A 57,671-nucleotide genomic window follows, 5' to 3' on the forward strand; every position below is an offset into this window, starting at 1 on the left:
AGATCAAGAAGATCGTGACCGGCGCCCCCGAGATCGACCCGGAGACCGGCTGCTTCCCTCTCTCGCACGCGCCCGGACTCGGCGTCGAGCTGGACACCGACGCCGCCGCGCAATTCCCCCAGCAGCGGGCGCACTTCGACCTCTGGGCCGAGGGATGGGAGCAGCGCAGGCCCTCCGGTGACGCCAGGTGAACACCGGCGGCCGGGCCGTCGTCCTCGACGCGCCCGGCCCCTTCCGCCTCACGGCGTACCTCCCCCGGCCGCCGAGTGCGTGGTCGTCGGGGCCCGCCCCGGTGTTCGCCGCTGGGGTCCTGCCCCTCTTCCGCCGGTCGCGCACCGGCTGACGCTCGACGAGTTCGTCGGCAGCGGCTGCCCCCGCGTCGGCAAGGTCCTGCCCCACCACTAGGAGAACCGAGTTCGGCAGACGAACAGCCCGACCTCATGAAGAGCCAAGGAGTACCCGTGTCCCACTCCCCCGCCACCCCTCGCCGCCGGCCGGGCGAGCAGATCCTCGGCCCGCTCGGCCTGGCGGCCGCGCCGCTCTCCCCCGACGACGCGTCCACGCACACCTTCCCCGACGGAGGGAGGTGGCGCACCGAGATCCCCTCCGTCGAGGGGCCCGAGGCGCTCGACACAGTCCTCCGTGAGGCCGAACGGCTCGCCGTGCCCGTCCACCGCGTCAGCCAGGGCAGCGGCGTCTGGATGCTCACCGACGACGAGATCGCCGAGATGGTGAAGGCGGCCGCGGAGCACTCCGTCGAGCTGTGCCTCTTCACCGGCCCGCGCGGCACCTGGGACATCGGCGCCTCCACCCGTACCGACTCCCGGGGCGGCGGTCCGCGTGCCCGCGGGCACGCCGCCGTCGCCGGCTGCGTGGAGGACGCCGTCCGGGCCACCGAACTCGGCGTGAAGTGCCTCCTGGTGGCCGACGAGGGCGTCCTGTGGACCCTGCACCGGGCGCGGACGGCGGGACTGCTCCCGGCGGACACCACGCTCAAGGTGTCGGCGCTCATCGGACCGGTCAACCCGGCCGCGTACGCCGTCCACGAACGGCTCGGTGCCGACTCGGTCAACGTGCCCAGCGACCTGACGCTCGACCAGCTCACGGAGATCCGCCGGGTGAGCGCGGCCCCGATGGACATGTACGTCGAGGCGCCGGACGACCTCGGCGGCTACGTCCGGATGTACGAGGTGGCCGAGCTGATCCGCCGCGGCGCGCCGCTGTACCTGAAGTTCGGTCTCGCGAAGGCCCCGGCGCTCTACCCGTCGGGTGCGCATCTGCGGGAGGCGGTCCTGAGCACCGCGCGGGAGCGGGTCCGGCGCGGCCGGCTCGTCCTGGACCTGCTGGCCCGGCACGGGGCGGACGAGGCCATGTCGCCGCCCGGTTCGCGCCTCCCCGGTGCGCTGCGCCGATTCCCCTCCGACGGCTGACCACGACCGACCGACGATCGCCGACGACCGCCGACGACCGCTGACGACCGACCCGACCTGGTCACCTCTTCGAACCGGATGCCCCCATGACGACGTACAACCACCACCGCACCCACCCCGTCGAGCCCTCCCCGCAGCCCTTCGGCCGCCTCCCCGACGGCACCGAGGTGCACCGCTGGTCGCTGGAGAACGGCTCCACGCGCATGACGGTGCTCAGCTACGGAGGCGTCGTCCAGTCCCTGGAGGTCCCCGACCGGGACGGCCGGTACGCCAACGTGTCGCTGGGCTTCGCCCGGCTCGACGACTACGTCGCGTCGAGTCCGTACTTCGGCGCCCTCATCGGCCGGTACGGCAACCGGATCGCCGGGGGGCGGTTCGAGCTGGACGGTACGGTCCACCACATCACCGCCGCGGAGGGCACGCACGGTCTGCACGGCGGCGCCCGGGGATTCGACAAGCGGGTGTGGGAGGTCCGGGGATTCACCGACGGCACCGACGTCGGCGTGGTGCTCACCCGCACCAGTCCCGACGGCGAGATGGGCTTCCCCGGCACGCTCCGGGTGCGCGTCGTCTACACACTCACCGCCGACGGCGACTGGCGCATCGACTACGAGGCCGACACCGACCGGCCCACGGTCGTGAACCTCACCAGCCACGTCTACTGGAACCTCGCCGGCGAGACCGCCGGCTCCGTCCACGACCACGAGCTGACGCTCCCGGGCTCCCGCATCACGCCCGTGGGTCCGGGGCTGATCCCCACCGGCGACCTGGCGCCGGTCGCCGGCACACCCTTCGACTTCCGCCGGCCCAAGGCGGTCGGCGCGGACATCGACGCCGCCGATCCCCAGCTCCTGCACGGCCGGGGCTACGACCACAACTGGGTGCTCGACAAGGGGACCACCGACCGACCCGGCCACGCCGCCACGCTCCGGGACCCCGGGTCCGGCCGCGTCCTGCGGGTCGCGACGACCGAGCCCGGCGTCCAGTTCTACTCCGGCAACGTTCTCGACGGCCTGCCGACGGGCACCGGTGGCCGCGCCTACCGCGATCGCGACGGCCTGTGCCTGGAGACCCAGCGCTTCCCCGACTCCCCCAACCGGCCCGCGTTCCCGAGCACGGTCCTACGGCCCGGCCGGACCTACCGCTCCTCGACGGTGCACTCCTTCACCGCGGAGTGACCACGCCCCGCCCGGGGCGACGCGACGGGCCCGCGCCCTCCCCCGGAGGCGCGGGCCCTTCCTGTGCCGTCAGCAGGTCTGTGCCGTCGATGGGTCTGTGCCGTCAGTAGGCCGACGGCCAGCCGCCGGACCAGCCGAGCAGGTTGACCCCGAGCTTGGCGCGGCCCGCGTCCTGGCCGTCGTAGTAGTGATAGACGAGCAGATGGCCGTCGCTGTCCTTGAGGACCGACTGGCCGCCCGGGCCGACGACCCGGCCGTGGGATTCGAGGACGAGGGTGCCCCCGCCGTCCGTCATGGGCACGCCCGCCCGGTCGAGGTAGGGGCCGGTGATCCGGGTGGCCCGGCCCACCTTGATCTTGTACGTGGAGGACGTGCCCGCGCAGCACCGGTCGTAGGACGCGAACAGGAAGTAGACGCCGTTGCGCTTGACGAGGGACGGCGCCTCGATGCCCTGGCGGTCGGGGCGGGCGGCGAGCGCGCGGACGGCGGTGTCGCTCGCGTGCCGCCGGCCGGTCGCCGGGTCGAGGCGGACGAGCTTGATCCCGCTCCACCAGGAGCCGAACGAGAGCCACCAACTGCCGTCGTCGTCGACGAAGAGGTTCGGGTCGATGGCGTTGTAGTCGTCGCCGGAGCCCGAGGACAGCACGATGCCCAGGTCGGTCCAGGTTCCGGGCTGCCCGGTGGTGGAGGTGGCGAGCCCGATGGCGGAGTTCTGGGAGCCGAAGCTGGAGACGGAGTAGTACATGACGTACCGGCCGTCCCGGTACGTCATGTCCGGGGCCCACGCCTCGGGCACCGAGGAGTACCCGCTCCACCAGGCGGGCTTCACGGCGAAGGCGTCACCGGCCCGGGCGAAGGCGATCCGGTCGGCCGAGGTGCGGAGCTGGAGGCCCTGGCCGGTGGAAGCGAGGAGGTAGCGGCCGGTGGCGTCACGGATCATCGTCGGGTCGTGGACGGCGATGTCGCCGGTCACGTGCCCGGGGTTCGGGTAGGCGGTGGCGGTCTGGGGGACGAGGGCCAGGATCGCCGCGGCGGTGGCGGCGAGCGGGACGGAGAGTCTGCGGCGGAGGCGGGGCGCGATGCGGCTCATCGGCGTACTCCTCGGGTCGACGGCGTGCTCTTGGGGTTACTGGTGTGCTCCTCGGGTTACCGGCGTGCTTTTGGGGTTACTGGTGTGCTCCTCCGGTCACTGGCCGGCCAGGCCGGTGTGCGCGATCCCGCGCACGATCTGGCGCTGGAACAGCATGAAGACGATCAGCAGCGGCAGGCCCGCGATCACGAGCGAGGCCATGATCTGGGCGTACCGGACCCCGAAGCCGGACTGCACGTTGACGAGCCCCACGGGCAGGGTCATTCCGTTCGGGTCCGTCGTCACGAGGAACGGCCACAGGAAGTTGTTCCAGGTGGAGATGAAGGTGAAAATGGCGACCGCCGCGAGGACGGGCCGGGAGAGCGGCATGACGATGGTCCAGAAGACCCGCCAGCGGCCGGCGCCGTCGACGAAGGCGGCCTCCTCCAGTTCGCGGGGCACCCCCTCGAAGAACTTCACCAGGATGAACACCATGGCGGGCACGGCGACCTGAGGCAGGATCACCCCCCAGTAGGTGTCGACCAGGCCCATGCGCACCATCTGCGTGAAGAGGGGGGCGATGAGCACCTGGGGCGGCACCATGATCCCGGCGAGGACCAGTCCGTACAGCAGTTTGCGTCCGCGGAAGTCCGTGCGGGTGAAGCCGTAGGCCGCCATGGCGCACGTGACCACGGTGAGCAGGGTGGTGAGCCCGGAGACGACGAACGAGTTGACGGTCCAGCGCAGCAGCGTGCCCGACTCCCACACCTTCGCGTACGCCTCGAAGGTGATGCGCGAGCCGATCCACTGGAGCGGTGTGCCGGTCGTCTCCCCCTCCGGCTTGAGGGAGGTGGCCACGGCCCAGAGCAGCGGCAGCAGCCAGGCGGCCGCGAGCAGCAGCGCGGCGGCGAGCAGCGCCACCCGGCCCCCGGTCCAGCGGGGCCGCCTGCCCTCGGCGGGGCGGGGCGGTCCGGTACGGTCACGGGCGACGGCGAAGCTCACTTGCCGGCCTCCTCTTTGCGCCGGGCCAGCCACGGCTGGACCAGGGAGACGATCAGGATGAGGGCGAAGAAGATGTACGAGACGGCGGAGGCGTAGCCGATCCGGTAGCCGGTGAAGCCGTGCTGGTAGACGTACTGCAGGATCGGCCGGGTGGAGTCGTCGGGGCCGCCGCCGGTCATCAGGTAGACCTGGTCGAAGATCTTCAGCGAGGCCAGTACCTGGAGGACGACGACGAGGCCGGTGGTGCGCCGCAGCAGGGGCAGGGTGATGTGCCACAGCCGCTGCCACGCGCCGGCGCCGTCGAGCTCGGCCGCCTCGTACAGATGCTGCGGTACGGCCTGGAGGGCCGCGAGGTACAGCAGGAAGTTGAAGCCGACCGTCCACCACACGGTGGTCAGGACGATGGCGAGCATGGCGTAGCGGGCGTCGCTCAGCCAGCCGATGCCGGGCTCCAGGCCGGCGGACGCGAGAAGCTGGTCGGCGAGACCGAAGTCCGGCGGGAAGATCATCTGGGCGAAGAGCAGGCAGACGACGCCGGAGGGCAGCAGGAAGGGCGCGAACCAGCTCAGCCGCCACAGCCACTGCACCACCCTCAACTGGTGGGCCAGCAGGGCGAGGACCAGGCCGACGACCACGAGCGGAACCGTGGAGAGCACGGTGAACCAGACGGTGTTCCCCAGCGAGGACCACATCTGCGGATCGGCGATCGCCTCCGCGTAGTTGTCGAGCCCGACGAAGTCCGCGCCGGTGCCGGTGATGTTCTCGCTGGTCACACTCATGCCGAGGCCGCTGATCAGCGGCCACACGAGGAACAGCCCGTAGACGAGGAGGAAGGGGGCGACGAAGACGAGGCCGTGTTCGGTCCATCGGCGCCGGACGGCCACCGGTCGCGCCGCGCCGGCCGCGCGGCCGGTTCCGGCCGCCTTCGGCGCCGGGGCGGCGGTGGGCGTGAGGGTGGTCATGACGCGACTCCGGGAAGCGGGTTGCGGGTGTCGAGAAGCCGGCCGAGCCGCTGCTTGGCCTCGGTGAGCGCGGCGCGTGGCGTGCGGGAACCGGTGAGCAGGGTGGAGAACACCTCGCCGAGTTCGATCCACATCCGGGAGGCGGAACCGGCGAACCAGGCCGGTTCGTCGAGGACCACGTCGTTGATCACGGCGCGGTAGGCCGACTGCGGTTCGAGCGCGAGGTAGGCGGGGTCGTCGAGAACGGGCAGATAGGCGGGGACGTGCCCGCCGGCCGCCCACTCCGCGGAGTGCTTGAGCATCCAGGCGACGAAGGTGCAGGCCGCCCGGTCCGTGGCCGCGTCGCGGTGGCGCCGGTGCGGCAGGACGAGGGCGTGGGAGTCGGCCTGCGCGGTGGCCCTCGGCCCGAACAGGGCGGGGACCCGGGTCATCGAGAAGGCGGTGCCACCGGTGCGGAAGGTGGTCACCTCCCAGCCGCCGTTCAGGTGGAACGCCGTACGGCCCTGGTCGAAGATGCCCACGGAGGCGCCGTAGTCGGCGCGGCGGACCCAGAGTCCCTCCTCCACGAGGGACGCCATGAACTCCAGTACGCGCAGGGCCTTGGCGTCGTCCAGCGCGAGGCGCTTGCCGTCGGGCGAGAGCACCGTGCCGCCGGTCTGCGAGTAGAAGGTGGAGAACAGCCGCCAGGGGGTGATGCAGTCGGGCCCCAGCGTCTCGGTGACGAGGGCGGGGGCCCCGGTGACCTTCTTGACGGCGCGCAGCGCGTCGGTGAACCGCTCCACTCCATCGAGCGGTTTGAGCCGGTCGCCGTCCATAAGCCCGGCCTTGCGGCACAGTTCGGTCTGGTAGTAGAGCACCATCGGATGGGTGTCGAGGGGGATCGCGTACTGTCTGCCGGCGATCTGCCCGCGCCGCCACAGGTCCGGGGGGAAGTCCTTCGGGTGTACGCCCGCCTCGGCGAGCAGGTCAGGGTCGAAGGGGTCGAGCAGCCGGCCGGGGCCGAACCCGGCGAGCCGGGCCATGTGGAGTGCGGCGAGTTCCGGCGCCCGTCCGCCGGCGCCCGCCATGCCGAGCTTGGTGTAGTAGGGAGCACCCCACTGGAGCGTGGTCGCCTCCAGCTCGATGTCCGGGTGGGCGGCGCGGAAGGCGCTCAGCATGGTCTGCATGTTGACGCCGTCGCCGCCGCCGAACAGGTGCCAGAAGCGCAGGTGGGTGCGGCCGGACGCGGCGGCCGTGGGCGCCGCGCAGCCCGCGGCCAGAGACCCGACGACACCGGTGGCGCCGGTGGCGGCGAGGGCGCCCAGCGAGCCGGCGAGCACACGGCGCCGGCTGGGGTGGGATGGATGCATAGCGGCTCGTCTTCCCGGGGTGTGGGAGGCCGTCAGGCCAGGCGGATCATGGTCCAGGACAGGGGTTCGAGTGCGGTGGTGAGGGTGCCGTCGGCCAGCTCCGCGCCCTTGCCGGCGTGGGGCGTGACGCGCTCCGGCTCGTCGAGCGTGTTGCGCGCCTCGGGATCGTCGTCGGCGAGGACGGAGTGCTCGACGATCTCGGTGAGGTGCAGACCGCTGAGCGCGACGCGCAGGGGCAGGGGCCGGTGCTGGTCGCGGTTGACCGCGAAGACGGTGACGGCGCCGGTACGCGGGTCGCGGACCGCCGTCGCGTGCAGCAGCGGCACGTCGCCGTAGGCCGCGGTGGCGTATGTGGGCGAGTCGACGCGTACGTCGAGCACCTGGCCGCGGCCGTACCGTGACGCCTGCGCGAAGGGGTGGAAGGTGGTCTGCCGCCAGGCCGGACCCCCCGGTTCGGTCATGATCGGCGCGATGACGTTGACGAGTTGGGCGAGGCAGGCGACGGTGACCCGGTCGGCGTGCCGCAGCAGGGCGATGAGCAGCGAGCCGAAGACGACGGCGTCGGTGACGGAGTAGTTGTCCTCCAGCAGACGCGGGGCTTCCGGCCAGTCGAGCGGGTTGGCCCGGGCCTCCGCCTCGAAACGGCTCTGGTACCAGACGTTCCATTCGTCGAAGGAGAGGTTGATCCTCTTCTTCGACTTCAGCCGGGCGCCCACGTGGTCACAGGTCGCGACCACGTTCTCGATGAACGACTCCATGTCCACGGCGGACGCCAGGAAGGAGTCGCGGTCGCCGTCCTTCTCCTCGTAGTAGGCGTGCAGGGAGATGTGGTCGACGAGGTCGTACGTCTCCTCCAGCACCTTCGCCTCCCACGCGGCGAAGGTCTCCATGGCCTGGCTGGACGAGCCGCAGGCGACGAGCTCGATGTCCGGGTCGATCTGCCGCATGGCGCGCGCGGTCTCGGCGGCGATCCGGCCGTACTCCTCGGGAGTCTTGTGGCCGGTCTGCCAGGGGCCGTCCATCTCGTTGCCCAGGCACCACAGCCGGATGCCGTACGGCTCCTTGTCCCCGTGGGCGATCCGCAGATCGGAGAGGGCGGTGCCGGAGGGGTGGTTGGCGTACTCCTGGAGCTCGATCGCCTCCGCCACCCCGCGGGTGCCGAGGTTGACGGCCATCATCGGCTCGGCCTCGGGGCCGGCCTTCTTCAGGAAGGCCATGAACTCGCTCAGCCCGAAACGGTTGGTCTCGGTGGAGCGCCAGGCGAGGTCGAGGCGGCGGGGCCGGTCCTCGACGGGGCCGACGGAGTCCTCCCACCGGTAGCCGGAGACGAAGTTGCCGCCGGGGTAGCGGATGGCGGTCACACCGAGCTCGCGCACGAGGGCGAGGACGTCGGTGCGCAGGCCCGCCTCGTCGGCCGTGGGGTGACCGGGTTCGAAGACGCCGGTGTAGACGCAGCGGCCCAGGTGCTCGACAAACGAGCCGAACAGACGGGGGTTCACCTCGCCGACGGTGAAGGCCGGGTCGAGGGTGAAGCGCGCGGCGCGGTCCGGGGTCGGGGACATGGCTTCCTTTCGAAGGTGCGGGTGTGGGGGACGGTGAAGCCGGCGGGCCCGCCGGTCAGCGGGTGACCGTGGGCCAGCCGTCGGCGTCCCAGGAGAGCGGGGTGAGGCCGAGCTTCGGGGTGCCGCCGTCCTCGGCGTCGTAGTAGTGGTGGACGAGGGTGTCGCGGCCCCGGTCACGCAGCACCGACTGGCCGCCGGGCCCGAGGTACTTGCCGTGCCCGGCCAGCAGGAGGTCGCCGCCGCCGCTGGTCATCGGCGTGCCGTCGCGGTCGGTGTAGGGGCCGGTCGGCGAGGTGGACCGGCCGACGCGGATGTTGTACGTGGACTCGGTGCCCGCGCAGCAGCGGTCGTAGGAGACGAAGAGGAAGTAGTGGCCGCCGCGGCGGACGATGTACGGCGCCTCGACCGCATAGGGCGCGTCCGGCCGCGTGGCCAGGTGGTGCACGGTTCCGCCGGTCACCGGCCGGCCGGTGCGGCCGTCGAGCTCGACCATGCGGATCCCGGTCCAGTAGGAGCCGAAGGACATCCAGAGCCTGCCGCCGCCCTCGACGATGCCGGGGTCGATGGCGTTGTACGAGTCGGTGGTGGTGGTCGCGAAGATCTTCCCGTGATCGGTCCAGGTGCCGGGGCGGCCGGTGGCCGAGGTGGCGAGGCCGATGGCGGAGTGGTTGGAGCCGAAGGAGGAGACCGCGTAGTACAGCCAGTACCGGCCCTTGCGATGGACGATCTCGGGCGCCCAGGGGTCACTCTCCGCCGAGTAGGCGCGCCACCAGTCGGGGAGGGCGGTGAACGCCGACCCGGCGCGCTCCCAGTGCCGCCCGTCCCGGGAGGTGCGCGCCTCGATGCCGCCGTGCGTCGAATAGACGACGTAGGTGCCGTCCTTGAGCCGGATCGCCGCGGGGTCGTGGACGACGGTGTCGCCGGTGACGGGCAGCGGTTCGGCGACGGCGGGCGCGGAGGGTGTCTCGGCCGCGCTCCCGGTGGGGGCGAGGCAGACGAGGACAGTGGCCCCCGCGGCGAGGAGCGTCGTGACGCGGCGTACGGCGCCACGTGTGGCGGAGCGGCCAACGGGCATGGGTGGGGCCTCCTTCGACGAGGAAGTGGACGGGGTGTGGGACTCACGCCCAGGCGTTCGGCATTTCGAACGCTGGTCGTCACTTCGAATGGCGAAGGTAGACGGCCGGAAACATGCCGTCAATGGTTCAGACGGATATCCCGAACATGGTTCGGGATCCCGAACGCGAAGGACTTATACGCCCTGACTCCGGCTTCAACTCTCCGGTGGAGAGCGACTGTTGGTCGGTCGGCCCGACCGTCGCCCTGCTGACATAGAGGCCGTCGAGGCCGACCCACCGAAGGCGCACGCCGTGGGACGCCGTACCGGCAGGGCGACCACCCCCGCCGAGCGCACCCTGCGGCGTGTAGCGACGCAGCGCCGCACCGTCTCGGGGCCACCCGGACACACCCGTCGACGGCGACGGCGAGCCTGTCCGGCGAGCCCCCGGTGACACCGACCGGCATCACGCGCACATCGCCGTCCGCCCCCCAGACGGTCAACTGTGCGCCGCCCGGGGGCTCGTCGTCACCCATGGCCCCCGCCCACAGGCTGCCGTCCGGCACCACGGCGGAAAGCGGACCTGCCGCCGACGCGGGGTCAGGCGGCTCCGGCGTGCTGCTCCGTGGCGAGCACGTCCCGATGCCCGGTCACCGGGTCGTCCGTGCGCACGAGCGAACCGCGGACGTCGACCCGGAGAGGAGCCGGCGCCCGGCCGCGTCCTGGGTGGGCCCGTCACCGAGCTGCGCCGTACCGAGGCCCCTTGGCCACCCGCTACGACAAGCGTGCTCGCCACTACCAGGCCCTGGTCTCCCTCGCCCGCCTACGTCTCCGGCTGCCCTGACTCTCCTGACACGACCTACGTCTACCAGGTGGTGATGCCTCGTCACGCTTCAAGCGGTTGAACCACCGTCCCACCACGTTGCGGCGCCTGTGAACCTCGCGGTCGAAGCCGCCGGGCGGCCGCCTCGTCTCCCCCGCCGGGCTCGGTTGCGGGACCTCGTCCCTGGTCGAGCCGCCCGGGAATCGCGTGGGCGACGCCTTGCCGGCGGAGCCACGTGCGCATCGATTTCGAGCGGTAGCCCTTGTCGCCGATGACCCGATCGCGTCGGACCCGACGCGGTCAGGCGGCCTCACCGGCCGTGATCCGTACGCACTCCTGCACGACCTCGCGCAGATCGCATCCGCCGCGGTGGAGCTCGCGCTGACGCTGGGCTCCGCCGCCACGCGCGAGAAGGGCTGTCAGGGCACGGTGGGCCCCATCTCGGTCTCCGCAGTCGCGCAGGGCCGCGTCGGTGTACTCCAGCAGGGCGTCCAGGGCCGCTTCGGCGGGCGTCTCGCGCAGGGTGCGGGGGTCGAGGAGCGGCCCCTGGAGTCCGGAGCGGGCGGCCCGCCAGGACGCCAGCCGCAGCAGTCCGGCCGGGATCCGGGCGGGCGGTTCACCGTCGCGCCAGGCGCGGGCGGCGGTCTCCACGAGCCCCCGCGCCAGGGTGGCCACCAGCACGGTGGTGTCCGCCTCCAGGCAGACGTCGGCGACACGGATCTCCACCGTCGGGTAGCTGTGCGAGAGCCGGGCATCGAAGTAGACCATCCCCGTGTCGCGCAGGACCCCGGTCGCCAGCATGTCGCGCACCCGCTCGTGGTAACCCTTCGCGCTGCCGAACGGTTCGTACGGCCCGGCGGACGGCCACCGGTTCCAGACCCGGCTGCGGTAGCTGCTGTACCCGCTGTCCTGGCCGTCCCAGAACGGCGAGTTGCCGCTGATCGCGTTCAACAGGTACAGCCAGGGCCGGATCCGGTCCAGGACGGCGACGCCCTCCTCGTCGGACTCCACGGAGACGTGGACATGGCAACCGCAGGTGAGCTGCTCCTGCGTGGTGAGGGCGAACTGCTCCGCCATCCACCGGTACCTGCGGCCGAGGTTCCGTGACGGCTCCACCGGCAACGGCGAGGTCGCCAGGGCCGCGACCCGGGCGCCCGCCTCGGCGGCGTGACGCGCCGCCGCCCCGCGCAGGCGGACGATCTCGTCGCGCAGTTCGCGCATGTCGCTCAGGGGGCGGGTGGCGAACTCCAGCTGCTCCTGGTGCAGCTCCTTCTCGAATGCGCCCTGTTCCTCCCCGTCACCGCTGACCGCCTCCGCCGCCAGCACCGCCGGCGACACCGCGAGCGGTTCGCCGGTCGTGGCGCTGACGAGCAGCAGCTCCTCTTCGACTCCTACGGTGCGCATGAAAGCTCCTGTACGACACGGGGCCACGCCCGACCGACCCGGCCCCGGACCTGGTGAGGCCGCAGGTCATGCGTATGCCCGGGACAGCGCGGATGACGCCTTCGGCAAGGCCGTACGGGCGCTTGGTGCGCCGGTCGGTGGAGCCGCCGGCCATCCGTACGGCGAGGGTGAGGCGGCGTGCGGCCGCGGATCCGGTCTCCGAGCGGGCGGGCTGTGGCGACCCGCATGGACGACTGCGGCCCGACGGGTCGTGGAGCCGCCGTGGGGGGGGCGGCGTCCGACGTCGCGCCGGCTCACCTCGTGGCGGCCACCGAGTCCCACCCGGTGACCCTCCCCGCCGGCCCGCCGCCGAGCCGCTCGGCCACGCCCACGCCGTCGATCAGTGCCTCCCCACCCGGCCCGGTACCCGGTCCGTCGAGCTGGCCGCCCCGGATGGCGAGACTGTGCGATCGGACCGACGGCGTCGTCGCCCCGGGGATCGTCATGCTCTGTCGGGACGCCTACGGCCGCCGGCGCGCCTCCGGCCCCGTCGGCCGGGCGGGCCGTGGCTGTCAGCTTTCCGGGTGTTCTCCAGGGCCCTGGCGGCGCGGGGCCAGAGGCGTGGGGGAAAGAGCGGAGGTCTCCTCGCCGGGTTCGAGCAGGGTGTCGGCCGCGCCGACGATGAGCGGATCAGGCTCGCCCACGGCGGCCAGGTCCTTGTTCGCGTAGTCGAAGCGCGACAGCAGGCTGCGCATGGCCTCCAGACGGGCCCGCCGTTTGTCGTTGCTCTTGACCACCGTCCACGGCGCGTGTGCGGTGTCCGTCGCCCGGAACATGGCGACCTTGGCGGCGGTGTAGTCGTCCCAGAGATCGAGCGAAGCCAGGTCGGTGGGAGAGAGCTTCCACTGCCGTACCGGGTCCACCTGGCGGATCGCGAAGCGGGTGCGCTGCTCGGAGCGGGAGACGGAGAACCAGAACTTCAACAGGTGGACGCCGTCCTCGACCAGCATGCGCTCGAACAGCGGGCACTGGTGCAGGAACAGTGCGTACTCCTCGTCGGTGCAGAAGCCCATCACCCGCTCCACGCCCGCCCGGTTGTACCAGGAGCGGTCGAAGAACACGATCTCCCCGGGAGCCGGCAGATGAGCCACATAGCGCTGGAAGTACCACTGCCCCGCTTCCCGCTCGGTCGGCTTGTCCAGGGCCACGATCCGGGCGCCGCGCGGGTTGAGCCGCTCGGTGAACCGCTGGATCGTGCCGCCCTTGCCGGCGGCGTCCCGGCCCTCGCACACCACGATCAGCCGGGCACCGGTCTCCTTGGCCCAGCGTTGCAGCTTGAGCATCTCGATCTGGAGGATCCGCTTGGCCCGCTCGTACTCGCCCCGCCGTACCTTCCGGTCGTAGGGGTAGTTCTCCTGCCAGGTACGGATCGGTTCGCCGGCGGCGCTGAGCAGGACGGGCTGCTCGGGCCGGCTCGCGTCCACGCTCAGACCGTTCAACAGGTCCTGCCGCTCCCCGGCCGCGGCCTCGCCGGCCTCGCCGTCCTTGACCTCGCTCGCGTCGACCTCGCTTTCCTCGACGTCGTCGACCTCGACCTCCGGCTTCACGCCGCCCGCCGCGCTCGCGTCGGTCACCTCACCCACCTGCCCCCGTCGCTGTCCTGCTACCTGCCGGTGCCCTAGGTCCGGCACGCCAACCCTCGCCGACGGCGTTGATCCCGTTACGGGCGGATGTGCGTCGGGCCCGGTCAGCGGGGCAGACGGCCCCCAGGAGGTGATCCATCGTGTCCAGGCGCGGCAAGGTGCCGGAAAAGGTGTGGGCTGCGGCCGCTGAGAGAGTCGCCTACGTGCGGCGTGCCGTACGGTCGTCGGGAAGCGAGCGGGACGATCTGCTGCTCACGGGGAAGACCGTCGTCGCCGCCACGGTCGCATGGATGCTGGCCCACCACTTCCTGCCCCCGACGGTCTCCACCTTCGCGCCCTTCACCGCGCTGGTGGCGGTGCAGGCCACGGTCTACCGCTCCTTCCGGGAATCCGTCCAGTACCTGCTGGCGATGTCCCTGGGGGCCACGCTCGCCGCCGCAGTGGCAGCCACCCTCGGCCTGCACGCGTGGACCCTCGCGCTCCTCACCTTGATCGCTCTACGGATCGGTCGGGTACGCCGTCTGGGACAGCAGGGCATCCAGGTCGCCGTCGTGGGGCTCTTCGCCTTCTCTTCCGGTGAAGGACGGATCGACTACATCGGCCACCTCGCCGTCTCCGTGGTCCTGGGCGCCCTCTGCGGACTGGCCGCCCACCTCGCGCTCGCTCCAGCACGGCGCACGAGCCACCGGCAGCAGGACGTCGCCCACCTCTACGACGGTCTGAGCCGGCGTACCGAAGACCTGGCCGGCGCCTTCGCGGCGAGCGCTCCCGACGCCGAGCAGGTTCGGCAGTGGCGCCAGGACTGGCGCGGGCTGTCCGCCGACTGCGATCGCATTCGCGGGAGCATCGACGTCGAGGAGGAGAACGCGAAGCTGAACCCCCGCCGGAGCTTCGACGGGGATGCCCAGGCCCTTCCCCGGGCTCGTGAGGCGCTCACGGTCGCCCAGCGCTGCCTGGATCACCTCCGCTCCTTGACCCGGACGCTGGACTTCGCCCTGGCGGACGAGGAGCTCGACACCCTGCCCGGCACTTTCCGCTCCGGCCTCGGCTCGCTGTTGCGGCGGGCGTCCACCGTGATGGAGGAGCTGGGCAAGCCGTCGCCCACCGGCGACGACCGCCTCACCGAGATGCTCGACGCGGCGGACAACGAACTCGGCACGCTCGAACGGCAGGAACTGACGGCCCCGGAAGCCCGCCCGCCCGCCCCCACACTGCAAGGCACACTCCTCACCGACGCGTCACGCCTGCTGGCCGAGCTGCGCTGGGGCCGCCAGGCTCTGGCCGCGGTCTCGACCGCGGAAGCACCGCGAGCCCAGGCACATGCCCGAGGCCAGGCCCTCGGCACGAGGCCGACCAGGCGCGGACCCGACCGCTGACACGGCGAGACCCCGCCGCGACGGGGGGATGCGCGGCGGGGCCTGCCCTTCGCGTGCCCCGTATCGGCCGGGCCACACCTTCGGGGCCGGTCCGATCCTGGTCTCGGCCGCCTCGACGACCACGTCGCGGACGCCCGGACCCTCCTTCTGCGGGGTGCGCAGGCGGGCGGCCTGGCTGTCGGACTCCCTGGACCGTGGTCGGTCCACGGCTACCGGCTGAGAACCTCCACGAGGTCTACGAACAGCAATGTGCCGAAGACGGCGACAGCCCCGATCCCGACCACCAACAGGGTCACCACCAACGCGATGGCCATCGTGATCCGTGTGCGTCTCACAGCTGACTTGTATGCGGCGTCGTCGTCCCAGTCCTGATCATGCATGGCAGCCCCCTCAGCAGGCACCGTACCCCCACCCCGTCTGCCGTCGGCCCGCACGCACATGGAGCCGGCGCCTGCTGGGCTTGTGCAGGTGCCGGGCGACTGGCCGCAGCATCTGCGACCGGGGTACAGCCAGGACCGGGGGGCGGCTGTCACTGATGTGGACCACCGGACCACGGCCGAGGAGCCGGGTCTGGAGGAGACCATGCGGGAGCAGGACCGGCAGGTGCGCGACGGCGGGTGATGGCGGGCGGTGCTCGCGGACGAGGACCCCTCGGCGGCGAGGCCGGCGGCCCGGCGGCCCGGCTGTTGGTCGCCGACGTCCGCGGCCGTGGTTCCGTCTGCCCGGACGAGCTGGTGGCCTGGGAGCTGACGGTCAACGACCCCGGCCGGCTGTGGCTGCCGGGCATCGGCATGCCGATGAACTGAACCGGCCGGCCCCCGGTCCCGCGTTCGAGGATGCGCCTCGTCTCGCCCGTGATCCGCTGGGTGTACTCGGCGTATCGGCCTCGTACTACGCCATCGCGCTGGCTGCCACCACGGCCGTGGAACGCAGGAGTGGCAGGAGCAGCCGTGCGTGGTGCGGGTAAAGCCGCCGGCCCCGGTCGCGTTCCCAGGTGGTCTCCGACCGGCCGGTCGGGCTTCTACCAATCGACAACCGGACGGCGGTCGCTGTCTTGCCGAAGTCGTCTTTCCAGGTGCCCGATCCTGACCGGGGTTCTGTCCAGATCCAGTCCAAGGCGCGCCCATCCAGTCGCCGCATACGCTGCGGTCGCGATTGCGCGGCGTCGCGGCCTGACGCTGAGGCCGCTGCGGGTGAACGGCGTTGAGGCACCCGAAGGAGCTCTGGGCAGCAAGAAGGATTGTGCTGCCCGTTATCAAGCGAAGGGTCCCCGCCTTATCTGATCCATGTCCTCCATCGCATGTGGGACGGAGGGCATTGGCCCGATTCAACTGCATGCTCGATGGAGGTGCCGAAGAATACGCAGTCTGGGTAAACCGGCTGTACTGCGTACCAGCAGGCGGTCACCAGCAGTGTGAGCGCCAGGGCGGAGATCAAGTGTCTCCGTGTCGGGCGGCCCGAGACGGGATGAATCATGTCGATGATCATATGGTCGGCCGGATGGCGAGCTGAGTGTGCTGCCATGTACCCAGCGGGGGCTATGCCGAGTGCTGGAGGCGCTGGGCGGGGCCGGCGGTCCGTGTTGCCCACCGCCCCCGGTGGAGTTGTCCACCGGGGGCGTCATCTGTTGCACGCGCGGCCCTACCGGCTCCCATGAAAAACCGCGATGGGAAAGGATGGCCTGGGGCATCCCGGCCGCGAACTCGTGCATGCCATCGACCCCGCCTTGGCGGTCTGCCGCCGGACGCGGAGAGCCGCTACGAATTCCGGACGGCGGAAGGCCGCCCGGGGGGTCCCGAGCGGCCTCCGTGTGAGCGTGCGGTGTCAGCGCACCGGGTCAGGCCAGAGGTACGGCGTCGATCACCCGTTGCGGAACCGTCCACACCCCGGTGGCCACGCCCGTCGGGGTTCGCCGGCCTTCGGTGATCAACCAGACGGCCGGCGAATCGGGGGACTTCAGGCGGGTGCCGTCGGCGAACTCCGCGGGCAGCGACTGCCAGACACGGTTCGGCACCACCTGCATGGGAACGTCCGCATACCCGCTGGCCGTCAGCTCCTCCATGCTGTGGAACGGGACCTTCGCCCCGCCCACGACCGCCGCCTGGCTCAGCGAACCGGCGTCCTTGATCCGGGTACCGTCCGCGATCTTGGTCGTCATGGCATCCCACACCCGCACGGGGACGACCTGGCGCGGCTTGGCGCCGTACCCGGCGGCCTGGAGTTCGTCCATGGAGTGGAAGTCGACGCGTGCTCCGCCGACCACCGCAGCCTCCGACGTGGCCCCACTCTTCGCGATACGGGTACCGTCCGCGATCCTGGTCGTCATGCCGTCCCACACCCGGACGGGGACGACCTGGCGAGCTTTGGTTCCGTAACCGGCGTCGTTGCGTTCGGCCTCCGTATGGAAGTCGACCCTGGCACCGCCGACCACCGCAGCCTCCGACGACCACCCGCTCTTGGCGATACGGGTGCCGTCCGCGATCCTGGTCGTCATGGCGTCCCACACCCGGACGGGGATGACCTGGCGAGCTTTGGTTCCGTAACCGGCGTCGTTGCGTTCGGCCTCCGTGTGGAAGTCGACCCTGGCACCGCCGACCACCGCAGCCTCGGAGGGCGACCCGCTCTTGGCGATACGGGTGCCGTCCGCGATCCTGGTCGGGAGCGCGTCCCACACGCGGTCGGGGATGGTCCACATCCGCTTCTCGCCGAACCCACAGGCGATCAGTTCGTCCATCGACATGAACGGCACCTTCGCCCGCCCGACGATGCCCGCCTGCGAACTGCTGCCGGCCTTCTTCACGCGCGTGCCGTCCGCGATGCGGTCCGGGATGAGGCCGAACGCCCGGCCAGGAAGCGGGCGGACCTTCGACGCCCAGTCCGTACCGAAGCCGGAGTCGATGACCTCCTGCGGCGAGGCGAAGTTGACCCGCGCACCTCCGATCATCGCGGCGACCGGCGTACTGCCGCCGGTGCCCTGGATCAGGATGCCGTCGTCGGGCACGTCGGCCCGGATCATGGTGAACGCGCGCGCCGGGACCGTGCGGACCTTGCTCGCCCAGTCGGTGCCGAAGCCGGCGTCGATGACCTCCTGTGGGGAGGCGAAGTTGATCCGGGCGCCGCCGAGCATCATCGCCACCGGCGTCGGCACGCCGTTGGCGATGCCCTGGATGAGCGAGCCGTCCGGCGGGATGTCGGCGTGGAACTCGTTGAACGCGCGGCTCGGGATCGCGCGCACCTTCTCACGCCAGTTGGTCCCGTATCCGGTCTCGACCACTTCCTCGGGTGAGAAGAAGTTGATCCGCGACCCGGCCACGAACATGGCGACCGGCGTCGAGGAGCCGCCGCCCGTGCCCTGGACGAGCGTGCCGTCCGCCGGGACCGTGCCGAGGGAGTTGAACGAGTAGTCCGACACGATGACGACCTTGGAGGGCCAGTCCGTGCCGTGACCGGTGTCGATGACCTCCTGCGGCGAGGCGAAGTTGATACGTGCCCCGCCGACGACCTGCGCGACGGGCGTCCCGTTGCCGCCGTTCCAGCCCTGCACCAGGGTCCCGTCGGAGGGCACCCGGTTCATGTGGTCACGGGCGTCGACCGACCAGTCGGAGATCTTGGGCGGACGGCCGCAGTTCACCGGGGAGTTGCAGTGCGACTGGTGCAGGGGCGCGCCTCCGGCGAAGATGTACACGCGGCCGCGCTGGTCGATGGCCGACGAGCCGTTGCGCGGGGTCTTCGGACCGGCGTCGATGACCGACTGGTAGGTGGGACGGGGCGTGGAGTCGCAGATCCCGCCGTCACACGTGGCCTGCCAGACCGGCGCGCCGCCGACCATCTTGTAGATGCGCCGGGTGTCCGTGGTGTGCAGGATCGTGCCGTCCGCCAGGCCGTGGACCGAGGTCACCGGCTGCGGCTGCGGAGGGGCGGGCGGGTTGGTCGGACCGGGCGCCGCGCCGCCGCCCCGCCCCGTGCCCTGCGTGACCTTCTTGAAGCCCTCGCTCTTGGGCAGGTGCACCCAGAGCGCGGATTCGTGGCCCACGAAGTGCTCCATGCCGGCGTTGCACCCGGCCGGGGACCACGTGCGCGTCAGGAAGACGCGCTCGGTGAAAATGCCGTAGGAGACGTAGGTGATCTCGTGGGACGGGGACACGGTGTTGGTCTTCAGACCCACCGAGCTCGTCATGGAGGCCTTCGCGCCGATCTGGATCTCGGCGTTGACCTTGGCGACGAGGTAATCGACCGACATGCCGGCCGTGAACTGGGTGCTGAGCTCGACGGTGTCGGACTTGGTGACGGTCACCTCGAGGTTGTCGCCGGGCGCCACACGCCAGGGCCCGTCGGACGCCTTGAAGTCCTCGTAGTGCTTGCTCACGTGCCAGGCGCTCGGTCCGCAGGAGACCGGGAGGGGCAGGGGCGGCGGATCGGCCTGCGCGACCTGTGGCGTCATTGCCACCAGCCCGCCGGTCATCAAGATGCTGGTCAGCGCGGTGAGCGCCGACTTCAGCCTCTGTCTGAGCATCGTGCCTTCCTTCTCTGTCGAGATCTGACTCTTCGTCATGGGCACTTCAAGGGAACGGAAGAGGATGACTGGCCGGTGAGGTGAAGCACGTCGCGTGTCAGGCCGACGGGGGGTCACCTGCGCGGCCATGCGTGTGTCCGGTTGATGTCATCGGCTCGGGCAGCCGAGTGCGGCCTTCTCCAGGCTCAGCTACTCGGCTTCCCCGTACGGGCAGTCCACTGCCGACCATGCGACGTCACATCAGCGGCCGTCGTACGGGAGGCAGATGCCTGGCGCCCGTTCAGCGCGCGTATCGGCGGCTGCCCCGGTCGGCCTGGGCAGCGCGTTCCGTGTGATGCCGCTTCCGGTGTCGACTTGCCGCAGCTGCAGTCAGGGCAGCACACATCGCCATACAAACGTTCCCCCCGGTGAGAGCCACACCCGTATGACCCCGTGGGTGTTCGCTCCTTTGGCGCAGTACAGCTCGGAGGTTAGACCGAGCCGCTGCTGGTCTGTCAATGCCTCTCGACAAACTCAAGCAGCGGCGCGGCCCGGCCACCCGATCTACGAGGAGCTCTCCTTCGGGTCCTCGGCGTTGCGCCAGATCGTGAGGTCGACGGTGATGTACGTGCTCGGGTCCTTCGCGCCGGACTTGCCGCGGTAGGTCGCGACCGCGATGTGGCCCGCGTCGCTGAGGACGCAGACCTGCGAGCCGTTCGTCAGTTGGTCGAGGCCGATCTTCTCGGTGAAGCGCGTCTCGCTGCGGCAGGTCTCCAAGGAGCCCTTCTGCGTGTTGTTCAGCAGGACCAGCTTCCCGTTGGCCGTGCCGAGCCTGTCGTCTCCGAACATGGAGTCGTGGTAGTAGTACACGTCCCCGTGGCCGTAGGCCACACCGCCCCCGGTGTCCTCGGCCGGGCGCGGCGGGTTGTCGGCGAGCATGAGGTAGTAGTTCCCCGTCACGTCGACGTTCTTGTACGACACGGGCTTCGGGTCGGTCCTCGGCTGCGCCTTCCCCGAGGAGCCGCTCGAACCGCTCGAAGCGCCCGCGCTCGTACTGCCGCTGGATGACGCGGAGTTCCTGCCCTTGGGGTCGTCGGGCAGCAACGCTCCGATGACCCCGAGGCCGACCACCCCTGCCGCGATGGCACCGGCGACGATCAGCCCCGTCCGCTTGGGCTTCGGTGGGGCGGGCGCGAAGCCGCCGGGGTGGAACGGGGGCGGCGTGTGGAAGCCCGGCTGCATGTAGCCGGGCGCCGGGGTGCGGTAGCCGGGCGGCATCGTGCCAGGAGTGCCAGGAGCGCCAGGAGTGCCGGGGGCTCGGGGCGGCATCATGCCGGGGGCGCCCGGGTACCCACCGGGCGGCATCGCACCGGGGACGCCTGGAGCGGCCTGCGTCGGCGCATGGGACACACCGGCACTGGTGGGCGCGTACGCGTGGCCGACCCCCGGAGGCGTCGGAGCCTGCGGGGAGCGCTCGGTCGGCGTCGCGGTCGGCGGTGGCGTCGGGGCCGACGGCTGCGTGACGGGCGCCGACGGCGGCGGGGTCTTCGCCGGCTCGGGCAGGACCAGCCGCTCGGTGATGGAACCGGCGATCGCCTGGGGCAGCCAGTCCTCGCCCTGGCGCAGCGGGACGGGCGAGACGGCGTGGCACAGCTCGATGACCTCGGTCAGGGCCGGCCGATCGGCCGGGTCCCGGCTGAGGCACCGCGTCACCAGGGGCCGCAGCTCCTCGGGGAGCCTGCTGAGGTCGGGGTCCTCGTGCACGATGCGGTAGAGCACGGCGTGTGAGGGGCCGTCACCGAAGGCGGGGGCGCCGATCGCCGCGTAGGCCGCGATCTGGCCGAGCGCGAAGATGTCCGTGGCCGCCGTGACCGTACCGGCCGACGCCTGTTCGGGCGCCATGAACGCGGGCGTACCGACGCTGACGCCGGTGCTGGTCAGGGAGGTGGTGTCGGCCGCGCGGGCGATGCCGAAGTCGATCACGCGAGGGCCGTCGGAGGCCAGCAGGACGTTGGCGGGCTTCAGGTCGCGGTGGACGATGCCCGCGCCGTGGATGACGTGGAGCGCCTCGGCGACCCCGACGGTCAGCAGCAGCACGCTCCGTAGCGGCAGTCCGCCGTGCTGGGCCACGGCGAGGGCGAGGGACGGGCCCGGCACGTAGGCGGTGGCCAGCCAGGGCTGCGAGCCGTCGGTGTCCGAGTCGATGACGGGGGCCGTGTACAGGCCCTGCACTCTCTCCGCGGCCCGCACCTCCTGCTGGAAGCGCCGCCGGAACTCGGGGTCGCCGCTGAACTCGGGGCGGATCACCTTGATGGCGATGGGCCGGCCGCCCGGTGTGTACGAGAGGTACACCTTGCCCATGCCGCCCGTGCCGAGCACGGCCACGAGGCGGTAACCGCCCACAACGGCCGGGTCGTCCCCCTGGAGAGGCTGGAAAAGGTCGGCCGAAGGCACATTGCTCATCTGGAATCATCCCCCTGCTAGCGGCGATCCGGGGGCCGCCGACACCCTGCCGACGCCCCGGAGTCGAGCGAGAGCGTATCGAAGAACCGGCCCGCTCAAGTCACCCAGGGTCGACACCCGTACAGCGCGCAGGCCCCCACCCTGGGGTGGGGGCCTGGTGTCGACGCGCCGGGAGTGCGGCCCCGTCGCCTGGACGGAGGCTCAGAACGAGAGGACGGCGCTTTCGGCCACCCGCGTGCGCATCTCGCACGTGTTCGCGTACGTGGCCGACCAGCTGACGCGCTTGCCCTGCCACACGCCGTCTCCGGTGACGGTGACCGGGTCCCACTCGCGGGTGCAGGGGCGGCTGCCCGGTAAGGCCGTCAGCCGGCCCAGGTCACCGTCGGCACCCGCCAGTTCCTCGCAGGCGGCGGCGGGAGAGGGATGGCTGCCTCCGGGGACGGGCGCGCACTCGAGGGTCACCGCCCGCTCGACGGTGGCCGTCGCGGCGGCCTCACCCTTGCCCAACGTGAGCACGAGGGCCGACGGCGAGTAGAGGGAGGCCGGCTGCGCGGCCCCGGCGTACGCGGTACTCGCCGTGGCCGTGCCGACACAGGCGAGGCCGGTGGCGACGGCGACGGCGCCGAGGGTCTTACGGAGGTAACGCACGAATGACTCCTTTTCGGATAGAGGTGCGATTTCGGGATGGAGTCTTGTCGACGCGCACCGTGATCGCACATCCGCCGCCGCTTTCCGGCCGTATACACGGATAAACCACTGACCGATCGGTCGTTCGGGCAGCTCGGGGCGTATGCGCATCCATCCCGAAGCGGGGCCGGCACGGGGCGAGCCGTGGGCGGTTCAAGGTGAAACGACCACCTGACCTGCGGAGTCGTGAAAATGGTTCCTCCTTGGAGTACTTACGGCAGCGCCTGGCCGACCGGAAGTCTCCGCTCCGGAGGCGTGTCGCGCGTCAGGGCGCGGGGCTACGTCGTGTGCGGGATGCCGCTCCTGGTCGCCCGGCCGGGACCCATGTGGCTCGGCGTGATCGCCCTCGCCGGCGCGGCGGGACCGCGGCCGCTGTCGCTGTCGCCGTCGCCGTCGCCGTCGCCGTCGCCGCGGGAACGATGCAGCGGGAACGACGCAGCGGTACCTCCGTCAGCAGCCGCGCCCACCCCAGCTGCAGTCCCGGTCGCAGCGGACCTCCGTCTGGCTGGTCACCGACCTGCGGCGGTCGCCGCCCTGACCATCGGCGGAATGCCGGCGCCTTCTCGGTCTATGCGGCGCTACGTGCCGGCGCCATGCTCTCTCTCGTTCCGGCAGGACCGCTGTGGGCCTCCCCGGTCCGCCGCCTGACCACCATGCCCGCTCCTCACCTGCGAAGGAGGGCCCTCGTGTCCTTTGACCTCCATACAGCGACGAGCGGCCGGCGCGCCGCCATGGTCGACCGTCTCAAGGCCGATGGCATCCTGACCTCCCCGCTGCTGCGCGATGCCCTGCTCCGCGTGCGCCGCGAGGTGCTGCTCCCCCACGCGTACGTCAGAATCAGTGGCCCGGGCGCGGATCCGATCGACTGGCGCCTCCTCGACGGCTCCCACCCTGACGACCGTGAGGAGTGGCTCGACCTGATCCACAGCGACGAGTCGATCCTTCTCCAGCGCGACGGCGAGCCCCTCGACACTCTCGCCCGTGGGCAGGTGACCGGCGGTCACATGACCTCCATGTCCACTTACACCCCCGCCACCGTCGAAACCCTCCAGGTCCTCGGGCTCGCGCCGGGCCAGCGCTATCTGGAGCTCGGGCCCGGCCCCGGCGTCGCCCTCGCGCTCGCGGCCACCACCATCGGCCCCGGACGTGCCACCGGCGTAGAGCGTGACCCGCACATGGCGGCCTTCGCGCAGCGGAACCTCAACCGGCTGGGTGTCGGCGCAGTGGTGATCGAGGGCGACGCGTTTGAAGGGCACGAGGCCCGGGCGCCGTACGACCGGATCCACTCCGGCATCGGCGTGCCCTGCGTGCCTCCCGCGTGGGTGGAACAGCTCGCGCCCGGCGGACGGCTGCTGACCACGCTCGCCACCCGAACGCCGAGCTGGCCCGGACAGCTCCTCGTCACCCGGACCGTCGGCACGGGCCGGATCGCAGCCGTTCTGCGGGGCCGGCCGCGGGGATACCGACCGATGTTCGGCTACCAGTGGCTCACCGCCCTGGATCACCGCGCACGGATCAAGGCCGACCCCGGCACGGCGCGGCCCACCCGGCTCGCACCACCGGCGGACGACGCGTACGGCTTCTGGATCGCCGCCGCCTACCTCGCTCCCGGCCTGGTACGGGACTTCCAGGCGGAGACGATGACGATCGTCGCCCCCGAGGACGACTCCTGGGCCGTGGCCGGCCCCGTCGACGGCACCGTCCGTGTCCACGGACCGCGCGACGTGTGGGCCGAACTCGAGGACGTGCACGCCCACTGGGTCGAGACCGGCCGACCGCAGACGTACGAAGTCGACCTCCATGACGGCACCGGAGTCCAGCCCGTCACCTCCGGCACGGGGCCTGAGGCCCTGAACTGGTCGCTCCCGCCACTCGCCACCGTCCCCCGGCAGATGCCATGACCGCCCCTCCAGCTCGGGGTCCAGCGGCACCCGAAGCTGCGTCGATATCGGCGCAGCGTGCGTCATCCTTCCCCGCCTGTCCCGGCAGAACGATCACCACGGCCTTGGCGACCAACGGAACAGCCCTTCCTCTCGTGGCCCGCCACTCGGCCGTCGCACCGCCAAGCGGGCGAAGTTGACGCGACGGGGCCGTGTTGACGCACGGCGCGGTATGACAATCATGAAATCTGTCCGGCGTGACTCTTCGAGCGACATGCCTCTCCGTTGTCCTGCTTTCTGCTTTGGGCGCCGCGCCGTCGGCTGCCGCTGTTCCGGTGCCGCCGGCGCCCCCGGCGCAGGTGCTGTCAGCCGGTCTCGCCACTCCCCGGCCCGCGCCGACGCACCAGGTGGTGCTGGACGGCGACTCCTTGTCGATGGAGGACATGCTGCGCATCGTGCGGGGCGAGCCGGTGACGCTGCGGTTGGACCATGGAGCGGCCCGGCGCATGCAGGGTGCCCGTGACGGTGCCTTGCAGGCCCTGGCGGCCGGGGAGCGCGTCTACGGTTGGAACCAGGCGCTGGGCCCGTTGAAGGACAAGCCGCTGGAGCCTGACCAGCAGGAGGAGTTCCAGCGCCGGATCCTGCGCTCCCACGCGGCCGGCACCGGCCCCGCCGTCTCCGACGGTGAGGCACGCCTCGCCCTGGTGCTGCGGGCGAACGCCATGGCTCGCGCCACCATGGGCGTACGGCCGGCCCTGGTCGAGCGAATGCTGTCGCTGGTGAACGCCGGTGTCACGCCGGTCATCCCGCAGGTCGGCTCCCTGGGAACCGGTGACCTGCAGCCGATGGCCGCCGCAGGTCTGGTCATCACCGGCGAGCAGGCCCCGGCCCGCTACCAGGGCCGTACCGCACCGGCGTACGCCACCTTGAAGCGGGCCGGCCTGGAGCCGTCCTTCCCGCTCCAGGCCGGCGAGGCGCTGCCCCTCATCAGCGGCAGCGGCCTGTTGACCGCCCGCTACGTCCATGCCATCGACCGGGCGACCTCCCTGGAGTCGCAGTTCGAAGGAGCCTTCGCCCTGTTCATGGAGGCCACCCGGGCGGAACAGGGCTCCCTCGATGCTCGCACTCACGACGAGCGGCGCATCCCCGAGCAGCAGGCCCTCGCCGCGCGGCTGCGGGCCCTGCTGGCAGGCAGTCAGTGGATGACCGACGAGGGACGCAAGCGGCTGGGCGAGGACCACCCCCGCGTGCAGGACGCCGTGTCCGTGCGGGCCGCTCCCCACATCGCCGCCACCCTCGGCCAGACCCTGCGCGAAGCACGCGTGATCGTCGAGCGCGAGGCCAACGCCTCCACGTCCAATCCGCTGGTGTTCCCCAAGACGGACGGCGGTTACGAGTTCGTCATGGGCGGCAACTGGGACGGTGCCCAGATCGGCCACGCCGTGGACACCCTCAACGCCCAGGCCACCGACGTCGCGGTCCTCGCCCACGAGCTCTCCGCCCGGTTGCTGTCGAACAAGTGGAGCTACGGCCTTCCCGCCAACCTCGCCCACCCGCCGGTCGGCCTCAACTCCGGCATGGTCCAGGCGCAGACGACAGCCGCCGCGCTCATCCCCGAGATGCAGACCAGAGCCGCGCCCTCGGGGGTGCTGTCCCGGCCCGAGAAGGACGGCCAGGAAGACCACAACACCATGGCCATGGCCTCCGTACGCAACCTGCACGACAACCTCGACCGCTTCGAGACCGTCCTCGCCGTCCTGCTCATGATGGACGCCCAGGGAATCGACCTGATCGGCAAAGAGATGCGCGGCCTCTCCTTGGGCACCGGCACCGCCGCGCTGCATCACCGGATCCGCCAGACCGTCGCGCCCCTCAAGGACGACCGGTGGATGACACCCGACGTGGAGAAGATGACGGAACTCGTACGCAGCCGCGCCCTGCAGACGGTCGTGAACCACATCGCCGGCCCCCGCACGTGACACCGCCAGGTGGCCTGGTCGTGCCGGTGTGACCGGAATCAGGTCTGGTGCGGTGCTCGGCGATCGGCTGGTACGCGGAGGCGGGGCGTCCCCACTCGGACCTCAGCCACACTGGGCACACGGGTGGGTCAGACGCACCAGGTGCGGATGCGGTCCGCTGCCTCGTAGACGCCGGCCTTGCCGGCCTGGATGTCGCGGACGAGCTCGACCATGGCGCCGTACGGGGGGTCGATGTCCTCGCCGGAGGCGTGCATGTAGGCAGCCGCGACCTGACAGGCGTAAAGGCTGTTGCGGTACGGCAGCGGCTGCAGCCTGATCACCGTGTGCAGGAGGGCTGCGGCGCGCCAGGCGGGGTCCGGCTCGGACATGGCGGGGCGGGGGACGCGGGTCTTGTGACGGGCCACGGCGGCGACGAGAGCGGAGTAGTCGGCGACGCTGACGTCTTCGGGCACAGCCTGCTCCTGGACGTCCAGGAGCCAGGGGACGTCGATGTGGAGGATCATCAGGCGGCGTCCGCCCCCGACCGGTGGCGTGCGGAGGGCCGCGCTTCGTCGGGGAAGGCGTCGTCGAACTCGTCCCGGTGCGCCTCACCCCAGGAGACCGCGTAGCGGACGAACTGGCGGCGTTGACGCTCACGCAGCGGCAGGTCGTGGACGTACTGCTTGAGGGACTTGCCTTCGGCGGCCGCGGCGGCGCGGACCTCCTCCAACTCCTCGTCGGTGAAGGTGACGTTCAAGGACGGCATACCGCAGATGGTACCTAGCAGGTACCGACGCGGCCAGAGACCGCCGAGGTGGGGTTACGGCGCGGCGCCGGCGACGACGCCGGCAGTCCTCCTGCCGGTGTCCATTCGCGGCCCGTGCGTGGCAACGAACGTGACGTCCGCGAGCACGGGCATCACCCAGTGTTCGCACGCAGGACTTCAGTGAGGGCCCATCGGTGCGGCCGTGCTCGAACTCCCAGGGGCAGATGCGAGCGCCCCGTGGTGAGGGGCGGCCTGAGTATGCGGTCGGGCCCGCCGCATACTGCGCGGCGGGCCCGACTCCTTCGTGGCCGAGGCGGGATTCGAACCCGCGACCTCTGGGTTATGAGCCCAGCGAGCTACCGAACTGCTCCACCCGGCGGCCTTCACTGTAGAACGCCAACGCGAGATCCCGCGAAGGATTTTCACCCGGCCCGCACCCACCCACCCTGTCCCCGATTCCGTGAAGGTCGGCCCCGCCCGGGTCACGCCAAGGGTTTGCTCCGCAGGTCTCGCAGGTCTCGCAGGTCTCGCAGGTCTCGCAGGTCTCGCAGGTCTGCCGGTACTCGTCCTCGGCGAGCGGGGACGCAGCCCGCCCTCGCAGGCCGGCGCCGGAGACCGCATGGAGAGCGTGCCGGCCGAGACTCGGTCCACGAAGGAAAGCCTTGGATTGCTCCGACGCCGCACCGTGGCAATCCATACCGATGCCTTGGATATGTGTTCTACCTTAGGGTCTCCGACGTCTATCCGGGGGGATCGTCACATGGCCAAGGACGAGATCGAGCACATCCGCACCGAGCGGCCGCCCGCGTCCATCGCTGCTCTCGCCGCCCGAACCGGCGTGGGTGACTGGGTCGACACGCTCGCGACGAAGCAGGGCTTCGGGTGGAGGAAGTGGCGGGACTGGAGGCTCTACTTCTTCACGGGTGGCCTGATCGTCACGGCGCCGGATGGCTTTACGGCCACGTACGACTGGGGGACCGTACGCGTCCTGCAGTACCGCACCACCGTCAACGGCGGCGCATCAGACGCTTGCTCGACGCTGATCGACCCGGCGGGGAGCGCCCTGAACATAGGGTTCGGCAGACCCCCCTTGTTCAAGTCCGACAAGGCGGCTCTCGGTATCACCTCGTGGGTGAACGGCGCCGGGTTCCTCTACCCGCACATGTGGGGTGACCACATCCAGGAGTGCGTCACCCGCGCCCAGCTGCCCGGAACGGTCTCGCGCCTTCAGCGGGGCGACAGGGTGAACTTCGGTCCGTACATGGTCGATCAGCAGGGCGTCTCGGACAAGAAGTACTCGGTCGCCTGGTCAGAGCTCACCGAACTCGGCCTCCACACCGGCACCCTGATGTTCAACGGTTCCCAGAGAAGGTCGACGGCTCCGGAAATGGCGAAGGCGTTCCAGATCCCCAACCTCGACCTCTTCATGAAGCTGTGCCGGCATCTGAGCCCCCACCTGAAGGGCTGACCTCTCCACCGTGGAACACCTGACGGGGGAGGACCCCGCACACATCGGCCCATACCGCCTGATCGCCCGTCTCGGCGCGGGCGGAATGGGCCTGGTCTACCTGGGCCGCTCCGATGTAGGACGTACGGTCGCCGTCAAGGTCGTCCAGGCCGAACACGTCCAGCACCCCGAGTTCCGCAGGCGGTTCGCCCGCGAGGTGGCGGCGGCCCGGCGGGTGGGCGGATCCTGGACGGCCGACGTCCTGGACGCCGACACCGAGGCCGCCGTGCCGTGGGTGGCGACCCAGTACATCCCGGGGCCCGACCTGACCACCGTCGTGGCCCAGGACTTCGGGCCGTTGCCCGAGCGGTCGGTCCGTACCCTCGCCAACCGCCTCGCCCTCGCCCTGCAGGCCGTGCACGAGGCGGGCCTGATCCATCGGGACCTCAAGCCGTCGAACGTCCTGGTCACCGTGGACGGGCCTCGCGTCATCGACTTCGGCATCGCGCGGGCGATGGACAGCCTGGCCGGGGACAGCCTGCACACCCGCACCGGCATGCTGATCGGCTCACCCGGCTTCATGTCGCCGGAGCAGGTGCGCGGCCTCGAACTCACCCCGGCGTCCGACGTGTTCTGCCTGGGGGCGCTCCTCGTCTACGCCGCCACCGGACGCCTCCTGTTCGGCGCCACGGAGACCGGCCTCAACGCCCACCTCTTCCGGATCGCCGAGGAGGAGGCGGACCTGACCGGCGTACCGGACTCGCTCGTCGATCTCGTACGCGCATGTCTGCACAAGGATCCTGCCAAGCGGCCCACTCCCCAAGAGGTGGCCGCGCGCACGGCGACCGACCAGGCCGGTGAGTGGCTGCCGGGGTCGGTACTGGCTCAACTCGGCCGACGCGCCGCTCATCTGCTGGATTACACCCCCGCCGCACCCGCCGCCCGCCCGGGCCCTCGCGTCCAGCCCGCCCAGCCGCTGCCTCCGCCGCCCGCGTACGCCCCGACGGCCCCCGCACACGCCGGGGCCGCACCCGTCTTCGGTACTCCCCCGGGCCCGCCGCCCGGCGTCTGGGGCGCACCCGCTACCCCAGCCCACCTCCCCGACCCGGTGGCCCCGCATCCCAAGCGCTGGTGGGCACTGCTGGTGCTCGGTCTGGCGCAACTGATCGTGCTGATCGATGCGACGTACTCCAACACGGCGATGATGTGGAGCGGCGCCGAGGGGGACCTGGGGCTTCCCGTCGACGGCGTGAAGGTGTCGTCCACCGTTTACCTGGACGTGATGCCCATCGCCTATGTGCTGGCCTTCCTCGGGCTGCTGCTGTTCGGCGCCCGCATCGCGGACCTCATAGGCCGCAAGAGGATGCTGATGGTCGGCCTGCTCGGATTCGCGGTGGCTGCCGCGATCGGCGGCATGGCGACCTCTTCCGGCATGTGGACCGCGGGCCGCGCTCTGCAGGGCGCCTTCGCCGGGCTCATCTCGTCGTCCGCGCCCCTCCTGGTGTCCACCTCCTTCACCGACCCGCGGGAACGCCGCAAGGCTTTCGGGATCTACGTCGCGATCGCGGGCAGCGGCCCGGCGCTCGGCTTGATGGCGGTCTTTTTGCTTCCGATGAGCCTGAACTGGCGTTGGTGCCTGTTCGCCGGAATCCCCTTCGCCGTGGTCGCCGTGATCGGAGCGGCGGCCCTGGTGCACGACCACCCGGGCCGCATCGGCGCTCGATTCGATCTGCTCGGCGTCCTGCTCGGTACGGGCGGGATCGCCGGTATCAGTGGGGCCGTTCCGCACTTCACGGGCCAGGCGGTCATCCTGCCTCCGACGGCCGTCATCCTGCTTGTGGCCTTCGTGTGGTGGCAGACCAGGACGGCCGGCGCACTTGCTTCGCCCTCCGGCATCAAAGTCCCGGCACCCCTCGGGTACTTCCTCGCGACGGTCCTGGCCAACGCCGTCGTCTTCGCCCTGCTCGTGGCCATGGGGGTTTACCACTACTAGCCTGAGGCTTACGTGCGGGCGGGTGGCCGTGGTGTGAGGCGGATCATGACGACGGCACACTGTGTCCGTGAGTTACAGCGTCTTCCTGCTCCGGTTCGTGGACGGCGAGGTCGTCGCCCTGGACGCCGAACGGTTCCGACAGGTGACGGAGCCGTACGTGGTGGCGGGCGGCCCGGAGGGAGGCTTCTCCCAGCTCCGCGCGGAGGACGGGGGTGAGGCGGACCTTTACCACGAGTCCCAGAACGAGGCCGGGATGTCGTGCGTGACAGCGACGCACTTCGCCCGTGGCGCGATGCTCGGCGTACTTGCCCGGCTGGCGGCGGCCCTCGGGGCCTCGATCGTGCCCCAGAGCGGCGGCGCGCTGATCTTCCACGAGGACGACCGCCGTCATCTTCCTGCGGATCTCCAGGCGAAGGCGGTTGTCATAGCCCCCACGGCGGAGGCGTTCCAGGCGGCATTCGACGCGCGAAGAGGCACCGTCACCGCAGCGGCAATCCGCTCGTGGGTCCGTCCATGAACCGCCGAACCAGGGGGCGGCAGCCGCCTGCGCAGTCTCGGTGCCGTCCTGCTCGTTCAGTGGGTGGGCGGCTCCATGGAAGACGCTGCCGACTTCCTGGGAATCAACGCCGCCGGCGGCCGATACACCGGCACGAGCAAGCGGCTCGGCCCGCTTCACCGCTGCGTTGGAGGGCGAGGCGAACCCCGGTTCGCTCCGCGTCCCCCGATCCGCCGGGACTGAGTTCTGAAGGCCGTGTTGAGTGACGCAGAAATGGCTCGGTAAAGCGTCAGCGATAACTCACTCGAGGGCATGAAATTCACCCAGCCGCAACCTCGGAAGCCATGAAATTGTTCAACGCGCAAATCCGCCAGAGGGCACAAAGTTGCTCAGTCCGCAAATCCGGCAGAGGGCACGCAGTCCGTTCATTCGCAACAGTATCGACAAGAAGCTCCGAGGTTGACGGCGTCGTGGGGTTTGCTTATGGTCCAGTCGTTCAGGTTCCCGCCGATCGACATCCGAAGGTATTCATGACCGCGCCTCCAATGTTGCCGAAGTTCCGGCATCAGTTGATTCTTTCCGTTCTGATGCTCTGTTCGCTGCTGATTTGGCTGGACAATACCGTCCTGAGTACTACGCTGGAGACCCTTGCAGACCCGGTCCGTGGACTGGCGGCCAATCCCGGTCAGCTGCAATGGGCGACCGGTTCGTACACTCTGGCCTTCGCCACATTGATGTTCAGTGCAGGCGCATTGGGCGATCGGTTCGGTCACCGGACTGTGTTTTCCAGTGGGTTGGTGATCTTCGCCGGGTCCTCGCTATGGGCGGCGTACGCAACCGATGCGGGCCAGCTGATTGCGGCTCGAGCTGCGATGGGTGTGGGCAGCGCGCTGATCACGCCGGCCATGATGGCCATCCTTATATGGACCTTTACCGGCCCCGCACGGGCTGCCGCGATCGGCATTTTCTCGACGTCGGCCGGAGTCGGAATGGCCGCCGGACCGGTGCTGGCGGGGTTCCTGCTCGACCATTTCTGGTGGGGCTCGGTCTTTCTGATCAATGTCCCGGTCGCAGCATTGGCGCTGGTCGGGCTCGCGGTGCTGGTTCCGAATTTCCGTAGCCCCACTCTGCGACCACTGGACCCCGCTGGAATGTTGCTGTCGATCAGTGGGCTCGTGGCGTTGGCCTACGGGCTGATCCGGGCAGGGCAGGTGGCGGCATGGAGTCGTACTGACGTCTGGGCACCGATCGTTGTCGGACTGGTTCTCCTGGTCGTTTTCGTACTCGTCGAACTGCGTGTCAAGGTGCCCAGCTTTGATCCGCGACTGTTCGCGCAACGCACCTTCGCTGGCGGAAATGTGGCGCTCGGATTACTGCTCTTCGGTGTGGCCGCCATCACCTTCTACAATGCGTTCTACCTGCAGGGCGCGCTCGGGTTTTCACCGATGAAGGCGGGTTTGGCCAATATCCCGACCGCATTCGGCGCGCTCGCGGGGGCGCCCCTTGCCTCGCGCCTGGTTCGCCGCCTGTCGCTGCGGCTTGTCACCGTGCCGGCGCTGACCGTGGCTGCGCTGACCATGGGCGGGTACGGGTTCCTCGGACTCCAAACTCCACTCGTCTGGATCGAGATCCTGTTGTTGATACAGGGTCTCTCGGTCGGCATGGTGATCGGCCCCGTTACGGCCGCATTGATCAGCGACCTGCCGTTGGAACAGGCCGGTGCAGGATCGGCCGTCACCAACACCGTGCGACAAACCGGCAGTGTGATCGGAATCGCAGTAGGCGGCACGATCATGTCGATCGTGTACCGGCGTGCGATCGAACCTTCACTGGAGGGCGCACCCGGTCCGGTGCAGGATCAGGCGCGAGTTTCCGCCGAACAGGCCCGCCATGTCGCCACCGTTATCCACCGGCCCGCTCTTGCTCAGGCTGCCGATAATGCGTTTATCCATGCTATGCACATCGGCGCGGGCTGGATCGCGGTCATCGCACTCCTCGGAGCGGCTGTGCTGCTGATGACCTTGCCTGCCGGAAAGAAGAAGGGTCCGATACCGGAGCCGGACGACGAAGAGGCCCGCAGCTCCGTCTGAGAGTGTGATGGCAGAACCCAGGATCAGGCCCGCCGCAGGGCAGCATCACATACCAGCTTCCGCAGCTCAGCGGGCACATGCGGCGCATGTCGCCAAGCGTCTGCGCTCGCGAGAAGCGCCTCGGGCTGCGCCCAGTCCGTGTCAGCACCGCGATCGTGTTATTGATCAGAAACTCATGGGGTTCTCGTCCAGGACGTAGCGGACGTGCGGGCCGCTGAAATAGCCGCGGACGATGTGCGGTTGGCGCTGGCGTCTGCAAAATGAAGCGACGTGTTTCCGCGGCGAGTTCGGCCTGGAACCGGCGATCGGGTACGGGGCGTGGGGGGCGGGAGCGCTCGCGCTGGTGTACGCGTGCGCGTACCGGCCCCGCGCCCCTCGGGGGGGCAGCGGAGCCGGTACGCACGGCGTGACGCACGAGCCTCAGGCCACGCGGGTCAGTTCGCGGTGGCCGGCAGTGCGTAGCCGCCTCGTCCGGCGTAGACGCTGTCGTACACCGGGCGTTCGACTCCCTTCCCGTCCACCTCGTCGGCAAGGATGTTCTTGACCTCGCCGTCGACGACGAACGTCGTGGACCCGCCGCCGTCCAGATTCAGCGCGTCCACGGCCCCGAGGTCCTCCATGATCTTCGCCAGGTCGTAGATCGGCACACCGAGCCGATCCTGGGCCTTGGCCGTGACGGCGACGAGGATGGTGCGCCCCCAGCCGTCCACACCGATGGCGGTACGGGGGTCCAGGCCGGTGTTGGAGCTCACTGTGGCCACGACCTCGCCGTTGCGCATCAGTTGGTGCGTGCCGTTGATCACGTCGACGGACGGATACGCCGGGTTGAGAGGGATGTCCTCGTCGTCGGTCGTCTCATCGGTGAAGCCGATGTCCTTGGCGCTCTGCGCGTAGCTGAGCTTCGTTCCCACCTCTACGTTCTCGGTGAGCCACTTTGCTCCGCCGTCAGCCTGCGTCAGGCCGATCCCCTGGAGCACCTTGCCGTTCGGAGGGATGTCCATGCCGCCTCGCGTGGGCTTCACCGCGATGACGTAGCCGTCCTTGTCGACGGCGACCTCGACTCCCTCGGCGTTGTCCGCCGCCACGAAGGGCGTGTGCTCGGGATACGGGGTCTTCTGGCCGTACGCGGAGGTGAAGACGACGATCTCGCTGTCGTCCTCGTAGTAGGGGCCGCTCTTCAGCGCCCGGCCGTTCTCGTCTTTGTAGTAGAGGACCTTGCCGGTGGCGTCCCTCTCGGCGGGAAGGGCCCTGTCGCTGGATTCCTGCTGGCAGAACGGGATCCAGCCCGGGTAGCGGTTGAGACCGTCGACGGTGCGCTTGACGTCGTCGGTCGTGCCCGGGGTCTTCTTGTCGGACGTGATCTCGATCGAGGTCGTGATCCTGGTGAAGTGGGGCCGCCCGTGCTGGAGTACGACCGCGTTCTGTCCTCTCCTGCAGGACGCCCCCTGGATGACGTCCTCTTGGACGGAGAGCATCATCGGGATGGACCGCTCCTCGCGGATCGCATCCCCGTCTGCCTCCTGGTCCTTGGCGGCGACGGAGAAACTGCTGTTGACGCCGACGTAGGGAGCGTCGTTCCCAGTCGTTCCGACGGTGTCCAGCATCGCGGTGGTGGTCTCCTTCACCCCGACCGCCGTACCGAACGTGCTGCCCAGCGAGATCGCGCCCATGTCGGGGTCGATGACCGCCACGCGGACGACGAGATCGGAGGACGCGCTGGAGTACGTCGTCCGCTCGATCCCCTCCGTCACGGTCTCGGGGTGGGCCGTCAGACCGTCCAGTATCGACGCGATCTTGTTGGCCGAGGGGTCGTTCACGGCGGTCGCCGTGGACTGCGTCAGAGCCAGCGTCGCCAAGGCGACGGACACGGCCGTGATACGGCGACGCGTGGTGTTCTTCTTCTCCATGGTCAGCACTTCGATTCCGCGTCGGCGAGCTTGTGGGAGCTGATCTGTCGCTGGTAGAGCGTGGGAAGAGTCGTCTCCTGCCCGGGCGGAACGACGTACGCCCGCATGGTCCAGGTGCCGATGTGCCATGCTCCGTAGCCGGCCCCGTCGTAGAAGCAGGCGAACTTGTGCGACCGGTTGGAGACGGACACGACCTTGTCGTCCCAGGTCGCCGAGTAGTCCTTGTTGCCGGTCACCCCGTCGGGCAGCACATCGGGCTCGGTCGTCCCCGCGGCCACACCGCGCCCGCTGGGACCCTGGAAGATGCACAGACGGGTGGCCTGGCAGCGTTCGAACCCGGTCCTGCAACCCGGCTTGGACTTGGCGAACTTGTGCGAGGCGGGAACCACCTCCTGAACGCCCTCGTCCTTGGGCAGGTCACCCCCGAGGTGCCCGGGCCGGACGGACTGCATCTTGCCCCCGCCGTAGCTCGGGCCGTCGTACAGACAGGCCCACGAGGTCGTGTTGTTGCGGAAGGACACGAAGGTCTTCCCGGTCAGGGCCGCCTCAGCCTTGTAGTCCAGGACGGGACCGCCCTGGAGGGAGAACGAGACCATTTCGCCGTTCCCACCGGCCTCGGTGTACAGACAGAAGTTCTCGGTCGGGCAGTTGTCGTACGCCGCTTGCGCCGATCCTGCCTGCAACCACACCAACGATGCGGCCAGCATCAGCACCGCCAGCCCCACTACGGGCAGACGGCCAAAAGAGTTCTTGATCGTATTCACGCCGAGACCCTACGTGCACCGGCCCCGCGTCCCTCCGGGGGGCGGGGCCGGTACGCACTGCGTAGGCGTCTCAGGCGACGCGGGTCAGGAACTCCGTCCAGGCGGCCGGGGCTACGGAGAACTGGGGGCCGGTGGCGTTCTTGGAGTCACGGACGTGGACGGCGGAGGCGCAGGGGGCAACCTCGACGCAGTCGCCATCGCCGCCGCTGCTGTAGCTCGACTTGTGCCAGAACTGGGCGACTTCGATGCAGTCGTCGCCGCTGCCGCCGCTGTAGCTGCTCTTGAACCAGGCCAGGTCAGTGGTGCTCATAGCGTTCCTCGGATCTCCCGCATCAGGCTCACGGACTCCTCAGGGGACAGAACCTGTGCCCGCGTCCTGGCATATCTCTTCTGGAGGATGCTGACCACGTCGGGGTCGGAAACGAACTGGCCCGTCTCCTGGCCCTCGCAGTACGCGTACCAGGCGTTCCCCGGAGTCTCCAGGAGTCGCATGGGCCGAAAGAAGCGGCCAGTGAAGGAATGAGCTCACTGTGCGGGCTGCGGACCTCCGTTGAACGGTCCTCAGCGCGCCTGGTGAGGGCAAGGGACGCCTGTTCGTTGCCCCCGGGTGTGTCATTCACCGACGCGCAGTGGGCACAGGGTCGGCGGGAGGAAGGCGTGGCCGGTGCGGCTACTTCGTCGCGGCGTCAGACAGGGCGACACTGCTAACCCACATCAGCACATGCCCCCGGAACAGCGTCACCGGGTCGGGATCGGCTGGGTGAGGTTCACCGGGTTGCCGTCGGGGTCCTGGATGTGGGCGACGCGCTGTCCCCACGGCATGTCGTTGGGGCCGCCGCGGACCGAGCCGCCCAGCGCCTCCACCCGGCCGAAGGTCTCGTCGACGTCGTCGACACCGATGCTGAGCAGGATCCGCGGCGCCGCCCCGGTCCCCGGGTCCGCCTTGGTCACCAGCCCGAGGTCGGTGTCGCCGATGCGCAAGCCGAGGTAGAAGGCCGGGCCTTCCGCCGGTACCCGGAAGATCTCCTCAGCGCCGAACAATTTCGTGTAGAAGCCGAGCAGAACGTCCTGGTCGGCAGTCACGATCACCGGCTGGATGGTGGACATGGCACTCCTGTCGAGAACGGTTGTGTCGCTGGTAGACCGTTCGAGGACGGAGAAGTCATCGGCAGGACCACCACGCCGGACGATCCACCCCACAGACTGCCGCCCACGACTTGCACGAGCACCCCGAAACGAGGTCACGCCACCCCACTGACCTGCCACTTCAAGATGGCGGAGGTTCAGTGATGCTGATGCCGGATGTCACTGCCGCTCCCCGGCGAGGAAGTGCCGGATGTCTGCCGCCAGGGAAGCCATCTGCTCGCCGGCCTCCAGCCAGGTGGTCACCGATGCGCCCCAGCCGCCGGAGGCCTTCGGCCACGGTCGCAAGGTCCAGGTCAGCCCGACGTGCCCGCCGGACCGGAACACAGCTGACACCGCCAGGTCCCCGTCGTTCGTCTCCCAGCTCCGGTCACCGTCCCATCCCCGGTAGTCGGCGGCGAGCTCTTCCAAGAACGGGGCGAGATCGCTGCCCCAGGTCCAGGCGACGACCTCGTTGACGCGAGCCGTCAGACCCGGGGCCCGCAGCTCGACGGCATAGTGCACGGAGTCCGCGTCGAAGCTGAATCGGTCGCAGAACGTCACGCCGACGGATGTGCAGTCCTGGCAGCGGATGGTCACACTGGGCTCGTCGTCGTGGGTGGCGTCGTCCGGGGAGGTCATGGGCGGAACGCTAGGCCGGCCCCGCGTGCGCCGTCATTCGGATTCGTCGCCGGTGGAGTGAAGGACGGCTCCGGCGATCTCGCGACAGCCTGCTGACCGGCCTCCCAGTCGCTCCTTCCGGAGCAGCAGCACCCCAGCGTTCGAAGGCAGGCGGTGCCGGTGCCCCGACCGGGACCCGTCCGCCCCGCCGACCACCGGGTCGACGGGGCGTGGTGCCCTTGAGGGTGTACCGCCTATGGGAAGCGGGATTGGTTCGACCACATCGAATCCCGCGCACGGATGGGGCTGCTCGGAGATCCCCGGGCAACGGTGATCACCGTTGGGCGGTGGTGCTCGCCCCGTCGAGTGCTTCCCGGATGATGTCCGCGTGTCCGGCATGCTGCGCTGTCTCTCTGATCACGTGCAGCAGGATCCGGCGCGCTGACCAGTGCACGGTCTGCGGCGGCGACCACGGAGTCCGGGGAAGGGGCACGCTCCGGTCGAGGTCAGGCAGGGCAGCCACGGCATTCTCGGTCCCGTGAGCGGCGACGGCGTACTGCTCCAGCAGCTCAGCGAGCGTCTCACCTTCGACCATGCGGTATTGCTCCAGGTCGAGCATGCCCTCCGGCAGTTCTCCGTCCCCCTTGACCATGATGTGCGTCCACACCTGCTCGCACCGGGTGAGGTGTTTGACGATCCCGCCCAGGGTGAGCTCGCTCGCGGTCGTGCGCTCTCTGGCCTGGGCGTCGGTGAGATCGCGCGCGGTGATCAGCAGGAGCGCCCTCTGTTCCGCGAGTGCGTGGAGCAGTTCCCCGCGTTCGCCTGGAAGAGGCAGGGTTGGGTCGTACGACGAAGTGGTCATGGACCGACCGTAGGAGGCGTGTAGGCCAGCGTCTGTCCTCGTTTCCGTCCCGAGGACTCAACCAGCATGCTCCGGAACCGGGGCAGGTCGAACCGGGGCAGGTCGGAGTGGGGTAGGCGCGCATCGGCTCGGTCACGTCGGCGAACCGCCGGCCGTAGTGCCCGCGGAGGGCGTTCTGGTGGGCGGCGTGGATGTCGTGGTCGAGGGACGGGCGGTTCTGGTCCTCGCTGTCGTGGTGACGGCGCCGTCGGTCTGGCCGTCCGGCGGCGGGCCGGCGGACAGCAGCACTATGGTCCAACCGCCGCGCCAAGAGTCCAACAGTCCGAGGCCGTACCGGGGTTGTGCGAGTGACGGCCCCGGGGTGGGATGGGAAGCCGCTGGGCAAACGCTTTCTGGCGCGTTGACCTCCCCCGATCCCCCGCCCCCCTCTCTTCTCTCAGGAGACCCATGTCCACCCTGCCCTGGTACGAAGACGTCTCGCCCGGCCGCGGCGTCCTGCCGCCCCGCGCCTGGTACGGCCGCTCGGACGCGCCGTCCCTGTCCCTCGACGGCACCTGGAGGTTCCGGCTCTCGCCCACCGCCGACGCCGAGGACGAGGCCTTCGCCGCCGAGGGGTACGACGCCGGTGGCTGGGGCGAGATCACGGTGCCGGGCCACTGGGTGCTGCAGGGCAAGGGCCGTGGCTTCCCCGCGTACACCAATGTCGTCTACCCCTTCCCGGTCGACCCGCCGCGGGTGCCGACGGAGAACCCCACCGGCGACCATCTGCGCCGCTTCGACCTGCCGGACGGCTGGCCGGAGGCGGGCGACGCGGTGCTCCGCTTCGACGGCGTGGAGTCGGCGGCCCGGGTCTGGCTCAACGGCGTGGAGCTGGGCGAGTTCAAGGGCTCCCGGCTGCCGCACGAGTTCGGGGTGGGTGCTCTGCTGAAGCCGCGCGGCAACGTCCTCGCCGTCCGTGTGCACCAGTGGTCGTCCGGCTCGTACCTGGAGGACCAGGACCAGTGGTGGCTGCCCGGCATCTTCCGTGACGTCACCCTGCTGCACCGTCCCGAGGGCGCGGCCCGGGACTTCTTCGTGCACGCCTCCTACGACCACACGGCCGGGACCGGCACCCTCCGCGTGGAGTGCGACGTGCCCGGCCGGGTCACCGTCCCCGAGCTGGGCGTCGACGTGGTGGCGGGCGAGGCCGTGACGGTGGCGGTCGAGCCGTGGACGGCCGAGACGCCCCGGCTGTACGAGGGCGAGCTGGCCGTCGGCGGCGAACGGATACCGCTGCGCGTCGGGTTCCGCACGGTCGTCGTCGAGGACGGCGTGATCAAGGTGAACGGCAGGAGGATCCTCTTCCGGGGTGTGAACCGGCACGAGTTCCACCCCGAGCACGGCCGCGGCGTGGACCTGGCGACGATGCGCCACGACGTGGAACTGATGAAGCGGCACAACATCAACGCCGTCCGCACCTCCCACTACCCGCCGCACCCCGCCTTCCTGGAGCTGTGCGACGCGTACGGCCTGTGGGTGATCGACGAGTGCGATCTGGAGACGCACGGTTTTGAACTGCTCGACTGGCGGGCCAATCCGGTCGACGACGAGCGCTGGACGCCGGCGCTGCTCGACCGTGCCGCGCGGATGGTCGAGCGAGACAAGAACCACCCCTCGGTGATCATGTGGTCGCTGGGCAACGAGTGCGGCACGGGCGCCGGGCTGACGGCGATGGCCCGGTGGATCCGCGACCGCGATCCCTCGCGGCTCGTCCACTACGAGGGCGACCGCACGTGCCGGGACACCGACGTCTACTCCCGGATGTACCCACCGCACGCCGAGGTCGAGGAGATCGGCCGCCGCGCGGACGACGGGCCGGAGACCCGGCGCGCACTCCCCTTCATCCTCTGTGAGTACGGGCACGCCATGGGCAACGGCCCGGGCGGACTCGCCGACTACCAGCGGCTCTTCGAGCGGTACGACCGCTGTCAGGGCGGCTTCGTCTGGGAGTGGATCGACCATGGTCTCGTCCACCCGGAGTACGGCCACGGCTACGGGGGCGACTTCGGCGAGGAGCTGCACGATGGCAACTTCGTCTGTGACGGCCTGCTCTTCCCCGACCGGACGCCGTCGCCGGGCCTGGTCGAGTACAAGAAGGTGATCGAGCCGGTCCGTATCGAGGGAGACCGTACGGCCGGCACCGTACGCGTCACCAATCTGCACGACTTCGCCGATCTCTCCGGCCTCTCCTTCACCTGGTCGTACCTGGTCGACGGGGAGAGCGCGGGGAGCGGGCCGCTGACGGTGCCCGCGCTCGCCCCCGGGGAGAGCGCCGACATCCCGCTGCCCGTGCCGCCCGTGGCGCCTGTGCCATCCGGGCACGACAACACCACCGAGCGCACCTGGACGGTACGGGCCTCGCTCGCCCGCGAGACCGCCTGGGCGCCGGCGGGCCACGAGGTCGCCTGGGGCCAGGTGCCCGTGTCGGGGCCGGTGGCGCCTGTGGCCGCGTGCGGAGCGCGGCCGGTCCGGGACTCCGGCCGGATCACGCTCGGCACCGCCGCCTTCGACGCCCGGACGGGCGAGCCGCTGGCCATCGGCGGAGTCCCGGTGACCGGTCTGCGGCTCGACGTCTGGCGGGCGCCCACCGACAACGACAACGGTGCGGCGTGGCAGCCCGACGAACGCCACGGACCGCTCTGGCGCGAGCTGGGGCTCCACCGGATGCGCCACCGGGTCGACGCGGTGGACACCGACGGGGACGCGCTGACGGTACGGACCCGGGTGGGGCCCGCGGCCCAGGACCTGGGGCTGCGCACCGCGTACCGCTGGACCTCGGACGGGACCAGGCTGCGGCTCTCGGTCTCCGTCACCCCCGAGGGCGCGTGGCGGCTGCCACTCCCCCGGCTGGGCGTCCGACTCGGTCTTCCGGCCTTCCTGGACCGGGCGACCTGGTTCGGCGGCGGTCCCGGCGAGGCCTACCCCGACACCCGGGCGGCCGCACGCCTCGGCCGCTGGCGGGCCTCGGTCGACGAGCTCCAGACGCCGTACGTACGGCCGCAGGAGAACGGCGCCCGGATCGACACCCGCTGGGTCGAACTGACCGACGGCAGCAGGGGCTTGCGGGTCGAAGGCGATCCCCTGTTCTGGTTCACGGCCCGGCGCTGGACGAGCGAGCATCTCGACGCGGCGGATCACCGGAGCGATCTCGTGCCGGGAGACACGGTCTGGCTCACCTTGGACCACGCCCAGCAGGGCATCGGCTCGCAGTCCTGCGGCCCCGGTGTGCTGCCGGCGTACCGGCTGAACGCCGCCCCCGCCACGTTCTCCCTCACCTTCACCGCGACCGCCGGGGAGGGCGGGTGACCGTCACGGCCGCACGGCCCGCGGCCGGCCGGCTCTTCAGCCGGCCGGCCGCGGCCGCCGCCTGCGCCGCCTTCGTCCTGATCGGCGCCCTCCAGGCGCTCTACGGTCCGGCGGTGCCGGCCCTGCGCGCTGTGGACGGCCTGTCCCCGGCATCCACGGGACTGGCGCTGAGCCTGCACTTCACCGGCGGGGTCGCGGGCGTGCTCGCCTTCGACGCCGTCCACACCCGGATCAGCAACCGGCTGTTACTGACGGCCGGTTACGTGCTGATGGCGGGCGGCGCCGCGGGTTTCGCGCCAGGGCCTGTCTCTTGGATCAGGCCGGATCAGCGAGCGGCGTCTGGCGCGTGCGATCGCAAGGCGGAGGAGGGAGTCCATGCGGTGGGGTACCTCCCGTCGCCAGGCACAGGGGGTACGCCTTTCTGGGCTGCGCGCTGCTGTCGCTCGCCCTGATCGCGGGCGCGCGCGGGGTACGGGACGAGGCCGCGACGCCCTCGCCGCCCGGCACGGGGCCACGCGAGGCGTCCCCGGTGGCGTGGCTCTCGCCGATGCTGCTCGGCTTCCTGGTCCTGTACGTGCTGAACGTCGGCGTCGAGGCGGGGGTGGGCGGCTGGGAGCCGACGCATCTGGAGGCCGTCGGCTGCACGGCGGCCGTGGCGGCCTCCGCCACCTCGGTGTACTGGCTGATGATGACCGTCGGCCGGTTCCTGGTGGTGCCGCTGGCGCTGCGGTACTCGCCGGAGCGGATCCTGACGGTGTGCGGAGCCGGGATGACGGGCTGTCTGCTGCTCGCGCTGGTCCCGGGGGCCGCCCCCGTCGCGTACGCCGGTGTGGGCCTGTTCATCGCGCCGGTCTTCCCGACCGGGCTGCCCTGGCTGCACCGGGTGCTGCCGGGGGCCCGGCGCGCCGGGGCGTGGGTGATCGCCGCCTCGATGGCCGGCGGGGTGGCGGCTCCACCGCTGCTCGGTCTGGGGATCGAGGTCTCCGGGATCGCGTCCGTCCCGGTGCTCCTGACCGTGCTGTCCGCGGCGGGTCTGGTGGTCACGGTGTGGCTGGCCCGTCGCGCCGACGCGGGTCGGCGCGACGGGCCCCCGGTGGCTCCGGATCTCAGCGGATCAGGCGCTCCGGGACGATCCGCTGGGCGCGCAGCTCGGTGAGGACCAGGGCCGCGTATTCGGTGGCCCCGCGGACCGAGGTGTGGGTGTTGTCCCGCTTCTCGGCCGTCAGATAAAGCGCCTTGGACGCCTCGGGGCCGAGTTCCTCGACGCGGGCCTTGGTGAGGGCGGTGAGGTCGATCAGCGGGGTGCCGAGGCCGGCCGCGAGACGTCTGATCTCGGCCGGGTGGTCCACTCCGAGGCCGTTGACGAGCAGGGCGGTGCCGTTGTTCAGGGTGCCGTCGGCGTTGAACCAGCGGCGCACGATCGGTGTCACGAGCACGGGCCGGCCGCCCCGTTCCCGTACCCCTTCGACGAGGGTGGTGAGGTTGGCGCGGTAGGTCTCGGCGTCCGTCTGCTTGTCGTTGTGGGCGAGCTGGATCAGGACAGGGTCGCCGGGCCGGATCAGGGGCTGGACGGTCGGGAAGAGGGCGGGGTTCTCCAGGTAGCTGACGGTGCTCTCACCGGAGTCGGCGTGGTTGGCGACGGCGACGCCGCGCTTCAGGTACTGCGGCAGCCGCTGGCCCCAGCCGGTGTACGGCTCCCCCGGCTGGTCGCACACGGTGGAGTCCCCGACGAGGAAGATCCGCGGGGCGGCGGGGGCCGGAGTGACCCGCACGCCGGCCACCAGGGGCGCCGTGCCGCCGAACGCCAGGTCGAGCCCCGGGCTTCCGGCGGGTCCGGTCGGCTCGCCCTCCGGCTCGCGGACGTCCACGGTGAAGGAGCGCCGGATCCGCTCCCCGGCTCCGGTGGAGGTCTCGGGCAGCAGGGCGCGGCGGGTCTCGCCGGTGACGGAGGTGGCCCCGGCGGTGTCCCCGCCGAGGGTGACCTCGACGTCGTACGTTCCGGGCGCCACGTCGAAGTGGCAGACGAGCGGGCCGGACTCGGCGGGGGTGCAGTGGTCGAGGCCCTGGCCGTACGGGCTGTCGGCGTGGGCCGGGGTGCCGGTCAGTGCGGTGACGGCGATCGCGGCGGCGACGAGCAGGGTGGTGCGTCTCATCGTTCCTTCTCCTCTACGCGGGGAGGCTGTCGCCGACGAGGGCGAGGTTCTGGATGGCGGCGAGCCCGAACAGGGCCGTGGTGTTGGTGCTGATCCACAGGTGTTCGTATCCCGGTTCGAGGGCGGCGGGTCCCTGGACCGGCGTCTTGTCCCACACCATCGCCGAGGTGTAGCCGTCGCTGTTGTGGAACTTGGCCCAGGCGCGCTTGGCGAGGGCGGGGTCGTTCAGCTGGGCCGCCGCGTAGGCGTCCTGGCGGGAGTGACCCTGGAAGAGGAGCAGATTGCCGAAGTTCTTTCCGTAGCGGGCGGCCTGTTCCGTCTTGGAGGCGTTGAAGTAGCGGCAGTAGTCGAGCCAGGCGTTCTTGAAGGCGGGCATGTCGACGAGGTCGATGAGTTCGGCGCACATCTCGACCAGGCCGAACATCGCCGAGAGGTGGGAGACGCCGACGACGGGCTCGGTCGCCACCGCGAACCGTCCGGTGTCGAGGTCGTAGAGGCCGGTTCCCTGGACGAATCCGTTGGGCTGGGCGGCGATGGTCTCCATGGTGGAGCGCAGCCGGGCCTCGGCCTTCGCCGCCTTGGGTCCGCCGCGTTCCCACTCGGTGAGCCAGGCCGCGGCGAGGCCGCTCCAGTCCGTGCCGAAGCCGATGGAGAGGGCGTGGCGGTCCGGGGTGTAGGGCTCGGTGCGGATCTTGCGGATCGGGTCGAGGACGAGGAAGGTCTCGTCGGAGTCGACCAGGGCGTGCATGAGGTCGCCGACGCGTTCGTCGGCGGTGAGGTAGTAGTAGGGGCGGCGGTAGACGGCCGTGGAGATGCGCTGCTGCTTGGCGCTGCACGCGAAGTGCTGGACGCCGTGGCGGGTGCCGAGGCCGGCCCAGGTGCCGAGGTGGTAGACGTCGACCTCGCCGGTGTGGCGGGTCATCGCCTCGGCGAAGCGGAAGATGTCGGAGCGGCCGGAGCGCAGGTAGGCGTACCAGAGCCACAGGTCGGGTGAGAGCTCGGAGTTGTCCCAGGCGTAGCCGCCGACGTCGTACCGCCACTGGTGCCGGTCCTCGTCGTAGGTGTGCATGATGTCGCCGTAGTCCCAGAAGCCGTACCAGCGGCGCTGTTCGGCCTGGTCCTTGTAGTAGGTGAAGAGGTAGTCGAGGTGGTCCTCGATCCTCGCCTTGGCGGCGGTGGAGCGGTCCACGGGGGCGAAGAGGCCGCCGAAGACACCGGCGCGGCTGAGGTCCTCGGGGCTCGCGGCGAGTTGCGGCGGGGTGGAGACGGCGGCGGCCTGGGCGACGAGCGTGACGGCGGTGGGGGTGGCCGCGTTGGCCCAGAACATCAGCTCGCTGGTACGGGCGATGCCGTACGGGGTGCCGAAGCCGGGCTCGTAGTCCTCGTAGGTGATGTTGAGGCCTTCGAGCTGCTCGGGGAAGGTGTCCTGGCCCATGCCGTCGTGGTAGAAGCGCAGGTCCATGGGCTGGGCCTCGGGCGACCAGAGCCAGAGCGTGACCTCGGCGGCGTCGCCCGCGGCGCCGCGGATGTCGAGCTGGGCGGGGTGCTTCTGCCAGAAGTCCCGGAGGCCGAAGGAGAGTCCGCCGGTGACGCCGCCGACGTAGCCGAAGCCGTTCGCCCGTCCGCCGCCGCCGGCCGGGATCCAGCCGTGGCCGGCCTTGGTGCGCTTGCGCAGGGCGAAGCCGTCGGCGGAGAGCTGGGAGAGGGTGTAGTCGCCCCAGGCGGGGATGTACTGCAGGCGGCTGGTGACCCGCTGGTCCCAGGTGGCCGGGTCGGGCAGTTTCTCGCCGGCGACCTGGGCCTTGCGGACGGCGGCGCCGGGGTCGCGGCGCAGGCCGGTGATGCCCTGGACGGCCTCGGTGAGGAACCCCTTGCCCTCGCCGGCGATGCGGATGTGGCGGTCGTAGGCGGCGTCGCGCATCGGGACGGTGAAGCGGACGCCGAGGCCGCGGATGAAGTCCTTGTTCTGGTCTCCGTCGTACGTGATGGTGTGCACCATCCGGAAGGACTCGGCACCGGCGTAGAAGTAGAGGCGCACGGAGAACGGCAGCCAGCTACGGGAGCCCTTGCGGTGCTTGCCGTCGATCCGTACGACGGCCCGGACGGGGCCGCGCTGTTCGACGGTGGCGCCGGCGATCTCGCCGTCGAACCGTTCCCACTTGGCGTTGCCCTGGTCGCCGTCGTCGAGGTCGCTCTGGCGCAGCAGTACCAGCCTCCCGTCGGTGGCGATCTTCACTCCGTCGCGCACCACGGACTCGACGAGCTTCTCGCCGTCGCGGGAGATCACCGCCCTGAGCGTACCGGTGTCGATGGTGATCCGCCGGTCGGTCTCCGTGACGGTGATCTGCCGGTTCGCGGTCGCCGGGGTGCCTGGGGCGAGCGTGAACTTCTCCGCCCCGGCGGCCTCCGGTCCGACGGCGTGCGCGGTCCACTTGAGGGAGCCGTCGGGCCAGCGGGCGGTGGTCCAGGTCTGTACGGGCACCTCCTTGCCGTCGGCCGTGGTGAGCGCGAAGGTCCGGTCGGCGGGGTGGGCGCCCTTGGGCCAGGGCACGCCGAACGTGGAGCCGGGCGCGGCGCCCAGTCCGCCGTTCTCCAGCCAGGTGACGGTCGCCGGCCGGTTCGCGGACGCGACCGCGGCGCCGGTGGCGGCCCGCGCGTCGCCCCGCCCGAGCGCCCAGCTGAACTGGGCGGCGGCACCGGCGACGGCGGCGGCCTTGAGCAGAGATCTGCGAGGAAGGGAGGACATGCGAATCCTTTCATGAGCATGACAGTCACGGCTCGACGGAGGCTCCGCGAGCCGCACGACCGATCGGATGAGGTGACGGCCGACGGGGTGAGGTACGGCCGACGGGGATCAGTGGAGGACGACCTCGTGACGGCACGACGGACGAGGGGGCGGGGGTGGTCTGGACGGTTCGGGGCACGGCCGGCACGGCCGCGGCAGCAGCCCGGGCCCTCGGGCGAGTCGGCGGCCGGCCGGGAAGCCGCCACCCGTACGCCCCACCCCAGGGGCCGCTCCAGCGGCCGGCGACCTCCTACGGAGCGACGGCGCGCCGCTCCACCGCCAGCGTCGCCGCCACGAGCATCCCCAGCGCCGGAGCCGCCAGCGGTGCCGCGAACCACGCCGAGGCCGCGATCACGGCGAAGCCGCAGACGACGAGGAGCGAGCCCGCGGGGTCACGGACCGTGCGGCGGCCCGCGCCCCGCAGGAGCGCGCGCCAGGAAGCCCCGGGCCGCCACGCCACGCTCGCGCGCAGGACGGTGACGACCAGTCCGATCATCACCAGGACCCCGACCGCGCCGATGAGGCGGCCTCCGGGCAGCCCCGCCCGTACGATCGCGAGGTCCGCCCAGAGCAGCGCGAGCGCCGCCCATCCCGCGAGCCCCACGAGCCAGCCGCGGCGGGCGGCCGAGCGCAGGTCCGCGACGAAGGACCGCCAGCCGCTCACCTCGTCGCCGGTCCAGCGGCGCAGATGCGCCGCCCCCGCGGCCAGCGCCGCCGGCAGGGTGACCACCGGCAGGGCAGCCAGCGCGATCCACACCCCCACGAGCAGACACTCGGCGAAGACACCGAACCTGGCCAGGGTCTGCGGCTTGAGCATCCCCGTCAGCCCTTCAGTCCCGACGTGGCCATGCCGTCGATCAGATACCGCTGGAAGGCCAGGAAGAAGAGCAGCACGGGCAGCAGTGCCACCAGCGACATGGCGATCATTCCGCCGTAGTTGGCCAGCCCGTCCTGGTCGACGAACATCTTCAGGCCGAGCGACACGGTGTACTTCTCGGGTTCGTTGAGATAGATCAACGGTCCCATGAAGTCGTTCCACGCGTTGATGAAGGTGAAGATCGCGCTGGTGATCAGCGCGGGCCGGCACAGCGGCAGCACGATCGACCAGTAGATCCGCAGATGCCCGCAGCCGTCCAGGCGGGCCGCCTCGTCCAGTTCCTTCGGCAGGTTGCGCATGAACTGCATCATCAGGAAGACGAAGAAGGCGTCCGTGGCCAGGTACTTGCCGAGCAGCAGCGGGGTGTAGGTGTTGACCAGCTCCAGCTTCTGGAACAGCACGTACTGCGGAATGAGCAGCACGTGGTACGGCAGCAGCAGCGTGCCGATCATCACCGAGAAGAGCACCCCGCGTCCGGCGAACCCGATCCTGGCGAAGGCGTAGGCCGCCAGCGAGCAGGAGAGGAGCACGCCGACCACCGAACCGACGGCCAGGAAGAGCGAGTTGACGAAGAACGTGGAGATCGGGATGTCCGCGATGCCGTCCGCGAGCCGGCTGTAGTTCTCCAGGATCGGGTCGGTCGGGAACAGCTCCAGGCTGCCGACGATGTCGGCGTTCGGTTTGAACGAGCCGCCGATCACCCACACCACCGGGTACAGGACCACCGCGAGGGCGGCCAGCGCCCCGAGATGCCAGGCGACCGAACCCGTACGCCTCGACGCGTGCGTCATCGGTGTCGTCGATTTCATCGGTGTCGTCGGTGTCGTCGTTGCCGTCATCGGGCTGACTCCTCGTAGTGCACCCAGCGCCGCTGGGACCAGAACAGCACCGCGGTCACCAGACCGACGGCGAGCAGCAGCATCCAGGCCATCGCCGAGGCCAGGCCCATCCGGCTGTTCTCGAAGCCCTGGATGTAGAGGTAACAGGTGTAGACGAGCGTGGCGTCGGCCGGTCCGCAGGTGTTGCCCTGCCCGCCGAGGATGTAGGCGGAGCCGAAGATCTGGAAGGAGTGGATGGTCTCCAGGAGCACGTTGAAGAAGAGCACCGGCGAGATCATCGGCAGGGTGATGCTCCAGAACCGGCGCCACGGGCCGGCCCCGTCCATCTCGGCCGCCTCGTACAGCTCGCGCGGCACCTGCTTGAGTCCGGCGAGGAAGATCACCATCGGGGCGCCGAACTGCCAGACGGTCAGGGCCACCAGGCTGTAGACGATCCGCTCCGGGTCGCCGATCCAGCCACCGGGGTCCATGCCGAACAGCTGCTGGGTGCGGTCCACCACGGCGTTGTCGGAGAAGATCGCCCGCCAGACGATGGCGATGGAGACACTCGCCCCGATCAGCGAGGGCGCGTAGAACGCGGCCCGGTAGAAGCCCTGACCCCTGCGGTTCTGGTTGAGGAGCAGGGCCACGCCGAGCGCGGCGGCCAGCTTGAGCGGCGTACCGATGACGACGTACCAGCTCGTCACCTCCACCGAGGTGCGCCAGCGCGGGTCGGCGAACATCTCGGTGAAGTTCTGGACACCGATCCACCGCGGGGCGTCGAAGAGGTTGTAGTCCGTGAAGGCGAAGTAGAGGGAGGCGACCATCGGCCCCGCGGTGAGCAGGAGGAATCCGGCGATCCACGGGGACATGAAGAGGTATCCGGCCAGGTTGTCCCGGCGGGCCCGGCTGGGGCCGGCGCTCCGTGAGGGGGCCGTCGCACCACCCCCGCCCGCGGAGCCCGACGTGCCGGGTTCCGCGAGCGGCCGCGGGGACGACGCCGTCGACGGCGATACGTGTGTCACGGCGGATCCCATCAAGAACCGAGCGCCGTCTTGGCCTCGGTGAAGTACTGCTTCACCGCGTCCCCGACGGACCGCCTGCCCAGGGCCATCTCCTCAGCGAGACGCAGGAAGGCCGACTCGCAGATGTCGGCGCCCGCCGGGTGCGGGGTGATCGTCTCCAGGACGCCGGTGTCCACCAACTGCTGCTCGTACGCGGCGATCTGCTGGGCCACCGGGTCGGTCGGCTTGAACGCCTCGTACTGGACGGTGGTGGCCGGGACACCGCGGTCGAAGCCCGTGATCCTGGCGACCTCGGGGTCATGGACCATGAAGTCGATGAACTGGGCCACTTCCTTCGGGTGCTTGGTGCGCCTGGAGCCGCTGAGCATGAGCGACCCGAGGTACTGCCCGGTCTTCTTCCCGTCGGTCGTCGGGATGGGCGCGAGCCCGTACTGGCTCTTACCCTCCGCGGTGTAGCGCACGGCGAAGTTGTCCCAGGTGAACTCGGCGGCGGCGAGTTCGGCGGTGACGGCCGACTTCGGCTTGACCTGGGCAACCTTGCCGGGGGCCGCGTGGATGCCCGAGCGCACTCCGGCGTACGCCGTGGTCCACCAGTCGGTGAGATCGGCCTCCGTGAAGCCGAGCCCGTCCTTGGTGAAGAACGCCTTGCCGTGCTGGCGCAGGTGGAGGTCGTAGAGGTACATCACGCCGTACATCCCGCTGTCCCCGGCCCTGCCCTGGGTGTCGCGGATCTTGGCGAGCGCGGCATGGAACTCGCCCCAGGTCCAGCCCGGGCGCGGGGTGATGCCGGCCTTGCCGAACAGGGTCTTGTCGATGACCAGGGCCATGGAGTTGCTGCCCACCGGCACGCCCAGGAGCTTGCCGTCGACCTCGCCGAACTTCTCGAGACCGGCCCGGAATCCGTCCATCCGCAGGTTCCCGGCCGTGACCTGCTCGCGGAGGTCGAGCAGCACGTTCTTCTCGTCGTACTTGCGCAGGAAGCCGATGGCGTTCTGGAAGACGTCCGGCGGGTTGCCGCCCGACGCCTGGGTGTTGAACTTCTTCCAGAAGTCGGCGTAGGGCTGGAAGTCCGTCTTGATCTTGATCTTCGGGTGCTTCTTCTCGAAGAGCGCGATCGTCTGGTTGATCCGCTTGGCCCGGTCGTCGGACCCCCACCAGGCGTACCGGAGGGTGACGGTCCCTCCGCCGGACCCGCTGCCCCCACCGCCACACCCCGCCGCGGTGAGGCCGAGAGTGGCCAGTGAGCCTCCCGCGAGCTTGAGCATCCCCCGCCGGTCGACCGTCCCTTGAGTACGCACCGTTCGTCCTCCTGCGCGATTGAAACGTTTTAGGAAAGCGCTTGCTGGCACAAGGTAAGGACGCCCGCAGCGCACGTCAATGGTTCTGACAGGATCGATCGACGCGCTTCGACGGCGCGGGCGGCAGGAGATGAATGCATTCAACAACGCCCATGCGGTTCCCTTCGAACGGGCAAGGCCCTCAAGGGGTTTGCCGACCTGATAGTTCGAAATATCGAACGACTATCGTCTTCTCGAACGGGACCGTATGGTCGGGCATCGTGCGCGTCAATGCCCGGACAGGCCGAAGGCCGGGCGGACCCGGGGAAGCGGGTCTGCCCGGCCTCGTCGTACGCGGAGCCGTCTTCCTGCGGGGCGGCTGCTATTCGAGCAGCTCCGCGTACGCGCCCATGGCCAGGGCGATGTCCGCCTGGGCCCAGAACCGGTGGTACGTGAAGACGGGCGCGGCGCCGCCCGCCAGATAGGCCTCGATCTTCGGCCAGGCCGGGTCGTCCTGGTAGAAGGAGCGGATCGAGGAGAAGGTGGAGTCGCCGTTCACCACGTCACCGTTGGGCATGGTGCCGGTCCAGCCGCTCGGCACGTACACGGGGTCGTCGAAGCGGCTGTAGTCGGCGCGGGTCTCCGGGACGGCGACGCCCAGCGGGTCCTGGTGGTGGGTCCACATGCCGTCGAGGAGGGCCTTGGCGACCCGCTTCGCCTCGGCGTGCCCGGACTTGGCCGCGTAGTAGGTGAGCGTCTTGGCGTAGGCGGCGGCCACGCCGACGTCGTCGGTGTAGTCGGTGACGGTGACGTGCAGGCCGGCGTTGGCGCCGGGGTTCGCGGCGTTCCAGGTGTCGGGCGCGCCGGACCACTGGAGGGTGGAGGGGATGCGGTAGGTGCCGTCGGGGTTGACCGTGGTCTTCGACAGCGCCCAGCCGACCCACTTGTCGAGCACGGTCTTGGCCGTGGCGTCACCGGTCTGCCGGTAGTACTCGGCGACCCGCTCCATGGACCAGGCCTGGAAGCCGAACCACTGGTTGGACGCCGGGTCGTGGTAGACGGGCTTCTCGTCGTAGAAGAGGCCGTGGAAGGTGGGGGTTCCGGCCGGGGGCTGGGCGTAGCGTCCCTGCCAGCTGTTGGTGGCGCCGCCGGCGATGGCGCCCTCGGAGGACTGGAGCCAGCGGTAGAACTCCAGCTGGCGGTCGAGGCTGGTCGCCCAGTCCGCGGCCCCGGTCGCCGACTTGGGCTTCAGCGGGGCGTACTCGCTGAGCGCGTAGGCGGCGAGCGGGTTCTGGTAGCCGCCGTGGGCGTGGCTGGAACCGATCCGCCAGGACCAGCCGGCGCTGGTGTCGGTGGCACCGCCCCAGGCGTAGTACCAGGACATCAGGTAGTGGGCGCTGTCCTTGCCGGTACCGGCGGGGCAGGTGCTCGGTCCGACGCAGTTCCCGGACTTCTTGAAGTACTTGTCGAACATGGCGTACCGCAGGTAGTCGCCCATCTTGGCGGCCTTGGCGACGGTCGCGGTGACCTGGGATCCCTTGCCCTGCTCCTTGGCCCAGATGTCGGCCCAGTAGGCGGCCTGGACGGCGCGGGCGTCGGCGTCGGGGGCGTTGGTGAACTTCCACTGCTTGGCGTAGGAGGCGTCCCCGGTGAAGAGGTCGAGGTAGCCGTTCCTCCCGCCGAAGGTGAAGTTGTCGCAGGTGGGATGGGGGACGGTCTCCCAGACGGACTCCTGCGGGCCGCGCTGGAAGGTGTTGATGTACGAGGGCCCGGTCGCGGCCGGTCCGGCGGAGCACTTGCCGGGCTCGTTGCCGTAGCCGTAGACGTTGTCGACGTCCTGGAGCCAGTGCATCCCGTAGATGTCGTCCGTGCCGTAGGCGCTCTTCAGCTCGGCGGCGATCGGGTCGGCGCCGGCGGTGACACCGCCGTCGAGCCGGGCCGGGTACTGCGACGGCAGATCGTGCTCGGGTGCGTACGTGGCGGGCTTGGAGGCGTTGTAGCTGCCGGTGGTGGGCTGGTCCGCGTGGGTGGGGATCATGAATTTCTCCATGGTGTCCCATGCGCCGTTGAACTTGGTCCAGTCGCCGGTGACCTTGCCGTACATCGCCTGGAGCCAGATCAGGTAGCTGTACGCCTCCGAGGTCGTCTCGTGCCCGTGGTCCGGGGCCTCGACGATCAAGGTCTCGACGGAGTGGTACGGGACGCCCTCGGGCGAGAAGTAGCCGTTGGCCGGGTTCGTGATCCTGCCGTGGAGGTCGAGGAAGCGGGCGTCGTAGGTGGAGTCGGCGGCCAGTTGGGTGACGGTGACCTCGGCCTTGGCGTGGCCGGGGGCGGTCGCGGTGAGGACGGCCGAGCCGGTTCCGGTGGCAGCGGCGGCCACCGTCACCTTCTGGGCGGTGTTCCAGTTCGCCGGGGTGAAGGTGAGGCTTCCGCCCCCGGAGACCGTGAGGTTGCTGTTGCCCGAGGTCCGCGCGGTGGTCACGGTGACGTTCGCGGACGGCTGGGTGGAGAGCTTGAGGTCGAAGGTGCCGGTGGCGCCCTGGCGTACGGCGAGCTGGGCCGGCGTGGCGACGAGGGCCGGGCCCGCGGCGACGGTGATCCCGACCGGGGCCGACTCGGCGGAGGCGCCGAGGCTGTCGTACGCCTTGGCGTAGAGCGAGTGCGGGCCGGCGGCCAGGCCCGTGGCCCCGAGGGAGAACGGGGCGGTGGTGTCGGTGCCGAGCAGGGTGGTGTCGCTGTAGAACTCGACCTTGCTGATGGTCGCCTGGTCGGCGGCGGCCGCGGTGGCGGCCAGCGGGACCGGGTTCCCCTCGGTGAAGACGGCTCCGGGGGCGGGGCTCGTGAGGACGGCGACCGGGGGCTGGTGGGCGCCGGTGCAAGGGGTGCCGTTGACGGCGAAGGCGGTCGGGGCGGTGTTCGTCCCGCTGTACGTGAACTGGGCGCCGGTCGTGACGGCGGCGCCGGCCGCGATCGTCCGGTTCCAGGCGGCGTGGGTGACCGTGACGTTCCTGCCCGACTGGGACCAGACACCGCTCCAGCCGTTGGTGAGCTTCTGGTCGCCGCTGTGGGCGTAGGTGAGGGTCCAGCCGTCGAGCGGGGCGGTGGCGCGGTTGGTGAGGGTCAGCTCGGCGGTGAAGCCGGAACCCCAGTCGTTCGTCCGGTAGTCGACGCTGCACTGCACCGCCGCGGCGTGGGCGGTGGTGCCGTTGACGGCGGTCAGGCCGAGGGGCAGGGAGAGCGTGGCGGCCAGCGCGGTCAGCAGCCTGCGTGATCTTCCTGGTGGCATGGGGGTGGATCTCCTCGCGGCTCGGGGAGGTGGGGGTGTGCGAAGACGAGGGCACAAGCTCTGAACCAGTGGGAGCGCTCCCACTGTGACGACGGGGCGGAACGACGTCAAGGTGCGCGAAGAGTCGAAGACATTCGACAGAGAAACTTGACAACTCCTCTTTTACTTGGGGCGAGTTGCCGCTACGGTCGGGCCCCACCAGTGGGAGCGATTCCGTCAGTCGGCGCGTCGTCAGGTACGCGCCCTCGCTGCAAGGACTCGCTCATGCGACATCCCCCGCGTTTGTCGGCACTGCTCGCCGGAGCAGCGCTCACCATGGCGAGCACCGCTCTCGCCGTGGTCGGTACGGCCTCAGGAGCCGCGGCCGCGCCACTCTGCACCGTTCAGTACTCCGTCGTCGGCTCCTGGGCCGGCGGCTTCCAGGGGTCCGTCACCCTCACCAACAACAGCGCGGCGCTGGCGAGTTGGAGTCTCGGCTTCGACTTTCCGGCCGGTCAGAGGGTGAGCCAGGGCTGGGGAGGCAAGTGGTCCCAGTCCGGCTCGGCCGTGACCGTCGTCAACGAGAGCTGGAACGGCGCTCTCGGCACGGGAGCGAGCGTCACGGCCGGATTCATCGCCTCCTGGTCGGGCGCCAACACCGCGCCCACGTCCTTCACGCTCAACGGAACGGCCTGCGACGTCGGTCCCGGGCCGAACCCGACCACCCCCGCCCCGACTCCCACACCCACCCCGACGCCCACCCCGACTCCGACCCCGACCCCGACCCCGACCCCGACCCCGACCCCGACTCCGACGCCCACCGACCCCACGGACCCGCCCGATCCCGTCTCCGGCGCGCCCGAGCTGAGCGTCGCCGGCAACCGGCTCACCGACCAGAACGGCGCCATCCGCCGCCTGCTCGGCGTCAACCGCTCCGGCGGCGAGTTCATGTGCGTGCAGGGCCACGGCATCTGGGACGGCCCCGTCGACGACGCCTCGGTCCGCGCCATCGCGGACTGGAAGGCCAACACCGTCCGCATCCCGCTCAACGAGGAGTGCTGGCTGGGCCTGGACAACATCAAGCCCGAGTACCGGGGCGCGAACTACGTCGCCGCGGTCAAGGACCTGGTGACGCGCGTCCTCGCGCACGGCATGACCCCGATGCTCGAACTCCACTGGACGTACGGCCAGTACACCGGCAACTCGGCGGGCTGCTCCGACGTCCACGCCTCCTGCCAGAAGCCGATGCCGAACGCCCGGTACACCCCGGCCTTCTGGACCTCGGTCGCCGACACCTTCAAGAACGACCGCCGTGTCGTCTTCGACCTGTTCAACGAGCCCTACCCGGACCGGGCGACCTCCACCGCCGCGCAAGCCTGGACGTGCTGGCGCGACGGCGGCACATGCCCGGGCATCGGCTACGAGGTCGCCGGCATGCAGGACCTGCTCGACGCGGTGCGCGCGACCGGCGCCCGCAACCTCGTGCTCGTTCCGGGCATCGCGTACTCCAACGACCTGAGCCAGTGGCTCGCGCACCGCCCCACCGACCCGGCGGGCAATCTCGCCGCCGCCTGGCACGTCTACAACTTCAACACCTGCTCCACCGAGACGTGCTGGGACAGCACCCTCGCTCCGGTCGCCGCCCAGGTCCCCCTCGTCGCGGGCGAGATCGGTGAGAACACCTGCGGGCACGCCTTCGTCGACCGCGTCATGAAGTGGTTCGACGACCGCGGGCTCTCGTATCTCGGCTGGACCTGGAACACCTGGAACTGCTCCTCGGGACCGGCCCTGATCACCTCGTACGACGGCACACCCACCGCATTCGGCATCGGGCTGCGCGACCATCTGCGCGCCCTGAACTGAAAGGCACACCACGACATGAGCCGCACCACGAGCCGCACCGCCCTTCTGGCGGCCCTCGGCCTGATCACGGCCACCGGCGCCACGGCCACCGTCATGACCAGCACGGCCGGAGCCGCCGCAGCCGGCTGCCGGGTCGACTACCAGGTCACCAACCAGTGGAACAACGGCTTCGGGGCCAACGTCACCGTCACCAACACCGGCGACCCGCTGAACTCCTGGACCCTGGAGTGGTCCTACGCGAGCGGCCAGAAGGTCACCCAGGGCTGGAACGCCACCATCACCCAGTCCGGTGCCGCCGTGACCGCGAAGAACGTCTCGTACAACGGGAGCCTGACCACGGGCGGTTCGACCTCCTTCGGCTTCAACGGCTCCCACACCGGTACGAACGCCGTCCCCGCGACGTTCACCCTCAACGGAGTCGTCTGCAACGGCGCCACCCAGCCGCCGACGACCCCGCCCACCACTCCCCCGACGACGCCACCGACCACTCCGCCACCCGCGGGCACGAAGGCCGACAACCCGTACGCCGGCGCGCGGGTCTACGTGAACCCCGAGTGGTCGGCGAAGGCGGCGGCCGAGCCCGGCGGCACCAGGATCTCGAACCAGCCCACCGGCGTGTGGCTGGACCGCACGGCCGCCATCGCCGGTGTGAACGGCGGCATGGGTCTGCGCGACCACCTGGACAGGGCCCTCACCCAGAAGGGCAGCGGCGAACTCGTCGTCCAGCTGGTCATCTACAACCTGCCGGGCCGCGACTGCGCCGCGCTCGCCTCCAACGGTGAACTCGGACCGACCGAGATCGACAAGTACAAGACGCAGTACATCGACCCGATCGCCGCGATCCTCGCCGACCCGAAGTACGCGGGGCTGCGCATCGTCACGACCGTCGAGATCGACTCGCTGCCCAACCTGGTCACCAATGTGTCCGGTCGCCCGACGGCCACCGCCAACTGTGACGTGATGAAGGCCAACGGCAACTACGTCAAGGGCGTCGGCTACGCCCTGAACAAGCTGGGCTCGATCCCCAACGTCTACAACTACGTGGACGCGGGCCACCACGGCTGGCTCGGCTGGGACGACAACTTCGGCGCGTCGGCCGAACTCTTCAAGACGGCGGCCCAGGCCGAGGGCTCCACGGTCGCCAACGTGCACGGCTTCATCGTCAACACGGCCAACTACAGCGCGCTGAAGGAGGACCACTTCACGATCGCGGACTCCGTCAACGGCGTCTCCGTGCGCCAGTCGAAGTGGGTGGACTGGAACCGGTACACGGACGAGCTGTCGTACGCCCAGGCCATGCGCGACAAGCTGGTCTCGCTCGGCTTCGATTCCAAGCTCGGCATGCTGATCGACACCTCCCGCAACGGCTGGGGCGGTACGGCCCGGCCGACCGGACCGGGGGCGCTGACGAACGTCGACACCTACGTCAACGGCGGCCGCTACGATCGGCGCATCCACCTCGGCAACTGGTGCAACCAGTCGGGCGCGGGGCTCGGCGAACGGCCGCAGGCCGCCCCGGCCGCCGGCATCGACGCGTACGTGTGGATGAAGCCCCCGGGCGAGTCGGACGGTGCCAGCAAGGAGATCCCGAACGACGAGGGCAAGGGCTTCGACCGGATGTGCGACCCGACGTACACGGGCAACCCGCGCAACGGGAACAGCATGTCGGGCGCGCTGCCGGACGCGCCGCTGTCCGGGAAGTGGTTCTCGGCCCAGTTCCAGGAGCTCATGAAGAACGCCCACCCGGCGCTCTGACCCCTGCCCGACCCCACGCCGGCCGGAACCCACGTTCCGGCCGGCGTGCCACGCTCATGTGATCCACGTCATACGGCTGAGCCGATCACTTCGCACGTCCAGTCCGGTCATCCCTACAAGAACACTCCG

General features: G+C 70.4%; 45 protein-coding genes, 1 tRNA gene and 2 pseudogenes. 17 read left to right on the forward strand and 31 right to left on the reverse strand.

The window, feature by feature from the left end; genetic code table 11:
- From ACFYV5_RS31345 to ACFYV5_RS31355, 3 genes and pseudogenes are all read left to right on the forward strand, one after another.
- A pseudogene (locus tag ACFYV5_RS31345) lies at positions 1–191 on the forward strand (mandelate racemase/muconate lactonizing enzyme family protein); the annotation flags it as partial.
- A 270-nt stretch (positions 192–461) separates the two neighbouring features.
- Positions 462–1,430, forward strand: a complete 969-nt coding sequence (locus ACFYV5_RS31350) for a hypothetical protein (RefSeq protein WP_389174022.1) — start codon at positions 462–464, stop codon at positions 1,428–1,430.
- An 86-nt stretch (positions 1,431–1,516) separates the two neighbouring features.
- A complete protein-coding gene (locus tag ACFYV5_RS31355; protein WP_389174025.1) occupies positions 1,517–2,608 on the forward strand; it encodes an aldose epimerase family protein in 1,092 nt (363 codons plus the stop codon).
- A 103-nt stretch (positions 2,609–2,711) separates the two neighbouring features.
- On the opposite strand, the gene ACFYV5_RS31360 is transcribed toward ACFYV5_RS31355, so the two are convergent.
- The 9 genes from ACFYV5_RS31360 to ppk2 form a co-directional block, all read right to left on the reverse strand.
- Positions 2,712–3,698: an arabinan endo-1,5-alpha-L-arabinosidase gene (locus ACFYV5_RS31360; protein WP_389174028.1), complete on the reverse strand. Its 987-nt coding sequence runs from the start codon at positions 3,696–3,698 to the stop codon at positions 2,712–2,714.
- Positions 3,699–3,794: 96 nt separating this feature from the next.
- A complete protein-coding gene (locus tag ACFYV5_RS31365) occupies positions 3,795–4,679 on the reverse strand; it encodes a carbohydrate ABC transporter permease (protein ID WP_355113957.1) in 885 nt (294 codons plus the stop codon).
- Entirely contained in the window at positions 4,676–5,641 is a 966-nt protein-coding gene (locus tag ACFYV5_RS31370; protein ID WP_389174031.1) for a carbohydrate ABC transporter permease, read from the reverse strand. Before ACFYV5_RS31370 ends, ACFYV5_RS31365 begins: the two co-directional genes overlap by 4 nt.
- A complete protein-coding gene (locus ACFYV5_RS31375; protein ID WP_389174034.1) occupies positions 5,638–6,990 on the reverse strand; it encodes an extracellular solute-binding protein in 1,353 nt (450 codons plus the stop codon). Before ACFYV5_RS31375 ends, ACFYV5_RS31370 begins: the two co-directional genes overlap by 4 nt.
- A 32-nt stretch (positions 6,991–7,022) precedes the next feature.
- Positions 7,023–8,552, reverse strand: coding sequence for an alpha-N-arabinofuranosidase (locus tag ACFYV5_RS31380; RefSeq protein WP_389174036.1), 1,530 nt, complete (start codon positions 8,550–8,552; stop codon positions 7,023–7,025).
- Positions 8,553–8,607: 55 nt separating this feature from the next.
- Entirely contained in the window at positions 8,608–9,627 is a 1,020-nt protein-coding gene (locus ACFYV5_RS31385) for an arabinan endo-1,5-alpha-L-arabinosidase (RefSeq protein ID WP_355113949.1), read from the reverse strand.
- Positions 9,628–10,729: 1,102 nt separating this feature from the next.
- Positions 10,730–11,833, reverse strand: a complete 1,104-nt coding sequence (locus ACFYV5_RS31390) for a glutamate--cysteine ligase (RefSeq protein WP_389174041.1) — start codon at positions 11,831–11,833, stop codon at positions 10,730–10,732.
- Between the two features lie 293 nt (positions 11,834–12,126).
- Positions 12,127–12,318, reverse strand: coding sequence for a hypothetical protein (locus tag ACFYV5_RS31395; protein ID WP_389174044.1), 192 nt, complete (start codon positions 12,316–12,318; stop codon positions 12,127–12,129).
- A 66-nt stretch (positions 12,319–12,384) separates the two neighbouring features.
- Positions 12,385–13,314 carry a polyphosphate kinase 2 gene (ppk2, locus tag ACFYV5_RS31400; RefSeq protein WP_389174541.1) on the reverse strand — a complete coding sequence of 310 codons (930 nt, stop codon included), beginning with the start codon at positions 13,312–13,314 and terminating at the stop codon, positions 12,385–12,387.
- Positions 13,315–13,658: 344 nt separating this feature from the next.
- Here ppk2 and ACFYV5_RS31405 point away from each other — a divergent pair, with 344 nt between their 5' ends.
- On the forward strand, positions 13,659–14,831 hold the full coding sequence (locus ACFYV5_RS31405; RefSeq protein ID WP_389174047.1) for an aromatic acid exporter family protein: 1,173 nt from the start codon (positions 13,659–13,661) through the stop codon (positions 14,829–14,831).
- A gap of 209 nt (positions 14,832–15,040) precedes the next feature.
- Here ACFYV5_RS31405 and ACFYV5_RS31410 read toward each other — a convergent pair whose 3' ends face one another.
- On the reverse strand, positions 15,041–15,211 hold the full coding sequence (locus ACFYV5_RS31410) for a hypothetical protein (RefSeq protein ID WP_389174050.1): 171 nt from the start codon (positions 15,209–15,211) through the stop codon (positions 15,041–15,043).
- Between the two features lie 88 nt (positions 15,212–15,299).
- Between ACFYV5_RS31410 and ACFYV5_RS31415 the strand changes: the two genes are divergently transcribed.
- Positions 15,300–15,452, forward strand: coding sequence for a hypothetical protein (locus tag ACFYV5_RS31415; RefSeq protein WP_389174053.1), 153 nt, complete (start codon positions 15,300–15,302; stop codon positions 15,450–15,452).
- On the forward strand, positions 15,452–15,637 hold the full coding sequence (locus tag ACFYV5_RS31420) for a hypothetical protein (RefSeq protein ID WP_389174056.1): 186 nt from the start codon (positions 15,452–15,454) through the stop codon (positions 15,635–15,637). The genes ACFYV5_RS31415 and ACFYV5_RS31420 overlap by 1 nt, the downstream gene beginning before the upstream one ends.
- Positions 15,638–16,668: 1,031 nt before the next feature.
- Here ACFYV5_RS31420 and ACFYV5_RS31425 read toward each other — a convergent pair.
- The 3 genes from ACFYV5_RS31425 to ACFYV5_RS31435 all read right to left on the reverse strand — a co-directional run bounded on the left by ACFYV5_RS31425 (position 16,669) and on the right by ACFYV5_RS31435 (position 22,434).
- Entirely contained in the window at positions 16,669–19,344 is a 2,676-nt protein-coding gene (locus ACFYV5_RS31425) for a hypothetical protein (RefSeq protein ID WP_389174058.1), read from the reverse strand.
- 543 nt (positions 19,345–19,887) lie between these two features.
- Entirely contained in the window at positions 19,888–21,786 is a 1,899-nt protein-coding gene (locus ACFYV5_RS31430; protein WP_389174061.1) for a serine/threonine protein kinase, read from the reverse strand.
- A gap of 201 nt (positions 21,787–21,987) precedes the next feature.
- Positions 21,988–22,434, reverse strand: a complete 447-nt coding sequence (locus ACFYV5_RS31435) for a subtilase-type protease inhibitor (RefSeq protein WP_355113932.1) — start codon at positions 22,432–22,434, stop codon at positions 21,988–21,990.
- Between the two features lie 725 nt (positions 22,435–23,159).
- Between ACFYV5_RS31435 and ACFYV5_RS31440 the strand changes: the two genes are divergently transcribed.
- The gene (locus tag ACFYV5_RS31440) at positions 23,160–24,374 is read left to right on the forward strand and encodes a methyltransferase domain-containing protein (protein ID WP_389174065.1); all 1,215 of its coding nucleotides are present in this window, start codon (positions 23,160–23,162) and stop codon (positions 24,372–24,374) included.
- A gap of 314 nt (positions 24,375–24,688) precedes the next feature.
- Complete coding sequence (hutH, locus tag ACFYV5_RS31445) at positions 24,689–26,332, forward strand: histidine ammonia-lyase (RefSeq protein ID WP_389174068.1); 1,644 nt, start codon at positions 24,689–24,691, stop codon at positions 26,330–26,332.
- Between the two features lie 128 nt (positions 26,333–26,460).
- On the opposite strand, the gene ACFYV5_RS31450 is transcribed toward hutH, so the two are convergent.
- The 3 genes from ACFYV5_RS31450 to ACFYV5_RS31460 all read right to left on the reverse strand — a co-directional run bounded on the left by ACFYV5_RS31450 (position 26,461) and on the right by ACFYV5_RS31460 (position 27,456).
- A complete protein-coding gene (locus ACFYV5_RS31450) occupies positions 26,461–26,835 on the reverse strand; it encodes a toxin Doc (protein ID WP_389174071.1) in 375 nt (124 codons plus the stop codon).
- Positions 26,835–27,077, reverse strand: a complete 243-nt coding sequence (locus ACFYV5_RS31455) for a hypothetical protein (protein ID WP_355113926.1) — start codon at positions 27,075–27,077, stop codon at positions 26,835–26,837. Before ACFYV5_RS31455 ends, ACFYV5_RS31450 begins: the two co-directional genes overlap by 1 nt.
- 305 nt (positions 27,078–27,382) lie before the next feature.
- Positions 27,383–27,456 (reverse strand) — tRNA-Met (locus tag ACFYV5_RS31460).
- A gap of 381 nt (positions 27,457–27,837) precedes the next feature.
- Between ACFYV5_RS31460 and ACFYV5_RS31465 the strand changes: the two genes are divergently transcribed.
- From ACFYV5_RS31465 to ACFYV5_RS31480, 4 genes are all read left to right on the forward strand, one after another.
- On the forward strand, positions 27,838–28,545 hold the full coding sequence (locus ACFYV5_RS31465) for a DUF6585 family protein (protein WP_389174076.1): 708 nt from the start codon (positions 27,838–27,840) through the stop codon (positions 28,543–28,545).
- A 10-nt stretch (positions 28,546–28,555) separates the two neighbouring features.
- Positions 28,556–30,517 (forward strand): MFS transporter, encoded by a 1,962-nt coding sequence (locus tag ACFYV5_RS31470; RefSeq protein WP_389174079.1) that lies wholly within the window; start codon positions 28,556–28,558, stop codon positions 30,515–30,517.
- Between the two features lie 67 nt (positions 30,518–30,584).
- On the forward strand, positions 30,585–31,034 hold the full coding sequence (locus tag ACFYV5_RS31475) for a hypothetical protein (protein ID WP_389174082.1): 450 nt from the start codon (positions 30,585–30,587) through the stop codon (positions 31,032–31,034).
- 509 nt (positions 31,035–31,543) lie between these two features.
- Complete coding sequence (locus ACFYV5_RS31480; RefSeq protein ID WP_389174085.1) at positions 31,544–33,103, forward strand: MFS transporter; 1,560 nt, start codon at positions 31,544–31,546, stop codon at positions 33,101–33,103.
- Between the two features lie 165 nt (positions 33,104–33,268).
- On the opposite strand, the pseudogene ACFYV5_RS31485 reads toward ACFYV5_RS31480, so the two are convergent.
- The 8 genes and pseudogenes from ACFYV5_RS31485 to ACFYV5_RS31520 form a co-directional block, all read right to left on the reverse strand.
- Positions 33,269–33,404: pseudogene (locus tag ACFYV5_RS31485) on the reverse strand (IS630 family transposase); the annotation flags it as partial.
- Between the two features lie 133 nt (positions 33,405–33,537).
- Positions 33,538–35,010 carry a phosphodiester glycosidase family protein gene (locus tag ACFYV5_RS31490; RefSeq protein ID WP_389174088.1) on the reverse strand — a complete coding sequence of 491 codons (1,473 nt, stop codon included), beginning with the start codon at positions 35,008–35,010 and terminating at the stop codon, positions 33,538–33,540.
- 2 nt (positions 35,011–35,012) lie between these two features.
- A complete protein-coding gene (locus ACFYV5_RS31495; RefSeq protein ID WP_389174091.1) occupies positions 35,013–35,693 on the reverse strand; it encodes a peptidase inhibitor family I36 protein in 681 nt (226 codons plus the stop codon).
- 151 nt (positions 35,694–35,844) lie between these two features.
- Complete coding sequence (locus ACFYV5_RS31500) at positions 35,845–36,084, reverse strand: DUF397 domain-containing protein (RefSeq protein ID WP_389174094.1); 240 nt, start codon at positions 36,082–36,084, stop codon at positions 35,845–35,847.
- Positions 36,081–36,266: a hypothetical protein gene (locus ACFYV5_RS31505; protein WP_389174097.1), complete on the reverse strand. Its 186-nt coding sequence runs from the start codon at positions 36,264–36,266 to the stop codon at positions 36,081–36,083. Before ACFYV5_RS31505 ends, ACFYV5_RS31500 begins: the two co-directional genes overlap by 4 nt.
- A gap of 246 nt (positions 36,267–36,512) precedes the next feature.
- A complete protein-coding gene (locus tag ACFYV5_RS31510) occupies positions 36,513–36,881 on the reverse strand; it encodes a VOC family protein (protein ID WP_389174099.1) in 369 nt (122 codons plus the stop codon).
- Positions 36,882–37,079: 198 nt separating this feature from the next.
- Positions 37,080–37,538: a DUF6228 family protein gene (locus ACFYV5_RS31515; RefSeq protein ID WP_389174102.1), complete on the reverse strand. Its 459-nt coding sequence runs from the start codon at positions 37,536–37,538 to the stop codon at positions 37,080–37,082.
- A 313-nt stretch (positions 37,539–37,851) separates the two neighbouring features.
- Positions 37,852–38,379 (reverse strand): DinB family protein, encoded by a 528-nt coding sequence (locus ACFYV5_RS31520; protein ID WP_389174105.1) that lies wholly within the window; start codon positions 38,377–38,379, stop codon positions 37,852–37,854.
- A gap of 447 nt (positions 38,380–38,826) precedes the next feature.
- On the opposite strand from ACFYV5_RS31520, the gene ACFYV5_RS31525 reads away from it, so the two are divergent.
- The 3 genes from ACFYV5_RS31525 (at position 38,827) to ACFYV5_RS31535 (ending at position 42,880) form a co-directional block, all read left to right on the forward strand.
- The gene (locus tag ACFYV5_RS31525) at positions 38,827–41,724 is read left to right on the forward strand and encodes a glycoside hydrolase family 2 TIM barrel-domain containing protein (protein WP_389174108.1); all 2,898 of its coding nucleotides are present in this window, start codon (positions 38,827–38,829) and stop codon (positions 41,722–41,724) included.
- A complete protein-coding gene (locus ACFYV5_RS31530) occupies positions 41,721–42,176 on the forward strand; it encodes a hypothetical protein (protein WP_389174111.1) in 456 nt (151 codons plus the stop codon). The genes ACFYV5_RS31525 and ACFYV5_RS31530 overlap by 4 nt, the downstream gene beginning before the upstream one ends.
- Before the next feature lie 77 nt (positions 42,177–42,253).
- Positions 42,254–42,880 (forward strand): MFS transporter, encoded by a 627-nt coding sequence (locus tag ACFYV5_RS31535; protein WP_389174114.1) that lies wholly within the window; start codon positions 42,254–42,256, stop codon positions 42,878–42,880.
- On the opposite strand, the gene ACFYV5_RS31540 is transcribed toward ACFYV5_RS31535, so the two are convergent.
- From ACFYV5_RS31540 to ACFYV5_RS31570, 7 genes are all read right to left on the reverse strand, one after another.
- Entirely contained in the window at positions 42,831–43,877 is a 1,047-nt protein-coding gene (locus ACFYV5_RS31540; RefSeq protein WP_389174117.1) for a rhamnogalacturonan acetylesterase, read from the reverse strand. The two genes, ACFYV5_RS31535 and ACFYV5_RS31540, sit on opposite strands and share 50 nt — an antisense overlap.
- A 13-nt stretch (positions 43,878–43,890) precedes the next feature.
- Positions 43,891–46,623, reverse strand: a complete 2,733-nt coding sequence (locus ACFYV5_RS31545; protein ID WP_389174120.1) for a Tat pathway signal sequence domain protein — start codon at positions 46,621–46,623, stop codon at positions 43,891–43,893.
- A gap of 289 nt (positions 46,624–46,912) precedes the next feature.
- Entirely contained in the window at positions 46,913–47,479 is a 567-nt protein-coding gene (locus tag ACFYV5_RS31550; protein ID WP_355113910.1) for a hypothetical protein, read from the reverse strand.
- A gap of 5 nt (positions 47,480–47,484) precedes the next feature.
- Entirely contained in the window at positions 47,485–48,348 is an 864-nt protein-coding gene (locus ACFYV5_RS31555; RefSeq protein WP_355114178.1) for a carbohydrate ABC transporter permease, read from the reverse strand.
- 26 nt (positions 48,349–48,374) lie between these two features.
- Positions 48,375–49,394, reverse strand: coding sequence for a sugar ABC transporter permease (locus ACFYV5_RS31560; RefSeq protein WP_355113908.1), 1,020 nt, complete (start codon positions 49,392–49,394; stop codon positions 48,375–48,377).
- Positions 49,394–50,647 carry an ABC transporter substrate-binding protein gene (locus ACFYV5_RS31565; RefSeq protein WP_389174544.1) on the reverse strand — a complete coding sequence of 418 codons (1,254 nt, stop codon included), beginning with the start codon at positions 50,645–50,647 and terminating at the stop codon, positions 49,394–49,396. The genes ACFYV5_RS31560 and ACFYV5_RS31565 overlap by 1 nt, the downstream gene beginning before the upstream one ends.
- A gap of 394 nt (positions 50,648–51,041) precedes the next feature.
- Positions 51,042–53,945: a glycoside hydrolase family 48 protein gene (locus ACFYV5_RS31570; RefSeq protein WP_389174124.1), complete on the reverse strand. Its 2,904-nt coding sequence runs from the start codon at positions 53,943–53,945 to the stop codon at positions 51,042–51,044.
- Between the two features lie 264 nt (positions 53,946–54,209).
- Between ACFYV5_RS31570 and ACFYV5_RS31575 the strand changes: the two genes are divergently transcribed.
- The gene (locus ACFYV5_RS31575; protein ID WP_389174127.1) at positions 54,210–55,787 is read left to right on the forward strand and encodes a cellulase family glycosylhydrolase; all 1,578 of its coding nucleotides are present in this window, start codon (positions 54,210–54,212) and stop codon (positions 55,785–55,787) included.
- A 15-nt stretch (positions 55,788–55,802) separates the two neighbouring features.
- On the forward strand, positions 55,803–57,542 hold the full coding sequence (locus tag ACFYV5_RS31580) for a glycoside hydrolase family 6 protein (protein WP_389174130.1): 1,740 nt from the start codon (positions 55,803–55,805) through the stop codon (positions 57,540–57,542).
- Positions 57,543–57,671: the final 129 nt, after the last annotated feature.

The organism is Streptomyces sp. NPDC003035, assembly GCF_042888285.1.
Classification (GTDB): Bacteria; Actinomycetota; Actinomycetes; order Streptomycetales; family Streptomycetaceae; genus Streptomyces.

Coding starts and splice junctions, on each gene's coding strand:
- ACFYV5_RS31355 (WP_389174025.1), top strand. CDS start 1,517: ATGACGACGTACAACCACCACCGCACCCACCCCGTCGAGCCCTCCCCG.
- ACFYV5_RS31360 (WP_389174028.1), bottom strand. CDS start 3,698: ATGAGCCGCATCGCGCCCCGCCTCCGCCGCAGACTCTCCGTCCCGCTC.
- ACFYV5_RS31370 (WP_389174031.1), bottom strand. CDS start 5,641: ATGACCACCCTCACGCCCACCGCCGCCCCGGCGCCGAAGGCGGCCGGA.
- ACFYV5_RS31375 (WP_389174034.1), bottom strand. CDS start 6,990: ATGCATCCATCCCACCCCAGCCGGCGCCGTGTGCTCGCCGGCTCGCTG.
- ACFYV5_RS31380 (WP_389174036.1), bottom strand. CDS start 8,552: ATGTCCCCGACCCCGGACCGCGCCGCGCGCTTCACCCTCGACCCGGCC.
- ACFYV5_RS31385 (WP_355113949.1), bottom strand. CDS start 9,627: ATGCCCGTTGGCCGCTCCGCCACACGTGGCGCCGTACGCCGCGTCACG.
- ACFYV5_RS31390 (WP_389174041.1), bottom strand. CDS start 11,833: ATGCGCACCGTAGGAGTCGAAGAGGAGCTGCTGCTCGTCAGCGCCACG.
- ACFYV5_RS31395 (WP_389174044.1), bottom strand. CDS start 12,318: ATGACGATCCCCGGGGCGACGACGCCGTCGGTCCGATCGCACAGTCTC.
- ACFYV5_RS31410 (WP_389174050.1), bottom strand. CDS start 15,211: ATGCATGATCAGGACTGGGACGACGACGCCGCATACAAGTCAGCTGTG.
- ACFYV5_RS31420 (WP_389174056.1), top strand. CDS start 15,452: ATGGCGGGCGGTGCTCGCGGACGAGGACCCCTCGGCGGCGAGGCCGGC.
- ACFYV5_RS31425 (WP_389174058.1), bottom strand. CDS start 19,344: ATGCTCAGACAGAGGCTGAAGTCGGCGCTCACCGCGCTGACCAGCATC.
- ACFYV5_RS31430 (WP_389174061.1), bottom strand. CDS start 21,786: ATGAGCAATGTGCCTTCGGCCGACCTTTTCCAGCCTCTCCAGGGGGAC.
- ACFYV5_RS31450 (WP_389174071.1), bottom strand. CDS start 26,835: ATGATCCTCCACATCGACGTCCCCTGGCTCCTGGACGTCCAGGAGCAG.
- ACFYV5_RS31455 (WP_355113926.1), bottom strand. CDS start 27,077: ATGCCGTCCTTGAACGTCACCTTCACCGACGAGGAGTTGGAGGAGGTC.
- ACFYV5_RS31465 (WP_389174076.1), top strand. CDS start 27,838: ATGGCCAAGGACGAGATCGAGCACATCCGCACCGAGCGGCCGCCCGCG.
- ACFYV5_RS31480 (WP_389174085.1), top strand. CDS start 31,544: ATGACCGCGCCTCCAATGTTGCCGAAGTTCCGGCATCAGTTGATTCTT.
- ACFYV5_RS31490 (WP_389174088.1), bottom strand. CDS start 35,010: ATGGAGAAGAAGAACACCACGCGTCGCCGTATCACGGCCGTGTCCGTC.
- ACFYV5_RS31500 (WP_389174094.1), bottom strand. CDS start 36,084: ATGAGCACCACTGACCTGGCCTGGTTCAAGAGCAGCTACAGCGGCGGC.
- ACFYV5_RS31505 (WP_389174097.1), bottom strand. CDS start 36,266: ATGCGACTCCTGGAGACTCCGGGGAACGCCTGGTACGCGTACTGCGAG.
- ACFYV5_RS31510 (WP_389174099.1), bottom strand. CDS start 36,881: ATGTCCACCATCCAGCCGGTGATCGTGACTGCCGACCAGGACGTTCTG.
- ACFYV5_RS31515 (WP_389174102.1), bottom strand. CDS start 37,538: ATGACCTCCCCGGACGACGCCACCCACGACGACGAGCCCAGTGTGACC.
- ACFYV5_RS31520 (WP_389174105.1), bottom strand. CDS start 38,379: ATGACCACTTCGTCGTACGACCCAACCCTGCCTCTTCCAGGCGAACGC.
- ACFYV5_RS31525 (WP_389174108.1), top strand. CDS start 38,827: ATGTCCACCCTGCCCTGGTACGAAGACGTCTCGCCCGGCCGCGGCGTC.
- ACFYV5_RS31540 (WP_389174117.1), bottom strand. CDS start 43,877: ATGAGACGCACCACCCTGCTCGTCGCCGCCGCGATCGCCGTCACCGCA.
- ACFYV5_RS31545 (WP_389174120.1), bottom strand. CDS start 46,623: ATGTCCTCCCTTCCTCGCAGATCTCTGCTCAAGGCCGCCGCCGTCGCC.
- ACFYV5_RS31550 (WP_355113910.1), bottom strand. CDS start 47,479: ATGCTCAAGCCGCAGACCCTGGCCAGGTTCGGTGTCTTCGCCGAGTGT.
- ACFYV5_RS31555 (WP_355114178.1), bottom strand. CDS start 48,348: ATGAAATCGACGACACCGATGACGCACGCGTCGAGGCGTACGGGTTCG.
- ACFYV5_RS31560 (WP_355113908.1), bottom strand. CDS start 49,394: ATGGGATCCGCCGTGACACACGTATCGCCGTCGACGGCGTCGTCCCCG.
- ACFYV5_RS31565 (WP_389174544.1), bottom strand. CDS start 50,647: ATGCTCAAGCTCGCGGGAGGCTCACTGGCCACTCTCGGCCTCACCGCG.
- ACFYV5_RS31570 (WP_389174124.1), bottom strand. CDS start 53,945: ATGCCACCAGGAAGATCACGCAGGCTGCTGACCGCGCTGGCCGCCACG.
- ACFYV5_RS31575 (WP_389174127.1), top strand. CDS start 54,210: ATGCGACATCCCCCGCGTTTGTCGGCACTGCTCGCCGGAGCAGCGCTC.
- ACFYV5_RS31580 (WP_389174130.1), top strand. CDS start 55,803: ATGAGCCGCACCACGAGCCGCACCGCCCTTCTGGCGGCCCTCGGCCTG.